Origin of the sequence: Prevotella merdae (assembly GCF_900290275.1) — a bacterium.
GTDB classification, from domain to species: Bacteria; Bacteroidota; Bacteroidia; order Bacteroidales; family Bacteroidaceae; genus Prevotella; species Prevotella merdae.
Map to the genome: position 1 here is coordinate 1 of NZ_LT985323.1, position 57671 is coordinate 57671.

Sequence of the window (57671 nt, forward strand, 5' to 3'; positions counted from 1 at the left end):
TTTGTCTTGGGCTTCCTTCAGATTTCATCTCGCGATGAACACCCTTGCCTTTGACTATGCAATTCCCGCTATTAGGGCTTGCTCGGGACTTTCACCCGTTAGACAATGCTCATGCCGAGCGTACTATGAAAAGGAGATACGGCATACATACCGCATCTCCTTTCTTATTTTAATAGTTATGGCATACTCTACCCTATTTACAGCGGATACTCGTCGAAAGCATACAACACTGTTGAAAGATAACGCTCGCCTGTATCTGGCAGCAAAGCCACAATGCGCTTGCCTTTATTCTCGGGACGCTTTGCCAGCTGTGTAGCTGCATATACCGCCGCACCCGAGCTTATGCCTACAAGCAGACCTTCTTCGGCAGCAAGTTGGCGACCAGTGCGAATGGCGTCATCGTTCTCCACCTGCAGCACCTCGTCTATAACATTAGAGTTATATGTCTTTGGCACAAAGCCGGCACCTATGCCCTGAATCTTGTGCGGACCACTCTTGCCGCCACTTAATACGGGTGACGAGGCAGGCTCTACTGCAACAATCCTTACAGCAGGATTATTTTCCTTAAGACGTTTGCCTATACCCGACACTGTTCCACCCGTACCTACACCAGCAACAAATATGTCTATCTTGCAGTCTGTTTGGTTCCATATCTCCACACCAGTTGTATCATAGTGGCTTTGTGGATTTGCAGGATTCTCAAACTGTTGCAGTATTACAGAACCAGGAGTCGCGTCTCTCAGCTCCTCTGCAGCACGAATAGCACCCGCCATACCGTCCTTTCCCGGTGTAAGTTTTACAGTGGCGCCGTAAGCTTTCACAAGATTACGGCGCTCTACACTCATTGTTTCGGGCATTGTCAAAATGAGCTTATATCCTTTAACAGCTGAGACAAGCGCCAATCCTACACCAGTGTTGCCACTTGTAGGTTCAATGATTGTTGCTCCAGGGCGCAACTTGCCACTACGCTCTGCATCCTCAATCATTGCAAGTGCCACACGGTCTTTAACACTGCCACCCGGATTGAAGAATTCTACCTTTGCTATGATAGGCGTTTCCAAATTGCGTTTCTGCGAGAAGGCCTCAAGTTCGAGCAACGGTGTATTGCCGATTAGCTCGGTTAGTTTCTTTGCTATCTTAGTCATAAATGCTTTGTCTTATTGGTTATACATACTTTAATCGCATCAGAAGTCGGCTTTATCGGCAAAACGGATTATTAAATTGCGTCGAAAGCCTGCTGCAAGTCGTCGATAATGTCATCGATATGCTCCACACCGATACTTAGACGTACTGTAGATGGTGTTATGTGCTGCTGTGCAAGTTCTTCTGGAGACATCTGCGAGTGGGTTGTAGTTGCAGGATGAATCACAAGGCTCTTGACGTCGGCTACATTAGCAAGTAGCGAGAATATCTTCAAGTGATCGATAAACTTCCATGCAGCTTCCTGTCCTCCCTTAATTTCGAATGTGAAGATAGAGCCACCGCCATTTGGGAAGTACTTCTTATACAATTCGTGGTCGGGATGTGTAGGTAGCGAAGGATGATTAACTTTCTCTACCTTTGGATTGTTGGCAAGATACTGCACCACCTTAAGTGCATTGGCAACATGACGCTCTACACGAAGCGAGAGAGTCTCAAGTCCCTGAAGCAGAATCCATGCATTGAATGGAGATATTGTTGCACCAGTGTCACGAAGGATTACGGCACGTATGCGAGTAACAAAGGCTGCCTTGCCTGCCACATCGGCAAATACGGCTCCATGATAACTTGGGTCTGGTTTGGCAAGTGTAGGATACTTGTCTGCATTAGCCTTCCAGTCGAATGTACCACCGTCTACAATCACACCGCCGAGGCTTGAGCCATGACCACCGATAAATTTAGTAGCCGAATGAACAACAACGTCTGCTCCGTGCTCAATAGGACGTATAATATAAGGTGTACCGAAGGTATTGTCCACGATAAACGGTATGTTATGGCGATGTGCCACTTCTGCCACAGCCTCAAGATTGGTGACGTCAGAGTTAGGATTGCCAAATGTCTCTGCATACACTACCTTGGTATTGGGCTGGATGGCAGCCTCAAGAGCCTCAAGGTCGTTTACATTGACAATGGTATTGGTTATACCCTGAGTGGCAAGGGTATGTGTAATGAGATTGAATGAACCTCCATATAGGTTGTCGGCAGCTACAATATGGTCGCCATTCTGCACTATGTTCTGCAAAGCATAAGTCACTGCGGCAGCTCCAGAAGCAACTGCAAGACCAGCAACACCACCTTCAAGGGCAGCTACACGGTCTTCGAACACACCCTGTGTTGAGTTGGTAAGGCGTCCGTATATATTACCAGCATCGCGCAAACCAAAACGGTCGGCAGCATGTTGCGAGTTGCGGAACACATAACTTGTGGTCTGATAAATAGGCACAGCACGTGCGTCGGTTGCTGGATCTGGCTGTTCCTGTCCTACATGCAATTGGAGTGTCTCAAAATGTAGTTTCTTGTTGCTCATTGTTATTGCCCTTTCTTTATTTAATTGTTATTATTCGTGATTCAATTATCTTGTTTTCACGATTGCAAAGTTACGACAAACTCCACTATCAAGCAATAGCATAATATAGCTATTTGACATACCACATGTGTGGTATTATGACTAAAAGAGCGTGATATTGTATAGTTAATAACGATTTGTTGTGGCTCAAAAGCCGTGAGACGATATTGAAACGTGCCTAAAAACAAGACGGCGCAACTCTCATCGAGCTGCGCCGTCGTGCGTATGTTTAACTAAAAATCTTTTTCGTAGGAATGAAAATCCTCACGGACTCTCATCGTTACCTGTTAAACAATCGTTCAATTTACCTTAAACCTAATAACTAAAAACCTAAATCTATTACTACTAACCTAAACAATCTATTAACCTTTTGACGATGCAAAGATAGTAACTTTTCGCTGTGTGCGCAAACATTTCATGCAAAAACATTATTTTTCTATGATTTAATTGATTTAAAGCAACTGGACAAGGCTAATAACACATCCTTTCAACCTATTTGCCTACAACTTCTACTTATTCACAATCAGCCTCATCATCAAGCTAATCTTGCCCACAAATACTTGCTAAAAAGAGTATTACTAAATTAGTCGTAAATTTAATATATATTACTTGACCATTTAATATGTATTACTTTGCCATTTAATATATATGTGCATTGCCTAAAATTGCAACGTCAGCATAAATGAAATTTTTGCTAAGTGTTATCCTACTTTGGGAATGTACATTTAAACAAAAGATAGAAAGTAAAAAAACTATTGAAATAAATTTCTTCATATGTAATAATATTATTAACCTGTGTACTAAAATCCAAATGCATATAATGTGCTCTATCTGAAAAATATTTGTTTCAGAATATCACCAACCCATGAATCTTTCATTTTTTCTTTAAAAGGATCATATTTAATATTAAAATTATTATTATAAGGAAATGTGTATTCCTTTTTCAGTAAAACACTATTTCTTACATCAATAGAGTCAGATTTGTTTTCTTTAATCTTAGATAGATTTATGTTATTCACGCTATCCATACGTACAGTATCAGAAGAATGATAATCTGTAGAATCCCCTGACAATCCATTGTAATCATAAACAAAAGCTTTTGCACAAACAATAAAATTATTTATTGTAAGTAAAAGCATTCCTAATACAATTCGTATATGTTTCATATTATATTTATTTTAAATTGTTAGATATAATCTCATTTCATAAGATATTAATGTCATTTTTATCATATATAAAGAATGCAAGCATTATCATGCTATTAATATATAAGGCTTTTTAAAGCATTATTTTAATATCATTAGTGTCCCATTAAAATCGGGACACTAATGATACAAATTAAAAAGAAGAATCTTTTTACTGATTCAATATTTTCGTCCATACTCGAAGTTTTCCACAAAAGTAATGCTTTTTTCGAGTATGGACGAAAATATCGTCAGTTACAACTTGATACGCCCAACTAATTAGTTGTGCGTCTTAACGATCTGTGTAGGAGCCTGTTCCTTGTTGCGGCGATTTACAACTGTAACAACAGCCTGGGCAAGATTAAGGAAGGAAAGACCTGTGATAGATGTATTATCGAGAGCTGCAGGAGTTCCATTGTCACCGTTCTCGCATATGCTCTGCACAATCGGTATCTGTGCAAGCAATGGCACATTCATCTCCTTAGCCAGGTTCTTGCAACCTTCCTTGCCGAAGATATAGTACTTGTTCTCTGGCAATTCGGCAGGTGTGAACCATGCCATATTTTCTACCAATCCAAGAATTGGCACATTCACCTTATCGTTGCTGTACATATCTATACCCTTACGAGCGTCGGCAAGGGCTACATTCTGAGGTGTTGACACGATAACAGCGCCTGTGATGGCAAGTGTCTGTAGCAATGTAAGATGGATGTCGCTTGTTCCTGGAGGTGTGTCGAGTATAAAATAGTCGAGGTCTCCCCAATCGGCATCGGCTATAAGCTGCTTCAATGCGTTGGATGCCATGCCGCCACGCCAAAGTGTTGCGGTGTCGGGATTGACAAAGAATCCGATAGAGAGCACCTTGATGCCATATTTCTCGATTGGCTCAATAAGGTCACGTCCATCCTTCTTTACCGCATATGGACGTGCATCCTCAACCTGGAACATCTTAGGAACCGATGGACCAAAGATGTCACAATCTAACAGTCCTACCTTGTAACCAAGACGTGCCAAGGCTATGGCAAGATTAGCTGCCACTGTACTCTTGCCCACTCCACCCTTTCCTGAGCTTACGGCAATAACGTTCTTTACATTAGGCAGAAGCTTGCCCACTTCCGGACGAGGTTTTGAAAGGAATTCGGTGTCGATGGTCACCTCCACATCCTTAGATACATGGTAGTGGATAGCAGCCTCGGCTGCCTTTACTGTTGACTTTAGGAATGGATCGGTGTCTCGTGGAAACACGAGCGAGAACGATACCTTCATACCATCTATGCGCAAGTTGTCGGCCACCATATCAGCCTCAACAAGGTTCTTCTTGTTGCCGGGATAGGTTACGGTTGCAAGCGCATCCATTATGAGTTTAGGATATAATGTCATTATATTGAGTTTTGAATTTTGAGTTTTGAATTTTGAGTTGTCGGCAAAGCCGATTTTGAGTTTTTGATAATACTCAAAAATCACAATGCCGTTTCTTTTGGGCTTCTCTTATCTCGGTTATAGCTGCGATACTCGTCAAGCGGAATCTCCACTTCAGGCTCTGTCAGCTCGCCTTCCTTAGGCAGCGAGAACTTAATGTACTTGATGTTGAGTCCGCGCTCTATCCACATACTCTCGTAATATGTCTGTATGCCCAGTATTTCCTGTGTCTGTGGGTCAAGTCCTTCAGTATGATAAAGGTCCTCTGTACGGAACAGCAACGGCAGATTGTTGTGCTGCTGCATATATGTGGTATAGGTAAAGAGGAAGTTTGAGTCGGTCTTCAAGTGTATTGTACCACCATCCTGAAGGAAGTTGCGGTAGCGCTCCATAAAGTAAGTAGATGTAAGACGCTTGCGTGGATTCTTCATCTGCGGGTCGCTAAAGGTGAGCCATATCTCCTGAACCTCGCCCTCTGAGAAGAAACGGTCTATTATCTCGATGTTGGTTCTAAGGAACGCAACATTCTTCAATCCTTTATTCAGAGCCTGTGTAGCACCTGTCCACATACGCGCACCCTTGATGTCTACACCGATGAAGTTGATGTTGGGGAACATCTTTGCAAGTCCTACGGTATACTCACCCCTGCCGCAGCCAAGCTCCAGCACTATAGGATTGGAGTTCTTGAAATACATATCACGCCAATGACCCTTCATGTCGAACGGCACATTGTCGGCTACAGAGAACGGATACTGAAACACGTTCTCGTATCTTTCCATATCGGCGAACTTCGCCAGTTTTCCTTTGCCCATTTATTGGTTGGTTATATTTTATATTCTGATATTGAAACTCAAATTGTACAAAGTTAATAAAAAAAGGTCGGTTTTCGAGTGTTTTACAACTTTTATCGCTTAATTCATACTTTTTTCTACATTTCGATGTCCGATTTGGCCACTTCATACGTTATATATATGTATCAGTTATGAAACCAAGCGAATTCAACCATATCGTCCTGCCCATGCGCAACGAGCTGTTAAGCTATGCGCTGAGTGTCACAGGGTCGGCAGACAATGCCGAAGACCTTGTGCAGGAAGTTATGCTGCGACTATGGAACAAACGCGAACAACTTGAAGCCGAAGACAAACTAAAGTCGCTTGCCATAACTATGATACACAACCTATTTCTGGACCAACAGCGGCACGAAAGCCATACTGCTACAATGCCCGAACGGATAGATATTGCCGTAAATGACAGAAGCGCCGAACTGCGAGACGAGGCAAGGCTGATACGCAACATCGTTGACCAGCTGCCGCCATTGCAACAACAAATATTCAGAATGAAGGAGATAGAAGGTTACACCGCCGACGAGATTATGCAGATTACCGGTTGTACAGCCGATAACCTGCGTCGCAATCTGTCAAGGGCGCGAACTAAGATACGCGAAACTTACATTAAAATAATGATGAAAGGAAGCAAGCTATGATAAAGAACATCAATAACGGTAAGCAAAATACCGACATACGTACGCTTATAGAGCGATATATGTCGGGCGAAACAACCAACGACGAGGAAGCAACACTGCGCACATGGTTCCAACTCGCTGGAGACGACGTGCCTGAAGAGTGGCGTCCGCTACGTGCCTTGTTCAGTTTTGTAGACGAGGAGCGCCTTGCATCTGAGGCAACACTTTATTCTGAAACAGAAGAAAAGAGCATAACTCAAACAATACGCACCACCCCACTACATCATATTCTGACAAAACCACGTATATGGACAGCATCGGCTGTGGCAGCCGCAGCTATAGCTTTGGTATTGCTTGTACCATCGATAAAGAATATATTTGAGCCAATGCCACAAAACTATGCCGTAATAGACGGAAAGGTGTATACCAATCCTAAAGTGATAAGACAACAGGCCGACGATGCATTGCAGATTGTGGCTTGCGATGACGAAGACCCATTTAGCGCTCTCGATATGATGCAATAATCTATATTGAGCAATTGGCATCACAATACGACAATACACATTATTAATATTATAAACATATATATATTATGCACACTTTATTAAATATACTGCATAAGCCTCCGCTGTTATCGATTAGGACAGCTCTGACTATTTGCTTTATCATAATCGGTCTTGGCATGGCCAATGCACAAGAGGGCCTTGCCGTCAACAACATATTCCAACAATACGGACATTCGAAGGGATGCAAGATGGTGGTAATGAGGAACACCAAGCTGCGCGGATTCCACCTTATTATATATAAGAGTCTGACATACCCCGATAAATATGCTGCTGACATCAAGACACATCTTAATACAGACAGACGTGCGGCAAAGAAGATACGCGAGGTTATTGACAACGGAAGCATAGCAAGCGGATATTACATGATGCCGCCACATGCCAACGGTATAAACCGATACGTTCTGTTCAGCCATACAAGCAAAGGCAAAGGAGCTGTTATATACATCGAGGGCGACCTTTCGCCTGAAGACATCATGACAATATGCTACACCAAGAGAGGTTGGTAGACAAAGCTACTTCTCTTTTTACCAATATCAACAAATTTAATAAACAGGAATTATGAACATCAGAACATTAGCCTTGGCATTGGCTATTATGCCTGCCATTGCATCAGCACAGGACAACAACTCCGAAAAGAACACTATATCCAACAAGAATACATATGACACCACTATTGTCTTCAACAAACAGAAGTACGAAATAAGCCAAACAGGCGAGCGTACAAATGTAAAAGTTTACAAAGCTAATGGTAGCGAGCTTGAGAAGACACTTGAGACACAATACCTCGACGGTCAGCAAGTGGAACAGGTGTATATAACGTCGCCCTTCATTCCCAGAAGAACGTACAAACGCAAAAGCCAGGAATACAGCCACTATCCAGGAATATTCTTCGGTTTGAATATATTGTCAGGCTCTGCATTCGGTGCATCATCAGCTGGCATATATACACGTGACAGCAAGTCAATGGAATGGGGTATCAATGGATTCTCGTTCGAATATCCATTCAACAGCTCTTGGGCTTTAACGTCGGCTATGTCGCTGGCCTGTGTCAGCCATCATTTCAATACCGACTATGTGCTCAACACTGTTGACGGCATAACAAGTATGCAACCATTCAAAAGCGAAGAAGGCGACGACAAGCGTCCTTCTAAAAGCTATCTAAGCTACTGGGCATTGCGCTTTCCTATCATGCTTGAATGGTCTAACCGCATAGGTGGCGACGATGTATATGCTGCCTTTGGCCCATCAATAGAGTTTCGTTTCAACGAACGCTCACGATATAAATTGGGCAAAAGGCACACCCTGACAAAGGACGTAAACATGAATCCAATTGGTATAAACCTTGAGGCTCGTGTCGGATACGGATTCTTTATGCTATATGCACGTACTGCCCTTACACCATTATTACGCACCAAGTATGCTCCAGAATGGCACCCATTCACAGTAGGATGCGGTTTCAGATTATAAATATATATATAGTTTCTAATACAATATTGTCATACAAAACCGTTAATTCCACTTATTTATGCCATATTGACAGGTTTCAATAAACTATATTTGTCAGTTATTTCTAAGTAGATTTGTTTTTGGCACACCATTTGTATATTATACGGCGAACGCAGTTCTGAAATACGAAAGTATTAAACAGATGATGCGTTCGCCGTATTAATTAACAAACAAGAAATAAAAAATAAAAAAATACAACTATGGGAAAGATTATTGGAATCGACTTAGGTACTACAAACTCTTGTGTTGCCGTTTTTGAGGGCAACGAACCAGTAGTAATCGCCAACAGCGAAGGCAAGCGTACAACTCCTTCAATCGTTGGTTTTGTAAAGGACGGCGAGCGTAAGGTAGGCGATCCTGCAAAGCGTCAGGCTATCACTAACCCTAAGAACACCGTATATTCTATCAAGCGTTTCATGGGCGAGACCTATGAGCAGTGCTCTAAGGAGGTAACTCGTGTTCCGTTTAGTGTTGTCAACGAGGGTGGTTATCCACGTGTAGACATCGACGGCCGCAAGTATACTCCGCAGGAAATCTCGGCTATGGTACTTCAGAAAATGAAGAAGACTGCTGAGGATTATCTCGGTCAGGAGGTTACAGATGCTGTTATCACTGTACCTGCATACTTCTCTGACTCACAGCGTCAGGCAACTAAGGAGGCTGGTCAGATTGCAGGTCTTAACGTTCGTCGTATCGTTAACGAGCCTACTGCAGCTGCTCTTGCTTATGGTGTAGACAAGGCTAACAAGGATATGAAGATTGCTGTATTCGACCTTGGTGGCGGTACATTCGATATCTCAATCCTTGAGTTCGGTGGTGGAGTATTTGAGGTTCTCTCTACTAATGGTGATACTCACCTCGGTGGTGACGACTTCGACCAGGTTATCATCGATTGGCTTGTTAATGGCTTCAAGGCTGACGAGGGCATTGACCTCTCTAAGGATCCAATGGCTATGCAGCGTCTTAAGGAAGCTGCCGAGAAGGCTAAGATTGAGCTTTCAAGCACAACTTCTACCGAGATCAACCTTCCGTATATCTCAGCCGAGGGTGGCGTGCCAAAGCACTTGGTTAAGACATTGACTCGTTCACAGTTCGAACAGCTTGCACATAACCTTATCCAGGCATGTCTTGTTCCTTGCCAGAACGCTATGCGCGACGCTAAGCTTCAGACAAGCGATATCGACGAGGTTATCCTTGTAGGTGGTTCAAGCCGTATACCTGCTGTTCAGACTCTCGTTAAGAACTACTTCGGCAAGGAGCCTTCAAAGGGTGTTAACCCTGATGAGGTTGTAGCCGTTGGTGCTTCTATCCAGGGTGCTATCCTTAACAAGGAGAGCGGTGTAGGCGACATCGTATTGCTCGACGTTACTCCTCTTACTCTCGGTATCGAGACTATGGGTGGTGTAATGACAAAGCTTATCGACGCAAACACAACTATCCCTGCCAAGAAGAGCGAGGTATTCTCAACAGCTGTCGACAACCAGACTGCCGTAACAATTCACGTACTTCAGGGCGAGCGTCCTATGGCTGCTCAGAACAAGTCTATTGGTCAGTTCAACCTTGAGGGTATTGCTCCAGCTCGTCGTGGTGTTCCTCAGATTGAGGTTACATTCGATATCGATGCCAACGGTATCCTTAACGTATCTGCAAAGGATAAGGCTACAGGCAAGGAGCAGGCTATACGTATTGAGGCTTCTTCAGGTTTGAGCAAGGAGGAAATAGACCGCATGAAGGCTGAGGCTGAGCAGAATGCTGCTTCGGATAAGGCTGAGCGCGAGAAGATAGACAAGCTCAATCAAGCAGACTCTATGATATTCACCACCGAGAACTTCCTTAAGGACAATGGTGATAAGATTCCTGCCGACAAGAAGCCTGGCATCGAGCAGGCTCTCCAGCAGCTTAAGGATGCCCATAAGGCAGCCGATGTTGCAGCTATAGATACAGCTATTGCCAACCTTAATAATGTTATGCAGGCTGCTTCTGCACAGATGTATCAGGGTGGAGCACAGCCAGGTGCTGACGCTCAGGCTGGTGCACAGCAGCAGACAAACAATACTAAGGGCGACGAGACAATACAGGACGCTGACTTTGAAGAAGTTAAGTAAGTATTCTTTTAAGAATAGACATTCTTAACAAGAATAAATAATAAGGTGTACAACTGAAATCATATTGATTTTGGTTGTACGCTTTTTTTTATGGTTTCATTTAATCATATTGACATTTGAGGTATTTCATAGTTAATATGTCATTCCACGTAACAGTTTCCACCTTAATTGTAAAACAAGAATTGGGTTAGTACCGTGTGCAAAGATACAATATCACCAGAACCAACTTTTTTCAACTAAGAGGGCTTACTTAATATTACGTGAGTTCGACGAAATATAAGTGTCTAAAAATTTGGTGATTAGCGAAAATTGTTGTAACTTTAATGTGCTAAAAATCAAAATTTTACAAACAATAATCGCTATGATCACCGAGGACAAAGTTACTGAAATTTTCTGTATTGCGGATGACTTCTGCAAAGTTTTTGATGCCCAAATGGAAAAATACACCATAAAAAGCAATTTAAAACGCAAATATCATCGTGAATCGACCATGTCAAAGGCTGAAATTATGGTTATCGTTATACTTTTCCACAGTTCAGGCTTTCGTTGCCTGAAACATTTCTATAAGGAATATGTATGTGTTCATCTTCGACATTTATTTCCAAATGTAGTATCATATAACCGTTTTGTGGAACTTCAGAAGACCATTGCCATTCTGTTGGCTATCTTTATAAAGAAGGTTCTTTTGGGAAAATGTACCGGAATAAGTTTCGTAGACAGCACACCTCTTCGTGTATGTAGAACCCAAAGAATCCATATTCACAAGACATTTAAAGGCATCGCACAAAAAGGCAAATGTTCTATGGGATGGTTTTTCGGCTTTAAGCTCCACCTTATATGTAACGAAAAGGGAGAATTGCTTAACTTCATGATAACTCCTGGCGATATTGACGACCGTAAACCATTAGAATACAAAGCGTTTGTGAATTTCATATACGGCAAGCTTGTAGGAGATAAAGGATATATAAGCAAGAACCTGTTCAATCGACTTTTCGTTGATGGAATACAACTCATCACGAAACTAAAAAGCAACATGAAGGGTTCTATTATGAAAATATCAGACAGGCTCTTGCTTAGAAAGAGGGCGATCATAGAGACCATTAACGACGAACTTAAGAATATTGCACAAGTGGAACATTCCAGACACAGATCATTCGATAACTTCATTGTCAACACTCTTGGATCTTTGGCTGCTTATTGTTTCTTTCCTAAGAAACCAACAATTGCAGTTCAAAGGACAGTAGATAGACAATTAACGTTATTCTAATTCGTCGAACTCACGTTAATATTGGAAAAAGAAGCCCAAAGTCCTATTAAAAACGGGGCTTTGGGCAGTTTTTATGCTCTTTGGAGTTTTATAGGACAGCAATAATTCAAAATCAATATATTTTCTAAGCATTAATCCTACACTTTCAAATGTTTATTCACCTTTATCTTCTCCACCAATCCGTTTGGAAAGTGGAAGGAGAGGGTTGGACGATCGAACACTGGTTTTGCTTTGTGAATGATGCGGTGATACGATGGTGAGATAATGATGATGTTTGAGGTGTCGTTGTTCATGCTCTCGGTGAAAGGGATGATATGGTGAGCTTCAACCACAAAGACATCGTATGGTTCGCCAACCTTCTCTCCTGTCATTTGGCAACAGTAGTCGTAGAGTCGTTTGAGGGAATCGCCTATAGAACGGTCAATATGGCGAATCTTCTGCAGGCGAGTCATCTGTTTGATACTAGCATTTTTATCCTCACGAGGCTCAAAGGTTTCAAAGTCTAGTTCAGACATCGTACTCACATCCGTTTTCACTTCGGCCTTTACTGCCGCAGTGATGCAATCTGCAACGAAAACGTTTGGCATATCCGTGGTACTTAGAGCAAGAAACTCCTGTTGTTCCTCTGGTATGCGTATAGTGAACTTACGGTTGATATTCTCTGGCAGATTCTTGATACTCTCAACATAGCTCCAAGTAGAGCAGAACATTTCTCGCAACCGCTTCACCAACGCACTTCCTTCGTTATACCTTATTTGTATCACGTCTGCATGTCCGTCATACTTTTTACGGTCGAACCCTTGGTTCTTTAGTTGAACATCATACCCCACGCCATCAATCAACACCTTCACGCTACGAGTTTCCCCATGCTTGGACATACCTCCAGGCATTGCTTTCAGCAGATTATGAAACTCCACTGGAATCTGAAATCCCTGACGCATGGTGGAACGGTCTATGAGTTTTTGGTAGAGAAACATGGTTCTTTTATTTTTATATATCCCTCTTGATCGTAGCACCTATGATATCTGTTTATGGCGTCAATAAGGTGCTGAATCTCAGGGATATTTGACTTTATACTTTTAAACTTTTGATATTGGTCATTGTATCTTTCAATTGTACCTTTTGCTAACCGTCTTTCTATGTCAGATGGAATGAGAAAAGAAGAACGATTGCCTAAATATGCATTGTACTCTGTGAGGAAGATATTGATTCCTGCAAGGTCGAAGTCACCAAAATGAATGTAGCGATTAGGGATTATCTGCAACCAAGAACGTAAATCAATGGATTGTGGATAACGAGAGACGAACAACAATCGATTATTACCAATGCATTGCTCAAAGAGATCTCGTTGCTGTCGAATCATGCGGAAGTTCTCCATATTCTCAATACCAACTACAACCACATCATCGGGAACGAAGAACGATTGCCAATCTGTCACAAATAAAAAACTGCCTTCTTGTGGGTTGACAACGAACTCCCGGTCATTCAATGTACAAGGAATTGGTTCGTATGAGTTAACAGGGAAACCGGGGCATGAGCGTGTCATTACCAACTTTGAGTTACCTGTTGATGATGCTTGCTGCGAACGTAAGGTATTCTTAGACAACAAAGTTTCATGCAATAGTTCCATGTCAATAAATCTTTCATCTATAGAAGCTAACGCTTTGCATAATGTTTCTGCATTGGGCGCAAACAACGTTCTCCTACTTCCATGCGATGTACTAATCAAGACACCATCACGCACCAAATCATCCACCCATTCGCCCTTGAGCTGGCTTGCGGGTAGTGATTCTCCATTACGAAGAAGATTTAGTTTGTCTATGAGAGCAATGGTTATCTTCATTTCTGTGAAATCAATGAGTGAACGATAGTCTTTGACTTGCCATCCTTTTGCAACAAATAGGTATAACGATAATCAGATACGTTGTAGGTTGTAGGTGAGGAGTTGATAAGCAATATGTTACGAGCTCCCTTGATGTTTTGCGGATGCAGTTTGCCAATCTCGTCCATCATACAGTGAATCCTGAAATCACCAAACTTGCGGCTACCCTTGCTCTTGGCTATGTAATTCCCGCTATTAGGGCTTACTCTGGACTTGCACCCGTTAGATAATGCTCATGCCGAGCGTACCTAAGAAAACAGGCTACCCGCAGCGATGCAAGTAGCCTGTTTTATATAAGGAGAGACACGGCAACATGCCGTACTTCCTACATTTACTATTATTACTTAATCTTGTACATTCTGAACGACTTTGCCGGAAGCTTGTCACTCAACACTGTAGCGTTCTTCTTGCTTTCACAAGTGGCTGTTGTCTCAACGGGACGAATCTTATTAGGATTGTCAAGAGTGTTCTCGGCATCCATATTGTCGCACTGCAAGGTTGTCAACGAAGCTGAACGAGAGCCTTTCAAGCCGTTAAGGTTGAGTGTTACCTCCTGAGTCTTGTCCGAAGTATTAGCTACCTTAACAATCACTTCACCCTTCTGTTTGTCTACAACAGCACTGGCAAACAGTCCGTCCTGACCTTCCTGACCTGCTACAGCCTTACCATTCATTGTCAGAGGCAGCACGTTTGTGCCCTTGTTGCAAGCATACATCTGCTGAACATAGTAGCTTACGGTCTTGAACATGCGTGTGTTGTCGTACCAAATCATATCTGGACGCCACTGCCAACCATCCACATGAGCAAACAAAGGTGCATATGTAGCCATATCCACAACATCTGCGTTGCGCTCAAGATCGGTCATAAAAGCTGCTTCGTATAGCGATGTCTCAAAGTGGTTCCACTTCTTGCCCTTGCCATGACATGCATATTCACCGGCAAAGACCTTAGGACCCTTGCGGTCGTAACCCTCATAACGCAGACCGTGAGAAAGGAACCAATGCTCATCGCGATAGAAATGCTCGTCAACAAGATCGGCCTTAAGCTCCTTCATAGCCTTCCATCCCTTGTCAAACATCTCGCCCTCAGAGTCGGGACCAGATGTACCTATGAGCTTGATGTTGGGATATTTTGCTTTGATAGCTTTTACGAAAGGACGCAGACGCTCGTAGTAAAGATTGTCCCACTGCTCGTTGCCCACTGCAAGAAACTTGAGATTGAATGGTGCTGGATGTCCCATCTCGGCACGCTTCTTACCCCATGTGGTGTTGACATCGCCATTGGCAAACTCAATGAGGTCGAGACAGTCCTGAATGTAAGGCTGAAGCGAGTCGACCGGAACGTGTGCTTTAGGGTTGTTCCAGTTCTGATACTGACAAGCCATACCTACATTGAGCACTGGCAAAGGCTCGGCACCAATGTCCTCAGACAAGAGGAAATACTCGTAGAAACCTAATCCATAGCTCTGATAATAGTCGGGGAATAGGCGATAGTTGAAAGTAGAAAGCCAACGGTTACCGTTCAAAGGACGGTTTTCTACCGGATCTATAGAGTTTTTCCACTGATAGCGCTGCTCCAATGATGAACCCTCAACGATGCAACCACCTGGGAAACGGAACACACCAGGATGCAAATCATAGAGAGCCTGTGCCAAATCGCGGCGCATACCATTATCGCGATCTTTGAATGTATGCTTAGGGAAAAGGCTAACATGCTCTAAAGCCACGCTGTTCTTACCCTTTAACAAGAGGCGCAGATTGGCTTTCTGCACTGTTTTGGTTGGCTTAAGTACGAGTTCATACTTTTTCCATTCGTTGCCACTTACTTTCAGTTCGGCAGTGGCAAACTCCTGATGTTCCTCCATAGTGTTCTCGTCTACCAACGAAACCTCAACAGTGGCATCGCCAGATACAGCCTTAGCCCAAACAGAGAAACGATAGTCCTCGGCTTTCTCTATACCTATACCAAAATAGCCTTCGTTTTGCAGACCAGTTGCTGTATCGTTATGACCAGAATAGCCTAACACTACATAATGAGGACAACGTTCGAACGGTCCGTCGTTCTTAACCTCAAACTTGCCGAAGGCTTTCCAACCCATCAACGCATCGGGAAATTCAAACGAGCGGTTCTTAACAAGTTCGCCATACAGTCCGCCATCGGCGGCATAGTTGATATCCTCAAAGAATATGCCGTACATAGTAGGCTGCACCTTAGCTCCCACCTTCTTGGTGTTCACGTCGAACGTGTGGGTTTGGGCGTATGCTCCAAGCAGCGACGAAGCAGCGATGATGCACGACAGGAGACGTTTATTGTTCATATTAATATATTAGGTATAAGAAAAGCCCCATTGGGGGATGGAGCTTTCCATTGTTACTACATCATTTCCTTCACCTGCTTATAAACATTGTCAGCAGTGAAGCCAAGTTTCTCGTCAAGCACTTTATAAGGAGCAGAGAAGCCAAAGCTCTCCATGCCCCAAACCTTGCCATTGTCGCCAACCAAACCCTCAAGGTTTACAGGCAAACCAGCTGTAAGGCCAAACTTCTTGGCGCTCTTTGGCAACACGGTCTCCTGATACTCCTTAGACTGACGACGGAACAATCCCTCTGAAGGAACGCTTACAATGCGCACCTTTATACCGTCCTTGCGCAACAGGGCAGCACCACCAACGAGAGTTGACACCTCTGAACCTGAAGCAAGAAGTATTACATCATAGTCCTCATCAGAACCAGCAACCACATAAGCACCCTTGCGAGCCTGCTCGTAGTCGTTGCCTTCTGGCAGACTCTCAATATTCTGACGAGAGAGAACCATTGCTGTAGGAGTAGACATATTTTCCATAGCCATTGCCCAACATACAGTTGTCTCCTCGGCATCAGCCGGACGGAATACGCGTACAGAATCCTCACCCTTGTGGTTCTTCAGCTTCTCCATAAGACGAATCTGTGCTTCCTGCTCTACTGGCTCGTGTGTAGGTCCATCCTCACCTACACGGAATGCGTCGTGAGTCCAGATAAACTTAGCCGGAACACCCATAAGGGCAGCCATACGAACAGCAGGTTTCATATAGTCGGAGAATACGAAGAAGGTACCGCAAGCCGGTATTACACCACCATGCAAGCTCATACCTATACACATGCAAGCCATTGTAAGCTCTGAAACACCAGCCTGAAAGAATGCGCCAGTAAAGTCGTCCTTTACCAAATCGTGTGTCTTCTTAAGGAATCCATCTGTCTTGTCAGAGTTGGAAAGGTCGGCCGAAGAGCATACCATATTAGGTACTTGTTCTGCCAAAACTCCCAAGCAAGCAGCCGAAGCAGCACGTGTTGCCGAGCCAGACTTCTGCTGAACAGCTGTCCAATCAATCTTAGGAGCATTTCCAGAGAACCACTCTTTAAGCTGTTCTGCCTTTTCAGGGTTGGCTGCAGCCCACTCAGCTTCCTGCTGATGACGTACTGCAACTATCTTCTTAAGTTCCTCGCGACGGTTGGCATACAGCTGCTCTACCTCTGGGAATATATAGAAAGGATTCTCAGGATTACCACCAAGGTGCTTGATTGTATTCTCATACGACTTTCCTCCGAGCGGTGCACCATGTGTCTTGATACTATGCTCGTAGCTTGAACCGTCTTCCTTCAATGCTCCCTTACCCATGATTGTACGACCAATAATAAGTGTAGGACGCTCTGGCTCGGTCTGTGCAGCTACAAGAGCACGACGTATCTCGTCTGGATCGTTGCCGTTGATTGTCATTACATTCCAGCCCCAAGCCTCATACTTGGCAGCTGTGTCTTCCTTCATCACCACTTTACACTCGGTTGAGAGCTGTATCTCGTTTGAGTCATAGAACATAATAAGGTTGTTCAAGCCCAATACGCCAGCCAAACGACCTACACCCTGCGATATTTCCTCCTCTACTCCACCGTCTGAGATATAAGCATATATCTTGTGCTGCATAGGTGTCTTGCCCAAGCGAGCCTCAAGAAACTTCTCTGCAACAGCAGCACCAGCAGCAAAAGCATGACCTTGACCAAGCGGGCCAGATGAGTTTTCTATGCCACGAGCAAGGTCGCGTTCTGGATGTCCTGGTGTTGGCGAACCCCACTGACGGAACTCCTTAAGCTCGTCCAAGGTAAATTTGCCTTGCAATGCAAGTGCTGAATAGAGCATTGCAGACATATGACCTGGGTCAAGATAGAAACGGTCGCGACCAGTCCACTCTGGGTTCTCAGGATCGTAAACCAAGAATTCTGAGAAAAGGACATTAATAAAGTCGGCTCCACCCATTGCGCCACCTGGGTGACCTGAGTTAGCTTTCTCTACCATTGATGCAGCCAGGATACGGATGTTATCGGCTGCTTTATACATAAGTTGTATTGAGTTCATTGTTATTTTATTTCTTGTTTTCAACTGCTGCCTGCTCAATTGCAAGTCCAGCCTTATAAGCTTCGATGTAAGTATCAAATCCTGCCACTTCCTCGGCAGTTGGAGCTATCTCCACTCCCTTATTGCCTGCAAAGACGTGAGTGTCGAGATAGTCGGCAAGCGATTCGTTCTTGCCGTTGTTCACCATATAGCCTGCAAGCAATGCTATACCCCATGCACCACCCTCGCCGGCTGTCTCCATTACAGAGATAGGCGAGTTGATAGCTGCTGCCAGTATGCGCTGTCCTACACCTGGTGTCTTGAACAATCCACCATGACCCGTAATGCGGTCGACCTCTACATGCTCGTCCTTGAACAGCACGTCGTTGCCTATCTTCAATACAGCCACTGCTGCATATAGATTGGTGCGTATAAAGTTGGCAAGGTTGAACTTGTCGCTTGCTGTGCGTACAAACATTGGGCGACCTTCCTGCATTCCTGTGATTGGCTCACCAGAGAAGTAGTTGTAGGCAATAAGTCCGCCACAATCGGTGTCGCCCTCAAGAGCGTGGTTGTATAGCTTAGAGAATATGTCGCCTGTACTTACCTCCACACCAAGAAGCTTTGAATATTCCTTGAAAAGCGAAATCCAAGCGTTGAGGTCGGATGTGCAGTTGTTGCAGTGAACCATAGCCACTGGGCTTCCGCAAGGTGTTGTTACCATGTCGATAGCCTCGTAAGGACGGCTCAAAGCCTTCTCAAGAACAATCATAGAGAATGATGATGTTCCGGCAGATACATTACCAGTGCGCTGACGTACAGCGTTGGTTGCAACCATACCAGTACCTGCATCGCCTTCAGGAGGACAAAGAGGTATACCTGCCTGTAGATTGCCAGAAGGGTCAAGCAACTCAGCACCCTTCTCTGTAAGGTTGCCTGCGTTTTCGCCTGCAAGCAGCACCTTAGGCAGAATGTCAAGAATCTTCCAACCTAAATCCTTTGAAGAAATCAAGCTGTCAAACTTCTCTACCATTGTTGCATCATAATCGTTGGTGGTAGAGTCGATAGGCAGCATACCCGAAGCATCGCCTATACCAAGCACACGCTTGCCGGTAAGTTTCCAGTGTACATATCCTGCAAGAGTGGTAAGGAATTTAATATCCTTAATGTGTGACTCACCGTCGATAATAGCCTGATAAACATGTGAAATGCTCCAACGCAAAGGAATGTTGAAGTTGAATAGTTTAGAAAGTTCGGCTGCTGCCTTGCCTGTATTAGTGTTACGCCATGTACGGAATGGTACAAGAATATTTTCGTCCTTGTCGAAAGGCATATAGCCGTGCATCATAGCACTGATGCCGATAGCTGCAAGCGAGGTTATTTCCTCGTCGTACTGCTCTTTAACATTCTTGCGAAGGTCGGCATAGCAGTCTCTGAGTCCATTCCAAATATCATCGATACTATAAGTCCAAAGACGACCTTCATAGCGGTTTTCCCACTCATGTGCGCCTTGCGCTATTGGAGCATTGTTCTCGTCGATAAGCACAGCCTTAATACGTGTAGAACCGAACTCGATACCGAGAACGGCGCGGCCTGATTGTATGGTTTGTTTTGGAGTTGACATAATTGTAAGTGAAGAGTTAAGAGTGAAGAAAGAAGAATCCAATAGTTCTGTTTACACATACTTTTTGGGGACTCTTGGTTTTATAAAAGAAGAGTGAAAGATGAAGACTTCATAAGGAAGTTATACAATATGATTCTTCACTTTTCACTCTTCATTCTTCGTTTTTTTTATCTCAGCGCCTTGCCAAGCATATAGTAAATCTCGTTGTTGCGGAGCTGCTGCTTGAAGTTGCTGATAGTAGTGTTCTTGTCGATATTTACAAACTCGATGTTGAGAATCTCGCAGAAGTCTTCCCAATACTCAGCTGTAATGTCATAAGAGAATGCACTGTGGTGTGTACCACCTGCAAGAATCCATGCACCAGCACCAATCTCGAATGTTGGCTGCGGAACCCAAAGTGCAGAAGCAACAGGAAGCTTAGGCATTGCCTTAGGCTCTATGCACTCTACCTCACTTGCTATAAGACGGAAGCGATTGCCAAGGTCTACTACAGTAGCCTTAACACCCTTGCCTGTCTTAGATGTAAATACAAGACGAGCAGTCTGCGACTTGCGGATACCGATACCAAGGAAGTGTACCTCGAGCTTTGGCTTATCCGAAGCAATCAATGGACAAACCTCAAGCATGTGGCTCTGGAGACTTGATGTGCGATCCTCAGCAAAGTTGAGTGTGTAATCCTCAAGGAATGAGCAACCCTTCTCTAAGCCCTGGTTCATTACCCAAAGTGTACGGTAGAGACAAGCTGTCTTCCAGTCGCCCTCTGCACCAAAGCCATAACCCTCTGCCATCAAACGCTGTGATGCCAAACCAGGAATCTGGTCGAAACCACAGAAGTTAGGATCGTTAACGTCGGCATCGCCAAGGTCGTCAAAGTTGGTTGTGAATGCAAGCGCACCCTCATCCTTCAATACACGACGAAGGGCTATTTCGGCCTTAGCCGCATTCTTAACCTTCTCCCAATATACTTCCTCGCCCGACTCATCAATCTTGATTGTGTATTCCTTCTTGTACTCTTCTACAAGGGCATCAGCCTCAGCATCGGTTACTTTCTTGAAATACTCCATAAGCGAAGATACAGGATAGTAGTCTACATGGTAACCAAGGCGCTGCTCAAACTCTACACGGTCGCCATCAGTTACGGCTACATTGTTCATGTTCATACCAAACATCAAGCAGCGTACGTTGTGTGCATCGGCTACACCTGCAGCTACACGTGCCCATGTTGCAATCTGCTTCTGAGCTTCTTCGCTCTTCCAATAGCCTACCACTACCTTTCTTGGTACACGCATACGTGTGCAGATATGTCCAAACTCGATATCGCCGTGAGCCGACTGGTTGAGGTTCATAAAGTCCATATCTATTGAGTCCCAAGGAAGCTCGGCATTATACTGTGTGTGGAAGTGAAGCAAAGGCTTCTTCAAAGCCTGCAATCCCTTAATCCACATCTTGGCTGGCGAGAAGGTGTGCATCCATGTAATGATACCAACACACTTGTCATCATTGTTTGCAGCCTTCATTACTGTCTCTACCTCTGCAGAAGAGTTGGCAGTGCCTTTGTACACCACCTTGATAGGAATGATGCCACTATTGTTAAGTCCCTCAACCATATCCTTTGAGTGACCGTCTACTATCTTAACTGTTTCGCCTCCATAAAGAAGCTGTGCACCAGTTACAAACCAAATCTCTAAGTTTTCAAATGCCTTAATCATACTGCTTATTGTTTTTAATTATTAGTTTTTATTTTTTACTTTTTTACTTTTTCTTCTGTCCATAGTAAGCATTCGGACCGTGCTTGCGGCTGAAGTGCTTTTCTACGAGCAATGGGTTCATTGTTGTGTTAGGATTAACCGAGAACGACACGAATGCCATCTTAGCCACCTGCTCCATAACAACAGCGTTGTATACAGCGTTGTCGGCATCGGTTCCCCATGAGAATGGACCATGGTTCTTTACCAATACACCTGGAGTGTGGTCAGGATTGATGTTGCCATCCTGGAACTTCTTTACAATCACGTTGCCAGTCTCCAACTCGTAGTTGCCCTTAACCTCAGCCTCTGTCATGTCTGGAGTACATGGAATAGAGTCGTGGAAGTAGTCGGCATGTGTTGTACCTATGTTAGGAATATCCTTGCCTGCCTGAGCCCAAGCAGTAGCATAAGTAGAGTGAGTGTGTACCACACCACCTACGTTAGGGAATGCGCGATAGATGGCGAGGTGGGTGGGAGTGTCCGACGACGGATTAAGGTCGCCTTCAACTACCTTGCCAGTCTCAATATCTACAACAACCATGTCATTTACAGTCATCTTGTCGTAGCTAACACCCGAAGGTTTGATAACTACAAGTCCACTTTCGCGGTCGATGCCCGACACGTTGCCCCATGTAAAAATCACGAGGTTGTGCTTAACCAAGTCGAGGTTGGCTTGGAACACCTTTTCTTTTAGTGCGCTTAAATCTTTCATTTTCTTATTTTTTAATAGGAGTTAGCCGAAGTTAGAGGAAGTAAAACTCGTTTCGCTCATGAAGTTCTTGCTCTTGCAAGTGGCAAGCCGATCGAATGGACTTTATTCTTCTGTTTATGCTATGAAACTATTGTCCGATAACTTCAGATAACTTCCAATAACTTCAGATAACTTCCGCTAACTCCCGATAACATTCTATAATTTAAAGTTAGGCTCTTCCTTATAAGCCTTTTCGTTGAATCGGTACAGGTAAGCACCGCGCTTGGATGTAAGTTTGTCTATTTGGTCGGTCTTCTCGATGAAGTCCATCTCCTTTATACGCTTACGGAAGTTGCGCTTGTCCACTTCCTCACCATTAACAGCCTCATATACCTGCTGCAGCTGAGATAGGGTGAAGAGTTCGGGCAGAAGATTAAAGCCTATAGGCTCATGCGATATCTTCTCCTGCATCATGCGTCTTGCCTTAAGCACCATCTTGCGATGATCAGAGTACATTTCAGGCAGCTGCTCTATATTAACCCATGCCACATCGTGCTCTTGCTGCTGTGCCTGGTCGTAGTCGGCAACATTTATCATCGAGTAATACGATATAGATACAACCCTTGCACCAGGGTCGCGGTTTACATCACCGAATGCCCCCACCTGTTTCATATACAGGTCTTTCAATCCAGTAAGTCCATAGAGCACACGCTTTGCAGCATCATCGACACTTTCATTTGCATCAACAAATCCACCATATAGCGACCATAGTCCGCGTCCTGGGTCCATCTTACGTTTGCCCATCAATACGCGAAGCTCTCCCTCATCGAATCCAAAGACTATACAGTCTACAGATACCAGTAGTCTGTCATGTTCGTTATAGAAATTTTCCATGTATATACTTATATTGTTGTTAAGTGGGGTAGTTTGCGTAGGCTATAGCATAGACGCCATAGCCTACTATTTTTATACTTTTTACCAGAAGTACCAGTAGAACGCAGCACACAGACCCACAACGAGCAATGTACCTACGATATCCCATACATTCCAGCTTGAGCGAATCATCTTACGGTAATCGGTTGTGAAGGTTATAGCCTCAACCTGCTCCTTAGATGGTGCTGGTGTAAAGAACGATACAACTATCATCAAGCCGATAATGAATACCAGCAACCAGCATTCAAAGATGAGCCAGTTAGTCTGCCAGAACCATGCTGTAGAATCCCAGAATGCGCCATCCATTACAGCCTTGCCCGAGTCGGTAACAACATTTGTTACAAGGCGAAGCATACCAATAGCAAAGCCACCGATAAGTCCCCACTCGCCTGCCTTTGGAGTGATACGCTTAGAGAATATACCCAATGTAAACACTGCCACCATTGACGGTGCAAGTAGCGACTGGATACCCTGAAGATAAGTGTAAAGTGTATCCATTGACATCATAACCGGCATCCATGCCAAGCCCAACAATACTACAACCACTGTTGCAATACGTCCTACGAGCACATAGTGAGCCTCGCTCATGCCCTTCTTCAATGGCTTGTAGAAGTCCTCTGTAAAGAGTGTCGCACATGAGTTGAAGAATGCCGCGAGCGACGCAACCAATGCACAAACGAAACCGATAGTTACAATACCCTTGACACCTGTAGGCAATACGTTCTTAACCATTACTGCAAAAGCAGCGTCGGTATTGAGCTGGCCGGCTGCATTAACGCCCATGTCAAAGCCTGAGCCTGCCTTATTCTGCAAAGCAATGGCAATCATGCCAGGGATAAGGAACATGAAGCAAGGCAGAATCTTGAAGAAACCTGCGGCAATAGTACCGCGACGTGCACGTGCAATAACCTTTGCATTGTCCTCGCCTGGCTGCTGACCCAACACACGCTGTACGATGTGCTGGTCGGTACACCAATACCAGAAACCAATGATTGAAGCACCCAAGAACACAACATATCCTGGATATTCAGGATACATAGGGTCGCCCTGATTGGTGTGGAACATATGGTTGATGCCATAACCATCGTGCATGGCACGTGCATTGTCCATCATTGCCGACCAACCTGCTACGATGCTACCATCGCCAAGGAGGTTAAGACCAAGGAACAGTACAAGGAACGAACCGATGATAAGAATTGGTGTCTGGATAGAAGATAGAGTCATTACGCCCTTCATACCACCAAATACTGTAAACACAGCTGTAATGGCTATCAAACCAATAGCACCATACCAGAATGGTATACCGAGCAAGAACTCGAAGAAGATACCGCCAGTAAAGGCAGTAACGCTAACCTTTGTCAACACGTAGGCTACAAGGGTAATGATAGACAACCATGAGCCTGTGCGGTGGGTGTAACGGAATTTAAGAAAATCAGGCATTGTGATAATCTTGCCCAACTTGTTGTTCAAGAGCTGATAGAACGGTACGAACAACCAGCCAAGGAACAATATCATCCAACCCTGCATCTCCCAGTGGGCCATACCTACACCATCCTTGGCGCCTGTACCAGCAAGACCAACGAGGTGCTCAGAACCAATGTTGGCAGCAAAGATGGCCATACCTATTACGTACCATGGTTCGCCCTTGCCGAAGAGATAATCGGATGAGCTTTCGCCTTTAGAGGCTTTCTTGTCTTTAACGATGGCGTGCCACACTGCCCATACTACTCCGAGGAGACCGATAACGAGGACAGCCCAGTCGAGCCCTACAAATTCATTTGAATTCCAGTTCATTTTTAATTTGGGTTTTATTATTGTTATTTGGTTTATTATTGTCCGTTTAAGCTGATTGATACCAGACTGCATGTATAGTTACGAACCTATATTACGACATATAACTAAAAATCTACAACAAATCTGTTTACTCCGATTTTATTTCAACTACTCATGCTTATTTAGCTTCATCATCACGACGTGCTGCTACATTACAACTTATTATTTATTTTCAACTATACTCGTTAATATCAATAGCTTTAACGGACAATTATTTCTGTTTACTTGTCTATTCCAAACTCACCAGTCCAGAAACGGTAAGCCACATGGCTGTAATACTTCTCGCCTGGCTTAAGATATGGAGATGGCCAGTTGGGCTTGTTGGGCGAATCAGGATACTTCTGACTCTCAAGACAAACCGAAACATGCTTAGGATACTTGATGCCATGCTTGCAGCTTACGCCAGTACCCTGAAAGTTGCCTGTGTATACCTGAACACCCGGCTCATTGGTGTACATAGACAAACCAATCTTTGTAACAGGCGACCACAAAACGGCGCAAACCTTTGTATCGTCGCCCTTGCCATTCTTATATGTGTTAAGACACCAGTTGTGGTCGTAGCCAGTAGCATTGCGAATCTGGTCGAACGAAGTGTCGTTGATGGTCTCCTCCAATGCATGTGCCTTGCGGAAGTCCATAGGTGTGCCCTCAACCGGACGTATATCACCAGTAGTCATGTATGTAGAGTCGGCTGGTGTATAGTTGTCTGCATTAAGGTAGAGCCACATGTTTGTGCCCTCCTTAGATGGGTCACCGTTCAGGTTGAAGTAGCTGTGGTTGGTCATGTTCACCACAGTCTCCTTATCGGTAGTAGCGTCGAAGGTAATGTCGAGCGTATTATTGCTCAATACCTTATATGTTGTATGCGCTGTAACTGTTCCTGGGAAGTTGTTGTCGCCGTCAGGCGAAACGATGGTAAGTACAAGTGTCGAGTCGTTAGGCTGCTGGGCATCGTATACCTGATATATCCAACCCGAAGGTCCACCATGAAGACAATGTCCAAAGTTGTTCTGTGGCAACTGATATGTCTTGCCTGCTACTGTAAGCTTGCCTCCACCAATGCGGTTGGCATAACGTCCTACAGAAGAACCAAAATCGCTTGGACTGTTCACCGAGTCGGTATACTGCTTGAGGTTGTCGTAGCCAAGTACCACATCAGTCGGTTTTCCATTAGCGTCGGGTACTACAAGCGACACCACGCGACCACCAAAGTTGGTGATACAAACCTCCATTCCGTTGCTGTTCTTCAACGTGTAGAGGGCTACTTTCTTATTGTTAACTATTGAATCGAAACGAGCAGGATTGAGTCCAGATACTGTTTCGTCGGCCTGTTTACCTGATGTGCAAGATGCAAGGGCTGTTGCCGTTGCTGCCACACCAATAATTGCAAACTTTATTAGGTTCATAATGGCGGTTGGTTTTAGTTATTTTTTATAGTTCTTTCTTTTATGAGTGTAAAATTACCACTTATTATTTTACCAGCAAAGAGTTTTCCTATTTATTTTCGCTTATAAGTGTAAATTTCACACTTACAAGCTTGTATTTAACGTTTATAAAGACTAAAATAGCCTCTACACATTATTATATAAGGAAACAATTGAGCCATATCAAGAAAAAAGGTCCGGCTTCATAAGCCAACTAAATTAACTTAATCTACCAACACGGTTAATACCGTAAGCCGATGAAGTTAATATCGTTGGCCAATGAAGCCGTATCTATAAATTGAAAAGATATATATTCGTTTGATCTTTGATTGCTGTCAAACGTATCTATGCTTGCTATCAAATGAAGCTATGCTTGCTATCAAACGTAGCTATGCTTGCTATCAAACGTAGCTATGCTTGCTATCAAATATGTTTTTTATTGCAGAGAAATAAATTCTCAACGTGTCTCGACACTCGTCTCTATTGGTGCCTTACAATTATTAACGAACGTGCCTATTTGCTGAAGCCATGCAGCCTTGTCGGCTGTGCCACTCTTGCACCACGATGCACCAAACCAATAAGTCCATCGTTCACCTGCCTTCAAACCACGTTTTATACCAACAGCATTGCCCTCAATGCCTTGCTGCTTGTGCCACAAATCCTTTAGCATACGTGTACGGTTGATGCCATCGGGATAAACTGTTGCCACATATATTTGGAAATTGTGACGTTCTGGAGAGTCGGTTGGGTCGCAATAAGCCACATAGGTTGAAGATAGCGACAGGTCGATAGACTCTTCAGAATGCAGCACAACACCGCTGCATACATTCATAGGACGTGTCAAACCGTCGTACCAAACAGTCATACGGTTGAAGTGTGCTCCTTTGTCGAGTGTTACAAGTCGATGCTCTACCACCCTCTGTCCATCTACAACTACCTCGGGATATTCCAGTTCGAAGGTAAGACGCAACGGTCCATTGTCCAACACCTTATAATCCTTAAACGCCCATGGCATAACAATGCTGTCGCCAAGCACAAGGGCAGGCGTGCCACAACCAAGACTTGGACCTACGTTATAGCAATCCAGACCACGACCATGATCGATGTGGAACGACTTGCTATCGAATGCGGCATCGGCGTTCAGTCCACGTCGGCGCAATTCATCACGCTCGTCACATGCCTCGCGATGCAACTGATAGCGGCGACGCACATCAAGTTCATTGGTCGACTTCATCCATACGTCAAAGCCAAATGCTTTCTCGCCGCTGCGTTGCAAGGCGGGTCCGTAAGCTCGATAGGCACATATGTCATTCTCCCATGTAAAGTCGTCGGCACGCCAATGCGAGAAATAGCCATCTACATAACTGCGCATTGGCTGCGGGATACCTTGCTCTACCATAAACCTTGCCTTACCATGTGGACGTACCGACATCTCAACAAGCAACTTGCCATCGTGGGTTATCTGATATGGCACCTCCTGATTGTACAAGTCTTTAACAATGATATTGCTGCCCGACTCAACACCTAACGATTGCCACACATCCTTAACTTCGAACTCTACCACTTCAAAGCGTTGCACATCTGTAGGATTGGTGGCAGAGAGAACCACTTTGTTTGAACCAAGAGCAGGGGTTGAGGGAATGAATGTGGCAAAAGCAAGGAGAAAAGACGATAATAAATTAGAAATTTTCATAGATGTGATGTGAATTTAAAAAGCCCCACCCATATGGGCAGGGCTTTATATTTGGTTATCATTACTTCACGCCCAGAGGTGTGAGTCGGAAGCTAAATGTCATGTCCTGATAAGGCAGGCGATGCTGCTTAAGTGGCCATGCGCCCCAGCTATTCTCGCCACCAACACCAAAGTGAGCCAAGTTGATACTTAGTTCAGTATACTTGCTCTTGGGCACCTCAGTAGAATGGCGTTGCGCCTTCTTCTCACCCTCGTCAAGATCGCTAATGTTATAATGCAGAGCACAAGCGTCGAAATAGTTGTCAAGCGCTGATATGCAGAAACCTAAACCCTCGGCTGTGGTCTGCTTCCACCAGCGAATGTCGCTCTTTGTACCTGTTTCCTGCGGACGTATATAAGGGAAGAACTGCTGGTCGGCAGTTTGCTTGTAAATGCCAATGTTCTGACTTGCCTTGCGGTCGGTATAGTTCTCTATAGGTCCACGACCGTAGAACTCGCTGTTGTCCATGTTATAGTCGAGGTCCATCACCATTCCGAAACGCATAAGGTCGCTCACCTTTGCACCTGCAGTAGTCTTCATCTGCTGCTGAACGGTCATTGTGCCCTCGCCATCAATATCGTATGTGATGGTGAGTGTAGCCTTAACATCGGGCATGTCGTACACAGCTACAACACGAGCACCTACTTTACCCACCTTAGTGCCTGTTATAGAGGTAAGGTTCATAGTAGGATTGCGCCAAACCTTGAACTTGTTTTGCAGGTTGGCACCCATATCATTGTCGGTTACAGCACGCCAGAAGTTAGGACGCAATGTACCACCCTCGGGCAGCAAGTTATTGCCAGCTACGTTGTAAGTCTTCAGCAAGCCTGTGGCCTTATCGAATACTATGTTCAACATATTCTTTACGTCTACGCTGATTACACCATCCTTCTTATTGTCGGTAACCTTAAGCTTAGCCTTCTGAGTGGACTGCTGTACGGTTGCAGGTTTAGCTTCGCGCACAACAAGCTGACGATAAGCCGCTACCTGACCCTTGTCCATAAGAGGCTCAGCATTCTTCAAGCGGAACTCGATGTTTAGCATCAGTTCGCCATCAGCAGGAATATTGTAAGGCAATGTCAACGTTATCTTCTGCTGGGGCTTCACGTTTAGTTGCTCTACTGTTCCGTTCTGCACAGCCTTACCGTTCTTTATCATTGTCCATACAAGCTCGTAGTTGCTCAGGTCGCGGAAGAAATACTCGTTGTAAACCGATATTTTGCCACTCTTGAGGTCTACAGCCTCTGCCCAGATATTCTGGTGAACGTAAGCAATCTCGTATGCATGAGGGTTGAGCTGACGATCGGGAGCTATTACACCATTGCAGTTGAAGTTGTTGTCCGAAGCGTCCTTCTTGTTGTAGTCGCCACCATATGTGTAGTTGGGCGACATATTGCCACTGCCCGGTTCGTACTTGGCAGAGATTGCCTCATAATCGGCAAGCGTGCGCGAAGCCTTGAAGTCGGGTGTACGATGCAAAGCTTGGTCGACGAAGTCCCATATGTATCCACCTTGATACTTAGGATACTTGCGTATAAGGTCCCAATACTCAAGGAATCCACCGCTTGAGTTGCCCATGGTGTGATTATATTCACACTGTATTAGTGGGCGCTTGTTGGCATCGTTCTTAGCATACTTCTCGCTTCCGTCATGCGACATATACATTGGACAGTATATGTCTGAGTCGTCGCCATGTCCCCAAAGTCCACGCTCATACTGTACAGGGCGACTCTTGTCTTGACTCTTAATCCAGTTGTAAGCATCAACAAAGTTCTGGCTGTTGTCAGTCTCGTTGCCCAAACTCCACACAATCACCGAAGGATGGTTGTAGTACATCTCCATGTTGTGCTGGTTGCGCTCCATTATCTGCTTGGCAAATATCTTCTTTACGATAGGCGAGTTTTGTCCATATTGGAAGCCATGACTCTCCTGATTTGCTTCTGCCGTGATATAGAGGCCATACTCGTCGCAGAGTTCATACCATATTGGGTCGTCTGGATAGTGACATGTTCTGACGGCGTTTATGTTCAGACGTTTCATTATCTTTATGTCTTGAATCATACGCTCGCGAGTTAGAACGTAGCCTCCATCAGGGTCAATCTCATGGCGATCGGCACCCTTTATAAGCACAGGTTGTCCGTTTACGAGTAGTTGACTGTTCTTAATCTCAACCTTGCGGAATCCCACCTTTTGCGGAATTGCCTCTACCACATTGCCCTTGCCATCCTTGACAATTGCCAGCAATGTATATAGATAAGGTGTCTCAGCTGTCCACTTCTCCACATTGGGCACAGTGAAACGTGCCACACCGTTAAGCTTTTTATTGAAAGTAGCCGTTGACTTGCCCACAACCTGATTATTGGCGTTGATGAGTTGGAAATCAATGATTGGGTTGCCCTTTACGTTCACGTTGACAAGCAACTCGCCATCGTTATAGTCGTTGAGCAAATCGGGCGTGAGCTTGATATTGCTAACTTGCACATTAGGATTCTTGGCAAAAAGGTAGCAGTTTCTTGCCACACCCGATAGACGCCAAAAGTCCTGATCTTCATCCCATGAACCGTCACACCAGCGGAATGTCTGGAAGGCTATGAGGTTCTTTCCTGGCTTTACATACTTGGTAATGTCAAACTCGGCAGCTACCTTGCTGTCCTCGGCATAACCTACATAATGTCCGTTTACAAAGAGATAGATGTTAGATGTAACCGAACCGAAGTGAGCTACCACCTGCTTTCCATTCCAGTTGGCTGGCAGCTCCATAACGCGTCGATAGCTGCCCACATGGTTGTCGCTTATAGGCACAGGCACGCTGTCGTTGGTCACCTTATACTCTTTCTTGAAACCCTTGAAGTAGTCTTCTTCGTTGAACATATATCTCCATCCAAAGCCTACATTCACATATTCGGGGTCGCCATAGCCATTCATTTCCCAAATACCGGGCACCTGCATTGTCTTCCAAGCAGAGTCGTCGTAATTGGTCTTATAGAAATCTGTGGGACGCTGGTCGGCATCAGCAACCCAATTGAACTTCCATGAACCCTCAAGCGAGAGATAGTTAGCCGACTGTGCCATATTGCCAGCAAGCGCTGCCTGCATGTCTTCATAGGCAAAGAAGTTGGTGTGTAGACCATAACGGTTCACCTCATTTATCTGCAGGTCGTGCCATTCGGTCCATGTCGGCATCAGCTCAGCAGGCACAACCGTCTTCTTAACCTTAGCTGCACTCACACTAAGAGCCACAGCAGCCATGGCTGTTATTATTAATGATTTTCTCATCAGTCTATAGCTTTAGTTATTTCTGATTGTCTATATAGCGATAGTACTCGCAAGCTGCCAACAACACAGCACCTACACCAAAGTTGGCCTGTGAATTGGTATCTACTGTCTGACCTGGTATGGCACGGTCGCCTATAGGCTGCACATATCCTACCTTGCCATCTGCCTGAACAGCAGTTTCCGAGATATATTGCCAAGCACGGTCTATGCATTTCTTATAATCCTTCTTGGCAAGGAAGCCATTGTTCACACCCCACATAATGCCATATGCAAAGAAAGCTGTACCGCTTGTCTCTGGTCCTGGAGCGTGGTTGGGGTCAAGTATTGAACGAGTCCAATAACCATCCTTCTGCTGTGTCTTTGCAACGATATCAGCAAGACGCTGGAACTTGTCAACAAAGAACTTGTAGTGCTTATAGTCTTTTGGTAAATCTTGCAGAACCTTAGCAAGACCTGCAAGCACCCAACCATCACCACGAGCCCAGAAATCCTTCTTACCATTTACACTCTTGTGATTAGGATAAACGTAGCGAGCATCGCGGAAATATAGGCCAGTCTCCTGGTCGAGCATAATACGATCGGAATATAGAAGGTTCTCGTAGAGTTTGTCGAGATACTGCACATCGCCCGTAAGTTTGTACATCTTTGTCATAACAGGCATAACCATATACAGAGCATCGCTCCACCACCAGTAGTCGTCCTTCTTTGAGTAAGCCTCATAATGCATTACCTCCTTGGCACGCTTCACCATGAAGTAGTTGTCGGCATCGGTACCGCCATTGGCAATAGCAAGGTTGTATAGGTCGATATATGTTTGGAAGCATACCTGCCAGTCACCAAAAAGCACATAATCCTTACCCTCGCCATAATTGGCATACTTCCAACGACTTGGGTCTGCCTCGGTTGCTCCACTCCAATTGTTATGATAAGCCCAACGGCGTGTATAGTCAAGCTGCTTGTCGTCCTTTAGCAACTTATACACTTCCATATTGCCTGTATGATAGGCAGCTGGGTCCCAGAACGAGCGTGTTTCAGCCTTATTGTTCTGCTGCCAGTATGTATTGACACGTGTAATGAGTTCTTTCACCTGGTCGGCTGTCCAAGTTTTAGCAGATATAGGTAGGGAAAAGAGCAAGAACAAAAAGAAGCCCCATACCCTGGCCTTCTTCAAAAGAGAAGGGAGTGAAGTGTTGAGTTTGTTTGTTATTACGTTCATATTTTAAAACGATTTATTGTTTAGATAAAATATATAATATTTCTTACCACTTATCCTTAGTCTGGATATCATCTCCCCAATGATGATCCTTAGGGAAAGCCTCGCCATTCCATGCCTTAACCTGTGTCCAAGGCTTAGCCTCATCGGTCCAGAACGGATGTGTGGCAGACAAGCCAAGAGGCATAAAGGCAAGAGTGGTCATATAAAGCGAGCCGTTGTTGGTATACCAGTCGGCTACGTTTGGCTGATGACCGCAGAATCCGATGGTTAGATATCCCCCCTCGTTGAAGTTCTGCTGATGGTCGAACATACGATGTAATACCTTGGTAAGAGCAGCACGCACCTGTCCGTTAGACAGATCCTTAGGTAAGGTTTGATACCATGCCATAAGAGCCAACGGCTGCATAGTTGCCATACGATATGGTATGCTACGGCCAAATACGGGGAAGGTGCCATCGGGAGCTATGAAACGCTCAAGCACGATAGAATACTTCTGACAACGCTTCAGCTCACGATCATAATACTTCTGATAGTCGAGACGTGTATTTGCCTTGGCATCCACCATAGCCTGAAGTGTCTCAAGATACATCGGATGGAACACGTAAGAACTGTAATAATCAAATGCAAACGAAGGTCCATCGGCATACCAGCCGTCACCAACATACCATTCCTCCATCTTGCGACATGCCGAGTTTACACGATATTCATCATACTCGCCACCAGCCTTTGCCATAAAACTCTCGATTGTTGACGAGAATAGGAGCCAGTTGGTATATGGAGGATCTATCTTGCGAAGCTTGCGGAACTCGGCCAAATAACGCTGCTTTGTCTGCTCGTCGAGCGGCATCCACAACACATCATAAGCACGAAGGAAACTCTCGGCAATATAGGCAGCGTCAACAAGATTCTGTCCGCCTATGCCCCAGCACAAATAGTCGGCACTCTGAGGATCTACGGCATTCTTGTACGAAAGCAATGCCCATTGGCGCAACTGCTTGCGCTGCTTTCCTTCTGCTGTATTGTCGTCGGGCAAGGTTAGCCACGGGGCAATGCCAGCCATCAGTCGGCCAAAACATTCCATATATAGAACCTTGCGGTTGCGGTTGTCAAAACTTGGACTGAACTCGGTCTGCATATTCTTCTGCAGTTCGCCCTTTGCCATATTCTCAAGTACTGGTTGTGCCATGCGATAGGCAAGCGAACACCAGTATTGACGATCGTTTTGCTCATGTACTTTCTTCTTTGCAGCTGTAGAGGTTAAAGGAAGAGCCAACAAGAAAACGAGCAAGAAGCCACAAGCCCAACTTCTGCCCCTTAGGGAGGTGAGCAATATGTTAAGATTATTGGTTTTGAAAATCATATATTATACAGTTTTTATATTTTTACCTTTTTATTTTATTGATATTTCATTGAAGAATAAATAAAATTATTACTTAACCCATCAATGCTTCCCTCTCCACTCCTTATTGTGAAGGAATGGGATGAGGGTGGAGCTTATTGGTGTTTTTTCAATACCGGCATACCATCCTCAAACACTATTGGCACCCACAGATGTCGGCTGTCGCTCAGATGTTTTGGATTCCACATATCCGCCATAAATACATAGTCGGCACCACCAAACATCTTCTTCTGTGCGGCAGTTTCCACCTTATATATATATGTACCCTGTGCACCAAAGGTTTTGTCGGCACCCTCGCCACGGCATGGGTTAGGCAACTGCTTCCATGGACCAAATATGTTCTTGGCACAGAACATACGGGCTGCATTAGGAGCCCAACCGGTGCATCCACTTGTTATCATCCAATAGATGCCGTCTTTCTTAAAGATAGTAGGCGCCTCGTTTTGCCCACCAGCAGCAACACGAACGAACGAGCCGTTGTGTTGCATGTAGTCATCGGTGAGCTGTGCTATCTGGATCGTTAAATTGTCTTCGGATGAGAATATGTGGTATGCCTTGCCGTCATCGTCTACAAAGACGGTCATATCTCGTGCCATCTGTCCTCCATCAAAGTCGCGCATAAAAAACATGCCACGCTCTATCTGCATGCGCCACTCAGGTGTCCACCACTTCTTTAATTCTGGATACAACAACTGATGACGTAGGTCTGTTGTATCTGGCTTGGCAAAACCAATAGGATAGACACCAGCATTTACACGACCAGAACGCACAAACTTGAAAGGACCGAATGGTGTATCACTAACAGCCACAGCAGCACGTGCCGCACCATATCCCTGACCTTTAAGTTCCAAATGGAACCACATAACAAACTTCTTGGTCTTGGCATTATACAGCACCTTGGGGCGCTCTATAATGCATCCACCCTCAATGTCACTACCAGGCTCATTGGATACTGGAAGTACAAGACCATGATTGGTCCAGTCCTTAAGATTCTTTGAGGTAAAGCAACTAACACCAAGCGAACTATATGGCTTGCCATCATCCGAACGGCTTTCGCCATACCAATAGTACGTTCCCTTGTAGTTAAATATACTACCACCATGTGCATTGATGTGCTTACCCGTATTGTCTTTCCACACGCCACCATCCATTGGAGCCTGTGCAAGAAGCGGAGCAAAAGAGAGTTGCAGCGCAAATATGGCCGCTAAAATCTTCTTCATATTAATTGTATAGGTTATGATTATTGTTAAATAATATACTATTTTAGTTATCAGACGTTGCAAAATTATTAATAATAACTATCATCGATTGACTATTATCAGTAATAAAAGAGCAATAATTAAGATATGAACAAAAACATACATCTTATTCGAACCAATACCTAATGATGCCCGACTTAAGTCTTGACTTCATAACAAGTCGATAGACATTGTCTTGCCACTGGGTCTTCATTATGCCATCGTTCATCTGTAGCTTGCTCCAAGATACATCCACAGTCTTTGGATTGTACACAAGCACAGTCTTGCCATCTGCAAGCGCCACCCTACCCTGCTGCATACTGCGTGGTGAGCCATAGCACATAAGTGTTATATCGGTTGAATTGCTGTCATTCTGCAAAGAGTTGGCTTTAGCCTGCTGAACATTACCCGAACCTGATTTTTCATTATTATCATTCATAATGATATGCTCGGTTATCTCAATCCTATTATGCATTCGATCCAACGTCAGCCGACGTACCCACGACCTTACTCCAGCCTCAACGGGATATGCCTTGGCTATATCAACTAGCATAATAGATGCCGAGTCGGTATAGGTATGATCTACGTTTATGCCCTCATACTGACGACCGTCCTTCTGCTCGTATCCGTTTACAACTGGTACGTTGTGATACAGCGAGCGGTTGTTTGTCATCTCATAACGATGTGGCCCAAAGGTCTGCGACGTATATGTGTCTCTACCAAGATCTATAACAACGGGCTCTCCATTGCGATATATCACGAAGGAACCCACATCATTGTGGTTATGGCTTTCGGCGTTGTTGCCTCCCTTGGCAGCTATTAGCCAGCTATCGTTGCTTGCCACCATTATCTGCGAATTGGCAAGCCATGCATCCAAGGTCTTGGGTTGCATGACAGCTGTATGGCTTAAATGCTTAAGCATAGACAGCAGCATTAGCTCTCTACCAAGTGTGGGCCAGTTGCCCGACTGCAGGAAGAGAGTTGATGGTTTGACATAGTAATTGTATTTGTTGGCTATATAGGCAGCAAACTGCATCATCTGTGTGCCCACTTCTTGCCATTTATGCACCATCAAGGTGTCGGTTGATGCCAACGTGCAGCTATCCTTTAGCCACTCGCCGTATGGAAATAGGATATTGATGTTAGGCACATTATGCACCTTGGCATCCGAGAAATTTACAAACGAAAGGTTGCCTATGTGCATTGTAGTAATGAAGCGTCCCATAGCTGCCACCTTCTGCAGTTCGGCAGAAGTCAGCAACATACGATTGTCAGCATCCTTAATAATAGGTTCTGCAGCACGCAACATCCACAAAGACTCGAAGAATGAGGCTCCGGCACGATCCCAATAACCAACACCTTCCTCGCAACCACCATCGTTGGGATAGCCGTTAAGGAATAGGCGCATACACGACTCGTTTATCTTCAAAGCCTTGGCAAGATGTTTGGAGTCGGATGGATAGCATATCAAACTGGTCTCAATGAAATTGCTCATTATCCATGTGTTCCAGTTGTTCACGCTGCGCATCCATCCATGCTTCTCTGTAAGTGTTGGGGTAAGGAAACGTCGGTCTATCTCGTGGCTTATACGCTCTGACAATCCGCTTTCTGCCCGATCTATCTCTGCTGACAGCATATACAAGGTCCATGCAAGCATGGATGAGGTTTCGGCATTGAATAGGTCTACTGACTGTATTGTCGAGTCGGGTTTAGCCTCAGGATAATGTGCAGGCAGACCCCACCATGGTTCCTTGTCGATGAAGTAATGCAGTCCGTTGCAGATGTCCTTTATAAAGCGGCCTTTATACTCCATAACCTCCGCCATAACAAGACATGCAAACTGGCAGCGGCGGGCAAAACAAGAGTCTTCATAATTGGTACGGTTTCCCGTTGTGCGGAACTGGGCAAACACCTCATCTGGTATCTTGTCCCATGTCTTTCCACTATATTGGTTGCCAAGACGTATATAGTCTTGACGCATAGACTTTGGCACATCGGTACGCCAATAAGGATTGACAGCCTTAGGAAATGGGGCGAACGCCGACTGAGCTACGGCCTCAAATAAAGAAACCGCAATAAAGAAAATCGTAATAAGAGTTTTGCGCAGATACATTTGTATGCTATGGTTTTAGTTGGTTTTCAGTTATTAAAACTCTGTACAAAAGTATACAAAAGGCTAATATTAGATGGACTATTATTGCTTATTAAGGTACAATAATAGTTATTATACTATTGAATAACAAAAAATAGCATAATAAGCACAGCCTTTATGCCATACCTATTATGTTATTATATACAATACAGTAATTACACAATACTACTTGTCCAGCATCTTAAGCGACTGAACAAACCAAACATTCATTTGGTCGGCGCCACGATGGTTCCAAGCATAATAAGGAATTAGGGTTAGCTTCTGGTTCTTAACCGACACTCCGTTTGCACCATCCTCCAGCATCTGAGCCTGGGTTGTTATAGCCTTTACAGCAAAGGCAGGAGCACCCTTCGTCTCGGTGTTGTCAATCTTATAGTTGTCTACAACGTCGAATGTAGGCTGCTTGCCTATAACGGCACGTAGCACAGGCTCGTTCTGATTGTCTGCAGCCTCGGCACAATAAACTATTGGTCCACGCTCTACGGCCACACGACCCTCGTCGTCCTTGACATTATTGTTGGCAACAACGGTGCGTACAGGCATATCAAAATGGATGCGAACGACGTCGCCCTTCTTGATGTTCTTAACAGGCAGATAACCCTTGTTAGCAGCAAGGTCTGCCTCAATCTTCTTGCCATTGACGCTAACGGTGTAGGCAGGCTTGGCTGTGTCGCTGTACTTGTAGAGGTCGCTTGGCAGAACCTGATTCTGAACCCAACCAGGAATGCGCACCAAGAGGTTGGCATTCTTGGCAGCCGACTTAACCACACGTATCTGGATATCGCCATCCCAAGGATATTGTGTAGACTCCTCAAGTACCACATCCTTACCACCTACCTGAATGGTAGAGGTGTTGGCAGCAAACAGATTTACATAGATGTTGTTGTCCTTAACGCCATAGAGGTAGCCAGGCACCGAAGGGATGAAGCGGCAAAGATTACTTGGACAACAAGCACAACCGAACCACGGCTGACGAGTCTTTGTATTGTCGGCATTGAAGGCATACTTGCCGTCGCTCGACAACGGATTAGGATAGAAGAAACGACCACCGTCCATGCTCATACCCGAGATTACACCATTATATAATGTACGCTCAAGGCAGTCAATATACTTGCTCTCGCCATGAAGCAAGAACATACGCTCGTTGAGGTAAACCATAGAGATGGCAGCGCAGGTCTCGTTGTAGGCAGTCATATTAGGCAACTCGTAGTTCTTGCCGAAAGCCTCGCCCCAATGCAATGCGCCAACACCACCTGTTAGATAAACCTTCTTGCCATAGATGTTCTGCCATATGCGGTCAACGGTCTTGATATAAGCCGAGTCCTGAGTAAGGGCAGCAACATCGGCAATGCCTGCATACATATATCCGGCACGTACAGCATGACCTACTGCCTCGTCTTGTTCAAGGATTGGCTTATGGCTCTGCGAGTATTCTTTACGGAAGTTTGTCTTGCCACGGAAGTCCAACAGATACTTAGCTTCGTCAAGATAACGCTTCTCGCCAGTAAGTGTATAAAGGCGGGCAAGAGCCATCTCGGCAATCTGATGACCAGGCACAATAGTTGTCTGACCTGAGCCAGAACCTACCTCACGACATACACAGTCGGCATAGCGGCGGGCTATATCGAGGAACTTATGGCTACCAGTAGCCTGATAGTGGGCGCAAGCAGCATCTACCATATGACCAAGGTTGTACAACTCATGGCTTAAATCCTCCTCCTTCTCCCAACGCTTCTTGCCAGACCATCCGTGTGGATGTTCGGGATTGATAGTACGGGCGGTATAAAGATAGCCGTCAGGCTCTTGTGCGGCAGCCACAATGTTGAGCACACTATCGATATAAGCCTTAAGCTTTTTGTCGGGATATGTCTGCAATATATAGCTTGCACCCTCAATAGTCTTGTACACATCCGTATCGTCGAACGAGAATCCCATTATCTTGGCAACATCCCACTCGGGTGTCTTCAAGCCCGGATGTCCTGGATGCTTAAGAGTATAAGCAGCCATATCAAAGTTCTTATAGCGATGCTCGCTCTCGCACTTTGAGAATGCAAGGGGCACAGTTACCTCACGGGCAGCCTGTAGACGTGCTCCCCAAAAAGAGTTGTGCGCAATATTTACACTCGTGAATGGCACCTGGGTGTAGGGATAGCCATTGGCTAATACCTTAGTGGTGTTGGTTTTGGCAGACACCGTAGCTGATGCGGCTACGATGAATGCAGTGGTTAAGATAAAAGACTTCATTTAATCTGAATATAAAGATAATATTATGTTCGTACAATGATTATTAGCAATTACATTCCCCTCCCTATTGAGGAGGGGTTGGGCTAAGGCTCATATTCTACCTCACTATGCTCGGTGTACTGTCAATGGGCTTTATCGACCCATCGCTATTATATTCCAGCTTTTTCATCACCACACTACGCTTATACGAGTGACCGTCGTGCAGCGAACCATCGTGTGTGAAGTACAGCCATTTATCCTTAAACTTAACGATAGACGGATGAGTGGTGTTGCTATTGCCTGCCACACCATCTATCAGCCCCATAGGTTTCCATGGCCCCATAATGTTGTCGCTCATGGCATAGCCCATACGTTCGGGCCAACTAACAGCATATGTAAGATAGTATTTGCCATCATGCTTGTGCACCCAAGGAGCCTCGGTAAAGGGGAAGTCGTTGCCAAGGTCAAGCTGATGGATGTCGCCATCAATCTCAATCATGTTGTCTTTTAGCTTAGCTATGTAGCATTGGCGATTGCCCCATATTATATAAGGTGTATTGTCGTCGTCGATAAAGATGGCAGGGTCGATGCAAGCCCAGCTATGCTTAGAGCCACGACAGTCCTTATTGGTGAGCAACGGCTTGCCCAGTGCATCCTTATACGGACCGGTTATCTTGTCGCTTACAGCCACACCAATGCCACACCAGTTGGTAGACACATACCAATAGTATTTACCGTTACGCTTGGCAACGTGTCCAGCAAAAGCTTGCTTGCTGTCTGCCCACTTAAAGGCAGATATATCAAGTCCCACTGGGTGCTGATGCCAATGCTTGAGGTCGGTGGTAGAAAAAGTAAGCCAATCCTTCATCTTATACTCGTTTCGTGGAGCATCGTCCTCGTCGTGTCCGGCAAATAGCCAAAGGGTATCGCCCTCTACGTATGCGGCAGCATCGGCTGTGTGTACATGGCGGAAAAGAGGATTGCCATTGTTGATGAGATCGATAGAACCATCCTTGTTGATTACGGCATTAGATGGAGTTACAGGCTTTATGGTGCCGTCGGCATTAAACTCCATTCGGTCGATGCATACCTCACGATGTATGCCCGGTTGTTCATCGGCATTGATAAAGTATTTGTTGATACGATGATACACAATGTACCAATCGTCTGTTCCTGGAACATTAATAACCGAGTTGTGCGCTGTACCATAGATGCCATGCTTGGGGTCTTGCTGTATCACTATAGGATTCTTTGCCACAGTGATAGGACCAAGAGGCGACTTGGCCGTACCATAAGCTACGTGGTAATTGGCCGAACCTGTATCGTCTACCGACCACATAAAGTAGTAGATACCATTGCGATAGAACACGTACGGAGCCTCACGATAGGCATAATCCTGCAATGTGCCACCCTTAGGTGTGAGCACCTTGAGTGTTTGTGGCTTAATGGTTGTCATATCCTTCTGCAATTCGGCACCTGCCATATAGCCGTTGCCCCAATAGAGATAGGACTTCTTAGAGCGTGGATCTACAAACACATCCACGTCTATCTGCTGACCGTGGCATCCGTCAGGTATGGTGTTGACTATCGACTTGCCGTAATCAACAAACGGACCAGTAGGACTATCGCTAACGGCAACACCAATCTCCTTGCCGCCACCCGCCTTGGGATTGGCACTATAATAGAGATAATACTTGTATTTGCCCTTGCCTGTCTTTACCTCCTGTATGGCTGGTGCCCACAGATTGCCGTTGGCCCAAGGTATCTGACCATTTTTGGCATTAAGCACTTCGCCCTCGTCGCGCCATTCCTTAAGGTCGGCCGACGAGAAGCATCGGTATGTATAGCCACCCCAACCTGGCGCACCATCTGTGGTGGAATATATATAATAGCGGTTGGTAAGGTTGCTGTATACTATCTCGGGGTCGGCATGAAAGCCGGGGAGAATTGGGTTCTGCTGTGCCTTGGTCTGCGATGGGCAGAGAGCGATGGCAGCAAGAACTAAGGTAATAAATGTTTTCTTCATAATGGTAAGTGAAGCTGGTTATTAATGTTTATTATTTATACTATTATTATTTATAACAATCATTGCACATCACTCCCCTCTCTATTGGGGATGGACTGGGGGTGAGGCTTTATTTTTGTGTTTTCTCCAACCTCTTCGCCTCCTTCTCCATTATCTGCACCACAGCTCCATGCTTAGGTTGGTTGAAGTTAGTGGCAAACATTATGCCCTCATTGAAGTGTCCCAACGGGCGGAATGTCTTAAAGTCGGTAGTCTCAACAAAGCCAAAGTTGTGCACCTTCTGTCCATAATGATCGTACATCAATACCCACTTGTCTTCGCCAATACGCTTCCATACGGTAGGAGCCTCGCAAGCTGTTGGCTCAGGGTCGCACCATGCAGGGTCGTACAGCCAACCATTGTTGATACTGTCGGATGTAGCTTGCTTGATACCTGGTGTACCGTCGTGAGCCACATAGAACAGATGATACTTGCCCTGAGCATAACAGATGTCGCCGTCGATAGCAGTAATCTTGGTATCGGGATATTCGAAGAGCAACTTTGGAGCGGTCTCAATACGGTTAAAGTCGTTGTTGGCATATACATAGTATAACTTGTTTGGACCATTCTTGTGACGCATGGTAAAGTATATCATCAACCGTCCAGCCTTCTCGTCGTATATAGTCTCTGGTGCCCACGCACATCCTATGTCGGCAAGTTCGGGCGAAATCTCGTTGATGTTTACCACAGTATGAGTCCAGTTGATAAGGTCCTTAGACTTCATTAGAACCAATCCACGGTTGTTGCCCCAACCATATGTTTCTCCATCGCGTTCCCATTCGGTAGAACGCTTGCCCTCGCGCTGCGCATAGATGTGCAGGTCGGTAGCTACAAGATAAAAGGCACCGTCAGGCCCACGATAGATATGCGGGTCGCGCACACCACGCTGTTCGGCTATTGTGTCGCCACAAATAACTGGCTGAGCATTGTTAAGAGCTGTGAAATGATAGCCGTCCCTACTCAAAGCCATATACAGACTATGTGTGTCGTCGCGATGAAACACCATGAGGTAAGCCGACATCTGCTTTTCGCTTATCGGCTTCTTGCCAGCTGCCGTAGCTACTGCCAATGGCAACATAAATAAAAACAAAATAAGTTTCAGACCTTTGTCCATTGTCTTACGATTGAGGTTTTCTTTAATCAGGTTTATTTATTACTTATATTTACTACGGCAAAATTAAGGAAAATACTTATTACCGAGGTGGACAAATCGTGCGAAAAGGGGAACAAATAGTGAAATAAGTGTATAAAGCACGCTTATATATAAAAAAAGAGGAGGCACGACGTTAAGTCGTACCTTCAATATTAACATCTGATGGTGCTATGCCATACTCCTTCTTGATTACCCATAGATGAGAGTATAGATGTCTCAATTGCAAATTGATATTGATTTTCTGTGAATTTAGCATTAGTCTTACTTGGTTTTATTTGCTTATTAAACAGACAGAACATCGTTTTCTGTAGCCCCCAAAAAAGAAATAAGACAATAAATCGGTCATACCAATAACACAAATCGTTCAATGATGTAAAAAAAAATGCCAAATATCAATTTTTGCTATTATATGAACGATTTGTATACTTCGCTTTAACAACATTATCATAACTTTGCATCAGAAAAAAACGAAAACAGTTCGCTTCAAGGAGTTCTTTAGGTAATTAGGTAAATAAGATTGCATTATTAGGATATAATAATATATAGTTTTGATTTCGTTAGTAGTTAATAGGTGTTTTTGATTTAGTTTATAGGTTTAAGAGATTTGATTTAGTAATTAATTAGATTGTTGTTTAGATTGTTTTTTAGTAGTTGATACTAGAAAGGTCTTGTAGTTAGTTATAAGAATAAAGTAAGTTTAAGGTTTGTTGAAAAATGTGTACGCCGCGAGGCGCACACATTTTTTGTTTGTGTTTTGTTTAAGTTTGTTTTGTATCGTCCGCGATTTGCACTACCTTTATATAATGTAGGCGGCATCTCGACAATAAAAACAAACAAGTTTGTTTTGTATTGTCCGCGATTTGCACTACCTTTGTCCCTATGAAAACACGTAGAATAATAACTCGTACATTTGCCGCTTCGGCGATATTCGTAGCAATGGCTCTATGGACTGCATGCACCAGCAAGCCTAAAAGCAACGATATTATAGCACGCAAGCCGGCTAAAGCAGCACCAAAGCCTACACAGACTATGGGCGACTATTCGCAGAACCGAACTGTCAATTGGCTCGGTTCGGCTTACACATTGTGTGTAGAACGCAAGGCTGACAAAGACTTGCAACTCGCCAAGGACGAGAGTGGTAATAAATACTACGACAATCGCATTAAACTTGTTATCAGACGTAGCGATGACAGCGAGTTCTTTAACCGCACATTTTCTAAAGCCGACTTTACCGAATATGTTGGCAATGACTATAAAGACGGTGCTTTGCTGGGCATTGTGTTCGATCATGCGGATGCCGACAATCTATACTTTGCCGCTTCTGTTGGCTCACCAGACAAGATGAGCGACAACTATGTGCCGCTTGTTATGACGGTAACACGATTAGGAGCTGTGAAGATTAAGCAAGACACCAAGCTCGACACTACAAGTGACGAGGATGCAGAAGAGGCAGTTGAAGAATAGTATATATAAGGTAAGTATGAAGTACAAACTGAATATCATACCACGTACGCTGCACTTTAAGCAACCTGCAGGCACATCACGCGGAATATACACTACACGCAAGTCGTGGATAATTGAGGCTACAAGCGACGATAAACCAGGCATTAAGGGCATTGGCGAATGTGCCCCTTTGCCAGATCTTAGCTGCGATGCCCGACCAGAATATGAGGCTACACTTGAGCAACTCTGCCGTATGACCGAACTTACGGGAACGCTCAACCATAATATGCTACGCCCATACCCATCAATATTGTTTGGACTGGAAACTGCATTGCTCGACCTTGAGAATGGAGGAAAAGGTATTCTGTATGACACCCCTTTCACACGTGGAGAAGAGGGTATTTGCATCAACGGATTGGTATGGATGGGCAACTATGACGAGATGTTGCAACGTCTTGAAGACAAGATGAAGGCTGGATTCAGATGTGTTAAACTGAAGATTGGCGCTATTGACTTCGACCGCGAACTAGATCTTGTGCATCATATAAGAGAGGCTTTCGACGAGAAACAGATAGAATTAAGGCTTGACGCTAATGGCGGATTTGCACCAGATGTGGCTATGACCCGCCTTGAGCAATTGGCACGGTATGGCATCCACTCTATAGAGCAACCTATAAAGCAACATCAATGGGCAAGGATGGCAGAACTTTGCGCATCGACACCTATACCTATTGCATTGGACGAGGAGCTTATTGGCGTGAACATGACATTAATGAAACAGGACTTGTTGGACCGTATACAGCCTCAATACATCATACTTAAGCCGTCGCTGCATGGAGGCATATACGGCACACGCGAATGGATTGAGCTGGCAAAAGCACGTGGCATAGGATCGTGGATGACAAGTGCACTGGAAAGTAATATAGGTCTGAACGCTGTGGCTCAGCTTGCTGCCGATATCTACGGACCTAACATACAGATGTATCAAGGTTTGGGCACTGGACAATTGTTTGAAGACAATATACCAATGCCACTCGAGATAAAAGGCGAGAAATTGTGGAGAATATGATTCTCCTGAATAAATACACCCATTATCATTCATTAACTCTTAACAATTAGACAAATGTTTTCTGGTATAGTAGAAGAAATGGCTACTGTCGTTGCCATTAAGAACGACAAGGAGAATGTGGACTTTACGCTTACATGCTCGTTCACAAACGAACTAAAGATTGACCAGAGTGTGGCACACAACGGCGTTTGCCTTACTGTTGTATCAATAGAGGGCGACAATTATACGGTTACAGCTATGAAGGAAACTTTGGAACGATCTAACCTTGGACTGATGAACGTAGGCGACCGCGTTAATGTGGAACGCTCTATGATTATGAACGGACGACTTGACGGACATATTGTACAAGGACATGTGGACGGCACTGCCAAGTGTGTGGACATGCGCGATGCCGACGGCTCTACATATTACACCTTTGAGTATGCCTTCGATAAGGCTATGGCAGAGCGTGGATACTTTACGGTAGACAAGGGTTCGGTAACTGTTAACGGTGTGTCGCTTACGGTATGCAACCCAACTGAAAACTCGTTTACCGTGGCTATAATTCCTTATACTCACGACAATACCAACTTCTGCAATATAAAAGTGGGCAGCGTGGTGAATATAGAATTCGACATCTTGGGCAAGTATATCGCACGATTGCAACAACTGAAGTAATTGGCCAAAAAGATAATGCGTCAAACATCTTTACATCAAAAGTGTTTGGCGCATTAAACATATTTACCCCAAAAGTGTTTGACGATCAAACACTTTTGTTTTTTCTTTTATTAAACAAATGTGCCTAAATACAAAACATTTGTTAATAATATATACTCTCAATAAACCTTTTGCTCTATTTTTACATCAAACTATCAGAAATAGACAAGAGAGAGAGTATAGGAAATTAAAATCAAGAAAACATTAACAAAACACTATTTAATTATGAGAAAGATTGGGATGACTTGTCTGGCAGGACTTTGCTTGCTGTCAATGTCTACTGAATGTGCGGCGCGACAATGGTCGCTTAAGGACTGCATCAACTATGCACTTACCAACAACATTCAACTACAGAAAGCAAAACTACAGCAATATTCGGCCCTTGAGGATGTTAAACAGAGTCAGGCTGCATTGCTGCCGTCGCTAAACCTATCAACATCGCAAAACATAAGTTACAATCCATGGCCTGAGCAAGGTTCGGCTATGATTGCTGGCAACAAGGTGCAGACAAAGGTGGCAAAGGTTTACTATAATGGTTCTTACTCGCTTCAGGGCAACTGGACTGTATGGAACGGTAACAAGAACCAAAACACCGTTAAGCTTAACAAGCTTGCCGCAGAGCAGGCTCGTCTCGACTCGGCTACAACAGCCAATAATGTGTTGGAGCAGATTGCTCAGCTATATGTACAGATACTATATTCTAACGATGCCATAAACGTGAGCAAGGAAAGCCTGAACACAAGCAAAACCAATGAGGAACGTGGCAAAACAATGGTTGAAGTAGGAAAGATGAGTCGTGCTGATTTGGCTCAACTTACAGCTCAACGCGCACAAGACGAATATAATATTGTGGAGGCAGAGAGCAATATGCGCAACTATAAACGCCAGCTTAAACAGCTGCTGCAGATTGCTAACGACGAGGAATTTGATGTTGCCATACCACAAACCACAGACCAAATGGCTTTGGTGGAGGTTCCGGCTCTTAACGATGTGTACACAGCTTCGCTCGAACAGCGTCCAGAAATAAAGAACGCCCGACTAGGTATTGAGAGCAGCGACCTTAGCGTAAAGATTGCCAAGGCTGGCAAGTTGCCTACTATAGGATTGAGCGCCGGACTGTCTACCAATACTTCGTCTATGAACAACAATGGCTGGGGCACTCAGCTGAAAAACAACTTTACTGTAGGTGGTGGCATTACTGTCAGCATTCCGCTGTTTGACAACCGACAGACCAAGACAGCCATAAACAAGGCCAATATACAAAAACAGAGCTATCTGCTCGACCTACAAGACAAGCAGACTACTCTCTACTCTACCGTAGAGAACTATTGGCTGCAGGCTGTTACCAACCAGAATATGTATAAGGCGGCACGCGTGTCTACAGAGAGTGCTCAGGCAAGCTACGACCTTCTGTCAGAACAGTTTAAGCAGGGACTTAAAAATACTGTAGAACTGATGACTGGAAAGACTAACCTGTTGAAGGCTCAGCAAAACGAATTGCAGAGCAAGTATCTGGCTATACTTAATCTTAATATGCTGGAGTTCTATAAGACAGGAGAGATTAAGTAAAGGGGAAAGCCCCACCTCTTACCCCTCCCCATAGGGAGGGGGACGATATGTAATAATTGGGATAAATAATTAGAGACAAGATTAGAGATTTATGAGAAAATTAAGTAAGGTATGGCTGGTAGTGGCGGGCGTCATTATCATAGCCCTTGCTGTCTATGCTTTGTCAGGCAGCAAGAAGAAAGAAGAAATTTCGTTTGAAACGGTTGCGGTTGCACCGGCAAACATTATTAACAGCATTACAGCTACAGGTACTATCGAGCCTGTTACATCTGTAACAGTTGGTACTCAGGTCAGCGGCATCGTTAGCAAGCTTTATGTCGACTACAACTCGGTGGTGAAGAAGGGTCAGGTTATTGCCGAACTCGACAAGACCAACCTTATGAGTCAGCTAAACACAGCCAAGACTCAGCTTGCCACAGCTCAAAGCCAACTGAACTATCAAACCACCAACTACAACCGCTATAAGACCCTTTATCAGAAGGGACTTGTTGCTGCCGACGACTACGACAATGCTAAACTATCGTATACACAGGCTAAGGAGCAGGTGATTTCGGCTAAGGAAGAGGTGCAACGCGCACAAACCAACCTTGGTTATGCCACTATCACATCGCCTATTGACGGTGTAGTACTGTCGAAATCGGTAGAAGAAGGACAGACTGTTGCAGCCAGTTTCTCTACTCCAGAGCTGTTTACTATTGCACAAGACCTTACCAACATGCAGGTTGTGGCAAATGTTGACGAGGCTGATATAGGCGATGTTAAAGAAGGCGAACGTGTAACATTCACCGTTGACGCCTATCCTGACGACACTTTTGAGGGCACCGTTAAGCAGGTTCGCCAAGAGGCAACCACTACCAACAACGTTGTGACATACGAGGTGGTTATATCGGCACCTAATGCCGACCTTAAGCTTAAGCCAGGTCTTACAGCCAACGTAACTATTTATACTGCTGAGCGCAAAGGCGTGCTCTCGGTTCAGTCGAAGGCTCTGCGATTTACTCCACTGAAGGAGACTGTAGGCAAGATGAAGATTGTAGACCAGACTGGCAATGCAAAGAACAAGGTGTGGACTATTGAGGGCAACAACATCGTGGCTCATAAGGTGAACATTGGCATGACTGATGGCACAAACACACAGATTCTTAACGGCATAAGTGCAGGTGTTAAGGTGATAACAGGCCTTAACGTCATTGGTGGAGAAGATGACAATAATGCTACTGCTGATGCAGGAGGAGAGAAGAGTCCGTTTGCTCCTGGCCCTCCGGGAAAGAACAAGAAGAAATAAAAGAGATTAGAATCCACTCTAAATATAAGCAGCATTCTGTAGGAGGTACGGTCTCCGAACCGTACCACTCTAACGACAATAAATAATGAAGATATGCCACATGCGTGGTACGGTTCGGAGACCGTACCTCCTACAAGATGTTGCCTTTATCTAAATCTCAAAACATAGAAGCATACCACTCCCCTCCCTATGTGGGAGGGGCAAGGGGGTGAGGCTTCCAAATCTATAATATATATGGACGAAAAAAAAGTAGTAATAGAACTCGACAACGTAAAGCGCGACTTTCTCGTAGGCGACGAGACGGTACACGCACTACGTGGAGTGTCGTTCAAGATATACGAGGGCGAATTTGTAACCATTATGGGTAAGTCGGGCTCGGGCAAGTCTACATTGCTAAACCAACTTGGTTGCCTCGACACACCAAGTTCAGGCGAATACTATCTTGACGGGGTTTCGGTTAGAAAGATGTCTAAGTCGCAACGAGCCGTATTGCGCAACCGCAAGATAGGTTTTATATTCCAGAACTACAACCTTCTGCCTAAGACCACGAGCGTTGAGAATGTGGAGTTGCCATTAATGTACAACGCTGCCGTAAGCGCAAAGGAACGTGAGGAGCGAGCAATTAAGGCTTTGCAGGCAGTAGGCTTGGGCGAGCGATTGTATCATAAGTCGAACCAGATGTCAGGCGGACAAATGCAGCGTGTAGCCATTGCAAGAGCATTGGTAAACGACCCTGCAGTGATTCTTGCAGACGAGGCAACTGGTAATCTCGACACACGTACATCGTTCGAGATACTGATACTGTTCCAAAAGCTGCATGCAGCAGGTCGCACTATAATATTCGTTACGCACAACCCTGACATTGCCAACTACTCCTCACGCAATATTATGCTACGCGACGGACACGTGATAAGCGACGAGTATAATCATAATATACTGTCGGCAGCCGACGGACTGGCTGCTCTGCCTGCCAACTCGGACGAATAAAGAATTAAGAATTACGAGTTAAGAGTTAGGAGTTAATAATTAAGTATTTAGGTTCATCTATATTTAGTTCCCACGGAACGCACAGAAGACACAGAAGCCTACGGGGTTAAGCTTTTCGAATCCACAGAATGGCCTACGCTTCGCGAGGCAAGAATCCACAGAATTGATTGCATGATTCGCCGCCTTTGGAGACACAAGCAATCGTTTCCGTGCTTTCTGTCGTATGACGCGCAGCGTCTATACGCTCTGTGGAATCGAGAAAAATACCCCGTAGGCTTCTGTGTCTTCTGTGAGTTCTGTGGGAACTATAAAAACAAAATATCAGATGAGCCAAAATCAAGAGCAAACAATAAAACAATGAACTATAGCAATCTTTTAAAGATAGCCCTCCGCGCAATAGCTGCCAACAAGTTGCGCTCCTTCCTCACTGCCTTAGGCATTATCATCGGCGTGGCTTCGGTCATCACGATGCTTGCAATTGGCCAAGGTTCGAAGAGAAGTATACAGGCTAACATTGCCGAGATGGGCTCTAATATGATTATGATTAGTCCTGGTGCCGATCGACGCGGACCAGGTGGTGTAAGACAGGATGCATCGTCAATGGAGACTCTAAAGCTTACCGATTATCAGTCGATTAAGGATGAGTGCAACTTCATCAAAGGCATTAGTCCTACTGTTAACAGCAGTGGACAGTGGATATACGGCAACAACAATGCACCATCGTCGATATACGGTGTAAACCAAGACTATTTGGACATACGCCAGCTATCTGTTGACGAGGGCGAGATGTTTACCGATGCCGACATCAAGGCAAGTGCCAAGGTATGTATATTGGGACAAACGGTAGTGGACAACCTGTTTCCTGATGGTTCCGACCCAGTAGGCAAGGTAGTGCGATTCAACAGCATCCCGTTCCGTGTTATAGGTGTATTGAAGAAGAAAGGCTACAACTCTATGGGTATGGACCAGGACGACCTTGTGCTTGCACCATATACAACTGTTATGAAGCGCATCTTGGCTCAAACCTATCTCGGAGGCATTACATGCTCGGCAATAACTGAGGGTCTTACCAATAAGGCTATCGACGAGATAACAACAATATTGCGCCATAACCATAAGCTAAAGGAGGCTACCGACACTCAGGATGCCGATGACGATGACTTCAACATACGTTCGCAAGAAGAGCTGGCAAGTATGATGAACTCTACAACAGACATGATGACCATATTGCTGGGCTGTGTGGCTGGCATATCGCTCATTGTTGGTGGTATCGGCATTATGAACATTATGTATGTAAGCGTTACCGAGCGTACACGCGAGATTGGTCTGCGTATGTCGGTAGGTGCACGTGGCGTGGATATCCTCAACCAGTTTCTTATTGAAGCTATCCTGTTAAGTGTAACAGGTGGTTTGATAGGTGTGGCATTGGGTGTTGGAGCCTCGTATGCCGTCAAGCTTATAGCCCACTGGCCTATCTACATACAGCCTTGGAGCATCATTATGAGCTTTGCCGTTTGTACATTCACTGGTGTGTTCTTCGGTTGGTATCCAGCCAAGAAGGCTGCACAACTCGACCCGATTGAGGCTATAAGATACGAATAGCCAAAAAACTTGGAGAATAGTAAAAAAATATCACGTAACGTTATTGTAATTATTACATTTTTCGTAATTTTGCAGCGAGAAAACTAAAAGCATGGGGGGTAATGGTTTATCCCCCAATGATTTTATATAAATCAAGTCAGAGTTAGAAGATACTTTTACAATTATTAGTGAGATATTTTTTAGTAATAATTACATTGATTTCATGCTTCGCACTGGACACGGTTGCTCAGGTTAAAACCACCGACAGCACCTTTGTCCAGAATTCGCGTCCCATCCAATTTATTGTAAACAGGATAAACGTCAGCAATCAAGACAGAGAGTGGATTACCCATGTCCTCATTCCCCAGCTTGAAGCTTTGGGCGACAGAGGCATCGTCCTTGGACGTGCCACAGCATCACCTGAAGGTCCATACGACAACAACTGTCGTCTGGCCAAGGGTCGTCGTGCCTCTGTGGACAGGCTGCTCGGCAGCTACGGCATCAGCCCAGACCGCATACACTATGATGTCGTACCCGAGGATTATGCCCTCCTCCGCACGCTGATGCACATCAGTAAGGATGCGAGACTGCATGAGGTCGACTCACTTATCAACCATTATGGCTCCAACACCTCCCGCCTTAAGGAGGCGATGAAGCGGTATGACGGCGGCAAGCTATGGCGATACGTGCTAAAGGAGTATTTCCCTGTGCTGCGTGCCGTGCGCATAATGGCTATAGACAAGAGGAAGCTATTTGGCTTGGACGACAATAGTATGCTCTCTAAGCCTTTGGCTATAATGCCGACAACTATCCCAAACGATGTTCAACTAAACATCCCCACTTTTCCTTTCAGCAATTACACCACGCTGCCACGCCGCGAACTCTTGAGCGTTAAGACCAATCTGCTGCTCGACTTTGCCTATATGCCTGGCTACGACCGCTTTTGCCCTATACCCAACGTGGCTATTGAGTATTATCCGCTTCACGGACACCTAACCTACGGGGCAAGCTTCGACGGTCCGTGGTGGCAGCATTACGACGAGCACAAGTATTTTCAGCTGCGCAACTATCAGCTCCACACCCGCTATTATCTGCGAAGCGGCGACATACGCGAGCGGGGGTTGGGACAAGGGGCGGCCTTCAAGGGACTCTACTTCAGCCTTTACGCGCACGCGTACCTATATAACATCTGCTTCGGCGAGAGACGCGGATGGGAGGGCGAAGGTTGGGGCGCCGGCGCCGGCATAGGATATGTTGTGCCGTTGGGACGCTCCGAGCATTGGCGACTGGAGCTTGGCTTGCAGGCTGGATATCTCCACACGCTCTACGATCCCTATCAATGGAAGTGCCCCATCGACCCCGACACGGACACGGAACAGTATTACTATAAATGGTACGGCGATGCCAAGGACTTCCGCAAGAGACAGCATCGCTACTCATGGCTGGGTCCTACCCGACTGGAGATAACGCTAAGTTACGACTTGCTCTATAGACGTAACACAAAGAAGAATTAACGATGATTAATAAGATAACAGCTGCATGCCTCGTCATCCTAGGTCTCATGACGACGAGTTGCGAGCGCGAGCCGATGCTTCATCTTCATCAAGGTGGTGCCGACGTCGATATGCCTATTCCCGCCATCGACCTCAACCTAAAGGTGGTATGGAACTATCTGTTCAAGTATGACGTCGAGTACGACTGGCAGGCAGAATGGATATATGGTTGGGACGAAACCGACCAGTCCATGTTTGGCTCAATAGGCTATACCGAACCTAAAGCGTTTGAGGTGCGACGCTATTTCACCGGCAACACCCAGTACGGCACGCACACGTCGCCCTACAAGCACACTGTCAATGGCAACTCTATCTACGCCAAGTACGACTTCGGCTTCTGGGACATCCTTGCATGGAACTATATCGACACCCCCGACGGCGTGCAGAGTGTGCGCATAGACGAGACATCCACGTACGAATATGTAACGGCATACACCGGACAGACCATGAACCCGTCCTCGTACAATGCGCCCAACTTCTCCCACTCGTTCTATCAGCCGGAGGAGTTGTTCTCCAGTTACGAAAGAGGCATCGAAATAAACAAGAGTCTGGACGGATTCACCTTCGACGAGGAGCGCAACTGCTGGGTACGTACGCTCGAAACGCAGCTCCAGCCACTTACGTATATATATTTAGTGCAGGTTATTCTGCACCATAACAACCGCAACGGAAGGAGGGTTACATCCATCGACGGCAACGCCAACCTTAGTGGTATGGCTCGCTCCGTAAACGTAAATACGGGCGTAACGGGCCAGGATGCCATCACCGTAAACTTCTATATGCGAATGAAGCGAGACATCGTCAACAAGAAGGGAGAGACGGTGGACGTGATAGGTGGCAAGGTGCTGACCTTCGGCATGCCAAAGCTCAATCCTTACAAACTCGACACCCGTTCTTACCTTGAGTCGTTGAAGAAGGTGGCAGAGGCAGACCTCAACAACCGACACTATGTGGACGTGAAGATGCAGTTCTATAACGGCAAGGACTCCACAATTGTCTTCGATGTCACCGACCAGGTACGCCGACTCTATCGTGGTGGCGTCATAACCGTGGAGCTCGACATGGACAAAGTTCCCATTCCTAACCAATCAGGTGGTTCAGGCTTTGATGCCGTAGTGGAGGATTTCGAGGAGAAGCAATGGGAATTTGATATGTAACAATATATTCGATATTTAAGTAAAAAAAATAATACAAACTAAGATTTTTATAATTATGAACAAGTATTTTCTTTATGCCGCTTCAGCATTGGCGCTCGCCAGCTGCTCAAGCGACGACTTCTTGGGCGAGAACTCAGGAAACGGACAAAATGCATTATCTGCAATTAATTTCGGTGGTGATGCAGGTAAGATAACTCGTGCCACATCTAACACTGGAAATGCAGCCCAAATGCTTGATGGACAGTTCAGGATTTATGGTGTGAAGAAGATGGGTGACACACAATTAGTGAGTGTATTCAACGAATACTCTGTTTGGTATGTTGAAAATAAAAACACCACAACATCAAATACAGATGGATGGGAGTATGTAGGAGCTAATGGTGCTACAAATCTCGGTACAGGTAATATAACATTAACCAAGGATCAGACCATTAAGTTTTGGGACTACTCTGCTCCTGAATATTATTTTATTGCAGGTTCACCTATTACTTGTTTCAGCCACACTTTGACACCAGGTAATAAGATTAATTCTGCCACAATTAAAGGTCTTGCTGGTCATATTAATGCCAACGAAGCAGGACAAGCCATCACAACAAATCCTGTATATATTGCGGATCCAAAAGTCGTAAAAAAAGCCGATTACCAAAAGCCTGTACAATTCTCGTTTAAGCGCCAGCAGGCTATGGTTCGTGTAGGTCTTTACGAAACAATTCCTGGATACTCGATTACGGAAATTAATTTCTATGAAGCAGGTGGTAGTAAAGCAAAAGATGGCAATAACATCATCCTTACTTCTGGTAAAAAAGACTACTTTGTTGGTGGTAATAATATTAGTGGAACCATTACTTATGATTGGACAAATGAAACTCCTTCTTACACCTACGAATATAGTGAAACTGATCTTATAAAGAGCCAGAACTGGTATGCAGGTAAGTTCGAACCTCATAACGCATTGGCTACTGTATCAACAGCCGCAGTTGCAGCACTCTATGGTAAAGACAATGATATGTCAACTAATGGTTACTTCACTGTAATCCCTACACCTTCTGCTACTACAGCTGCCCCAATCCTCATCAAGTGTGACTATACTCTGACTTCAGATGATCGCTCAGGAGAGACTATCAAGGTTACTGGTGCAACAGCTGCTATCCCTGCAGCATTCAGCAAATGGGAAGCAAACACTCGCTATACATACCTTTTCAAGATTTCACAGAACACTAATGGCTATACAGGCAATGATCCTAGCAAAGCGGGTCTCTACCCTATCACATTCGATGCAGTTGTGAAAGCATCAACAGACGCTATGCAGGGTACTGTGACAACAGTTTCAACTCCATCTATCACTACTTATCAGGATGGTTCGGTAACTGATAATGGTATTGAGTATAAGTCAGGTAAGGCAATTAAGGTTACTGTAACAGATGCTAACGGTAAAGTACAGACTCTGGCTGCAGGCGGTACAGCTGTAGGTAGCGTAGCTGTTTATAAGTTCACTGATGCTATCAACGAAGCAGAAATACAAGTTAAGGGTACAACAGGTGCAACAGCTGTAACAGGTGAAGTTACAGACAACATGTTTACATTCACACCAGAAACAGAAGGCTACTATGCAATCCAGTACTTGACTACAGCAGCAACAACAGAACCTGAAGCACCTGCTGCATACGCCTATAAGGTGGTATATGTAAAAGCTGCGACAAAATAACAGAGTAAAAATATACTGAACTTTCGTAAATAAGCTCTACATGCTTTTAAAGGGCAGAAGGGCTGAAGTTCAAAAAGATGGCAACCGGACGGGGAAATTCTCCCCGTCCGGTTCCTATGTTAAAAACACAACGAAAAAAACATGCAAAACTTCTGCATCTTGTCATTTTTTATCTCGGCTTTATGCCTTTTGTCCTGCTCCTCAGAACAGGATAAACCAGAGACACCTGAGCCTAAGCCAAACGTGGGAATCGCATTCGGCGGTGCCAACGGTACATGGCAGGATGCACCCACAACGCGTGCCACAAACACCGGCCTCGAAACACTCTTCTCCTCGTTCCGCGTCTGGGGATATAAAACCACATCAGACGTTACCTCTTTGTCGTCGTCACAGCTCGTGATGGACGGCTATAAGGTTGTTTTCACCCAGGGCAGCGCGGGCAACACAGCCGACTGGGAATACGTGGGCATCGAGAACCCTACGCTCCCCACTCCACAAACCATTAAATACTGGGACCATTCAGCCACAAGCTATCGCTTCTTTGGCTACAGTCCATTCCGTACCGACGTCACCGTCACCACCCCATCAACCGCTGAACCCAACGTCAGCCTCAGCTTTCCATTTGACTATTCCGATGTTGCCACCGCCACATCGACACCATACACAAGTCGTCTATGGCTTGCCGCCCCATCTTCCGACGCCACATCAGCCGCTTACGGCTCGTGCGTCAAGCTTACCTTCGCCCCAATAATAGCCAAGGTGCGCTTCCGCTTTACCTACCCCAACGGCACAAAGAGCGTCACAATGAGGAACATACAGTTCGGCGACAGCCGCTTTCTTGACGACGCATCCAAGGCAGACACCCCTCTACGTGGCATCATCACAGCCACCTATCCCCTCACAGGCATACCGTCGAGCCAGCTGCCCGTCATCACAATGAAGCCAACGGCAGCCGATGCCACAGGCAACATCATCCTCACCATACCCTACGAGGAAGCTGCAGACGCTGTACACATCCTCAAAGACCCCACCCTCTATCAGAAGTGGTACTACGTTCCGCCCCTTGCCAACATACCCTACGAGCAGGGCGCTTACACCATAACCGCCAACATCAGCGGCAAGAAAGTGTCTGCCACCGTTCCCGCACAGTACATGCAGTGGAAGGCAGGCTGCCAATATACATACATCTTCAAACTGTCTGACGTTGGCGACAACATCACCTTCGCCGACCTGCAAGTGGAGCAATGGCTCCCAGGTGCCGACATCCAGAACGATGGCAACGGCACACACGACTGGTAAGAAACATATATATAATAAAAGCATGAAGCATCTCAGTTCCATAGCAGCTATTATCTACCTCGCAAGTCTCAGTGCTTGCGGTTCTTCCGACATGCCCGTTCAGTATGCCGACAGCTACGGCTACATCACCTTCTCGGCACAGTCGCAGAAGATTCTCACCCGCACCAATCCCTACGAAGCATACAATCCTGAGCGTCATCCTGCCACGATGGGTGTCTTTGGCTATCAGGACAACGACGCCGCCAACCCCATCTTCCGCAACGAGACAGCCACATACAATGCCTCAACGCAGAGCTGGCCTACGGCGACGCCTAAGCG

The 57671-nt window shown here is 45.1% G+C and carries 42 protein-coding genes and 2 pseudogenes (1 of these 44 running past the window's edge); 18 read left to right on the forward strand and 26 right to left on the reverse strand.

What is annotated here, in order from left to right; translation table 11 throughout:
• Positions 1 to 197 precede the first annotated feature (197 nt).
• From cysK to trmB, 5 genes are all read right to left on the reverse strand, one after another.
• Positions 198 to 1145 carry a cysteine synthase A gene (cysK, locus tag C9991_RS00005; RefSeq protein ID WP_106810612.1) on the reverse strand — a complete coding sequence of 316 codons (948 nt, stop codon included), beginning with the start codon at positions 1143 to 1145 and terminating at the stop codon, positions 198 to 200.
• Positions 1146 to 1216: 71 nt separating this feature from the next.
• Complete coding sequence (locus tag C9991_RS00010; protein WP_106810613.1) at positions 1217 to 2506, reverse strand: O-acetylhomoserine aminocarboxypropyltransferase/cysteine synthase family protein; 1290 nt, start codon at positions 2504 to 2506, stop codon at positions 1217 to 1219.
• Positions 2507 to 3372: 866 nt separating this feature from the next.
• Positions 3373 to 3711, reverse strand: a complete 339-nt coding sequence (locus C9991_RS00015; RefSeq protein ID WP_106810614.1) for a hypothetical protein — start codon at positions 3709 to 3711, stop codon at positions 3373 to 3375.
• A gap of 297 nt (positions 3712 to 4008) precedes the next feature.
• Entirely contained in the window at positions 4009 to 5109 is a 1101-nt protein-coding gene (locus C9991_RS00020) for an Mrp/NBP35 family ATP-binding protein (RefSeq protein ID WP_106810615.1), read from the reverse strand.
• A gap of 80 nt (positions 5110 to 5189) precedes the next feature.
• Positions 5190 to 5960 carry a tRNA (guanosine(46)-N7)-methyltransferase TrmB gene (gene trmB, locus C9991_RS00025; protein ID WP_106810616.1) on the reverse strand — a complete coding sequence of 257 codons (771 nt, stop codon included), beginning with the start codon at positions 5958 to 5960 and terminating at the stop codon, positions 5190 to 5192.
• A gap of 170 nt (positions 5961 to 6130) precedes the next feature.
• On the opposite strand from trmB, the gene C9991_RS00030 reads away from it, so the two are divergent.
• From C9991_RS00030 to C9991_RS00055, 6 genes are all read left to right on the forward strand, one after another.
• A complete protein-coding gene (locus tag C9991_RS00030) occupies positions 6131 to 6631 on the forward strand; it encodes a GFO_1088 family ECF-type sigma factor (protein ID WP_106810617.1) in 501 nt (166 codons plus the stop codon).
• Positions 6628 to 7134: a PG0215 family putative anti-sigma factor gene (locus C9991_RS00035; RefSeq protein ID WP_106810618.1), complete on the forward strand. Its 507-nt coding sequence runs from the start codon at positions 6628 to 6630 to the stop codon at positions 7132 to 7134. Before C9991_RS00030 ends, C9991_RS00035 begins: the two co-directional genes overlap by 4 nt.
• A 158-nt stretch (positions 7135 to 7292) precedes the next feature.
• Positions 7293 to 7682 carry a DUF6108 family protein gene (locus C9991_RS00040; protein ID WP_198643717.1) on the forward strand — a complete coding sequence of 130 codons (390 nt, stop codon included), beginning with the start codon at positions 7293 to 7295 and terminating at the stop codon, positions 7680 to 7682.
• 52 nt (positions 7683 to 7734) lie between these two features.
• The gene (locus tag C9991_RS00045) at positions 7735 to 8643 is read left to right on the forward strand and encodes a porin family protein (RefSeq protein WP_106810620.1); all 909 of its coding nucleotides are present in this window, start codon (positions 7735 to 7737) and stop codon (positions 8641 to 8643) included.
• A 239-nt stretch (positions 8644 to 8882) separates the two neighbouring features.
• Positions 8883 to 10787, forward strand: coding sequence for a molecular chaperone DnaK (gene dnaK, locus C9991_RS00050; protein ID WP_106810621.1), 1905 nt, complete (start codon positions 8883 to 8885; stop codon positions 10785 to 10787).
• A gap of 361 nt (positions 10788 to 11148) precedes the next feature.
• Positions 11149 to 12054, forward strand: coding sequence for an IS982 family transposase (locus C9991_RS00055; protein ID WP_106810622.1), 906 nt, complete (start codon positions 11149 to 11151; stop codon positions 12052 to 12054).
• Positions 12055 to 12191: 137 nt separating this feature from the next.
• Here the strand turns inward: C9991_RS00055 and C9991_RS00060 are convergent, their stop codons facing one another.
• The 21 genes and pseudogenes from C9991_RS00060 to C9991_RS00155 form a co-directional block, all read right to left on the reverse strand.
• Positions 12192 to 13031, reverse strand: a complete 840-nt coding sequence (locus C9991_RS00060; RefSeq protein WP_106810623.1) for an HNH endonuclease signature motif containing protein — start codon at positions 13029 to 13031, stop codon at positions 12192 to 12194.
• Positions 13007 to 13897: a DUF7281 domain-containing protein gene (locus C9991_RS00065; protein ID WP_106810624.1), complete on the reverse strand. Its 891-nt coding sequence runs from the start codon at positions 13895 to 13897 to the stop codon at positions 13007 to 13009. The genes C9991_RS00060 and C9991_RS00065 overlap by 25 nt, the downstream gene beginning before the upstream one ends.
• A pseudogene (locus C9991_RS00070) lies at positions 13894 to 14118 on the reverse strand (hypothetical protein); the annotation flags it as partial. The pseudogene C9991_RS00070 and the gene C9991_RS00065, both read right to left, overlap by 4 nt.
• A gap of 158 nt (positions 14119 to 14276) precedes the next feature.
• Positions 14277 to 16253, reverse strand: coding sequence for an alpha-L-arabinofuranosidase family protein (locus C9991_RS00075; RefSeq protein ID WP_106810625.1), 1977 nt, complete (start codon positions 16251 to 16253; stop codon positions 14277 to 14279).
• A 56-nt stretch (positions 16254 to 16309) separates the two neighbouring features.
• Positions 16310 to 18322 carry a transketolase family protein gene (locus C9991_RS00080; RefSeq protein ID WP_106811698.1) on the reverse strand — a complete coding sequence of 671 codons (2013 nt, stop codon included), beginning with the start codon at positions 18320 to 18322 and terminating at the stop codon, positions 16310 to 16312.
• Between the two features lie 7 nt (positions 18323 to 18329).
• A complete protein-coding gene (locus tag C9991_RS00085; protein ID WP_106810626.1) occupies positions 18330 to 19925 on the reverse strand; it encodes a xylulokinase in 1596 nt (531 codons plus the stop codon).
• A gap of 167 nt (positions 19926 to 20092) precedes the next feature.
• The gene (araA, locus tag C9991_RS00090; RefSeq protein ID WP_106810627.1) at positions 20093 to 21634 is read right to left on the reverse strand and encodes an L-arabinose isomerase; all 1542 of its coding nucleotides are present in this window, start codon (positions 21632 to 21634) and stop codon (positions 20093 to 20095) included.
• A 43-nt stretch (positions 21635 to 21677) separates the two neighbouring features.
• Positions 21678 to 22385: an L-ribulose-5-phosphate 4-epimerase gene (locus C9991_RS00095; RefSeq protein ID WP_106810628.1), complete on the reverse strand. Its 708-nt coding sequence runs from the start codon at positions 22383 to 22385 to the stop codon at positions 21678 to 21680.
• A gap of 195 nt (positions 22386 to 22580) precedes the next feature.
• Entirely contained in the window at positions 22581 to 23258 is a 678-nt protein-coding gene (locus C9991_RS00100) for an NUDIX hydrolase (RefSeq protein WP_106810629.1), read from the reverse strand.
• Between the two features lie 81 nt (positions 23259 to 23339).
• Positions 23340 to 25091 (reverse strand): sodium:solute symporter, encoded by a 1752-nt coding sequence (locus C9991_RS00105; RefSeq protein ID WP_106810630.1) that lies wholly within the window; start codon positions 25089 to 25091, stop codon positions 23340 to 23342.
• Positions 25092 to 25351: 260 nt separating this feature from the next.
• Complete coding sequence (locus tag C9991_RS00110; RefSeq protein ID WP_106810631.1) at positions 25352 to 26536, reverse strand: aldose epimerase family protein; 1185 nt, start codon at positions 26534 to 26536, stop codon at positions 25352 to 25354.
• Positions 26537 to 27011: 475 nt separating this feature from the next.
• Complete coding sequence (locus C9991_RS00115; protein WP_106810632.1) at positions 27012 to 28247, reverse strand: BT3233 family polysaccharide utilization protein; 1236 nt, start codon at positions 28245 to 28247, stop codon at positions 27012 to 27014.
• 61 nt (positions 28248 to 28308) lie between these two features.
• Entirely contained in the window at positions 28309 to 31563 is a 3255-nt protein-coding gene (locus C9991_RS00120) for a glycoside hydrolase family 2 TIM barrel-domain containing protein (protein WP_198643718.1), read from the reverse strand.
• A 16-nt stretch (positions 31564 to 31579) separates the two neighbouring features.
• Positions 31580 to 32779: a glycoside hydrolase family 88/105 protein gene (locus C9991_RS00125; RefSeq protein ID WP_106810634.1), complete on the reverse strand. Its 1200-nt coding sequence runs from the start codon at positions 32777 to 32779 to the stop codon at positions 31580 to 31582.
• A gap of 43 nt (positions 32780 to 32822) precedes the next feature.
• The gene (locus tag C9991_RS00130; RefSeq protein WP_106810635.1) at positions 32823 to 34139 is read right to left on the reverse strand and encodes a DUF2264 domain-containing protein; all 1317 of its coding nucleotides are present in this window, start codon (positions 34137 to 34139) and stop codon (positions 32823 to 32825) included.
• Positions 34140 to 34273: 134 nt separating this feature from the next.
• Positions 34274 to 35398, reverse strand: coding sequence for a glycoside hydrolase family 43 protein (locus tag C9991_RS00135; protein ID WP_106810636.1), 1125 nt, complete (start codon positions 35396 to 35398; stop codon positions 34274 to 34276).
• Positions 35399 to 35543: 145 nt separating this feature from the next.
• A complete protein-coding gene (locus C9991_RS00140) occupies positions 35544 to 37529 on the reverse strand; it encodes a heparinase II/III domain-containing protein (RefSeq protein ID WP_106810637.1) in 1986 nt (661 codons plus the stop codon).
• A gap of 204 nt (positions 37530 to 37733) precedes the next feature.
• Positions 37734 to 39812 (reverse strand): glycoside hydrolase family 127 protein, encoded by a 2079-nt coding sequence (locus C9991_RS00145; protein ID WP_106810638.1) that lies wholly within the window; start codon positions 39810 to 39812, stop codon positions 37734 to 37736.
• Positions 39813 to 39909: 97 nt separating this feature from the next.
• The gene (locus C9991_RS16945; RefSeq protein WP_232823252.1) at positions 39910 to 40842 is read right to left on the reverse strand and encodes a family 43 glycosylhydrolase; all 933 of its coding nucleotides are present in this window, start codon (positions 40840 to 40842) and stop codon (positions 39910 to 39912) included.
• Positions 40822 to 41817: pseudogene (locus C9991_RS00150) on the reverse strand (family 43 glycosylhydrolase); the annotation flags it as partial. The gene C9991_RS16945 and the pseudogene C9991_RS00150, both read right to left, overlap by 21 nt.
• 109 nt (positions 41818 to 41926) lie before the next feature.
• The gene (locus tag C9991_RS00155) at positions 41927 to 42970 is read right to left on the reverse strand and encodes a glycoside hydrolase family 43 protein (RefSeq protein WP_106810639.1); all 1044 of its coding nucleotides are present in this window, start codon (positions 42968 to 42970) and stop codon (positions 41927 to 41929) included.
• A gap of 918 nt (positions 42971 to 43888) precedes the next feature.
• Between C9991_RS00155 and C9991_RS00160 the strand changes: the two genes are divergently transcribed.
• The 12 genes from C9991_RS00160 to C9991_RS00215 form a co-directional block, all read left to right on the forward strand.
• Positions 43889 to 44473 carry a DUF4738 domain-containing protein gene (locus C9991_RS00160; RefSeq protein WP_106810640.1) on the forward strand — a complete coding sequence of 195 codons (585 nt, stop codon included), beginning with the start codon at positions 43889 to 43891 and terminating at the stop codon, positions 44471 to 44473.
• A 16-nt stretch (positions 44474 to 44489) separates the two neighbouring features.
• The gene (gene menC / locus C9991_RS00165; RefSeq protein ID WP_106811699.1) at positions 44490 to 45521 is read left to right on the forward strand and encodes an o-succinylbenzoate synthase; all 1032 of its coding nucleotides are present in this window, start codon (positions 44490 to 44492) and stop codon (positions 45519 to 45521) included.
• Positions 45522 to 45575: 54 nt separating this feature from the next.
• Positions 45576 to 46178 carry a riboflavin synthase gene (locus C9991_RS00170; protein WP_106810641.1) on the forward strand — a complete coding sequence of 201 codons (603 nt, stop codon included), beginning with the start codon at positions 45576 to 45578 and terminating at the stop codon, positions 46176 to 46178.
• A 264-nt stretch (positions 46179 to 46442) separates the two neighbouring features.
• A complete protein-coding gene (locus tag C9991_RS00175) occupies positions 46443 to 47786 on the forward strand; it encodes a TolC family protein (protein ID WP_106810642.1) in 1344 nt (447 codons plus the stop codon).
• Positions 47787 to 47877: 91 nt separating this feature from the next.
• Positions 47878 to 49071, forward strand: coding sequence for an efflux RND transporter periplasmic adaptor subunit (locus tag C9991_RS00180; protein WP_106810643.1), 1194 nt, complete (start codon positions 47878 to 47880; stop codon positions 49069 to 49071).
• Positions 49072 to 49305: 234 nt separating this feature from the next.
• Positions 49306 to 50058 carry an ABC transporter ATP-binding protein gene (locus C9991_RS00185; RefSeq protein ID WP_106810644.1) on the forward strand — a complete coding sequence of 251 codons (753 nt, stop codon included), beginning with the start codon at positions 49306 to 49308 and terminating at the stop codon, positions 50056 to 50058.
• Positions 50059 to 50415: 357 nt separating this feature from the next.
• Entirely contained in the window at positions 50416 to 51660 is a 1245-nt protein-coding gene (locus tag C9991_RS00190; protein WP_106810645.1) for an ABC transporter permease, read from the forward strand.
• Positions 51661 to 51854: 194 nt separating this feature from the next.
• On the forward strand, positions 51855 to 53153 hold the full coding sequence (locus tag C9991_RS00195) for a DUF3575 domain-containing protein (RefSeq protein ID WP_106810646.1): 1299 nt from the start codon (positions 51855 to 51857) through the stop codon (positions 53151 to 53153).
• Positions 53154 to 53155: 2 nt separating this feature from the next.
• Positions 53156 to 54349, forward strand: coding sequence for a DUF5119 domain-containing protein (locus tag C9991_RS00200; protein WP_106810647.1), 1194 nt, complete (start codon positions 53156 to 53158; stop codon positions 54347 to 54349).
• Between the two features lie 55 nt (positions 54350 to 54404).
• Positions 54405 to 56054 (forward strand): hypothetical protein, encoded by a 1650-nt coding sequence (locus tag C9991_RS00205; protein ID WP_106810648.1) that lies wholly within the window; start codon positions 54405 to 54407, stop codon positions 56052 to 56054.
• Between the two features lie 159 nt (positions 56055 to 56213).
• Positions 56214 to 57353 carry a fimbrillin family protein gene (locus C9991_RS00210; RefSeq protein WP_157949311.1) on the forward strand — a complete coding sequence of 380 codons (1140 nt, stop codon included), beginning with the start codon at positions 56214 to 56216 and terminating at the stop codon, positions 57351 to 57353.
• A 22-nt stretch (positions 57354 to 57375) separates the two neighbouring features.
• Positions 57376 to 57671: the 5' end (the start) of a hypothetical protein gene (locus tag C9991_RS00215; protein WP_106810650.1), read on the forward strand. Its footprint extends 811 nt past the window's final position; the window shows 296 of its 1107 coding nt (coding positions 1–296); it begins with the start codon at positions 57376 to 57378; its stop codon lies beyond the right edge, outside the window.

Excerpts from the sequence above, each read along its gene's own strand:
- C9991_RS00120 (WP_198643718.1), bottom strand. The coding sequence starts at position 31,563 with ATGAGAAAATCATTAATAATAACAGCCATGGCTGCTGTGGCTCTTAGT.
- cysK (WP_106810612.1), bottom strand. The coding sequence starts at position 1,145 with ATGACTAAGATAGCAAAGAAACTAACCGAGCTAATCGGCAATACACCG.
- C9991_RS00155 (WP_106810639.1), bottom strand. The coding sequence starts at position 42,970 with ATGGACAAAGGTCTGAAACTTATTTTGTTTTTATTTATGTTGCCATTG.
- C9991_RS00125 (WP_106810634.1), bottom strand. The coding sequence starts at position 32,779 with ATGAACGTAATAACAAACAAACTCAACACTTCACTCCCTTCTCTTTTG.
- araA (WP_106810627.1), bottom strand. The coding sequence starts at position 21,634 with ATGATTAAGGCATTTGAAAACTTAGAGATTTGGTTTGTAACTGGTGCA.
- C9991_RS00140 (WP_106810637.1), bottom strand. The coding sequence starts at position 37,529 with ATGTATCTGCGCAAAACTCTTATTACGATTTTCTTTATTGCGGTTTCT.
- C9991_RS00100 (WP_106810629.1), bottom strand. The coding sequence starts at position 23,258 with ATGGAAAATTTCTATAACGAACATGACAGACTACTGGTATCTGTAGAC.
- C9991_RS00035 (WP_106810618.1), top strand. The coding sequence starts at position 6,628 with ATGATAAAGAACATCAATAACGGTAAGCAAAATACCGACATACGTACG.
- C9991_RS00080 (WP_106811698.1), bottom strand. The coding sequence starts at position 18,322 with ATGAACTCAATACAACTTATGTATAAAGCAGCCGATAACATCCGTATC.
- C9991_RS00060 (WP_106810623.1), bottom strand. The coding sequence starts at position 13,031 with ATGTTTCTCTACCAAAAACTCATAGACCGTTCCACCATGCGTCAGGGA.
- C9991_RS00160 (WP_106810640.1), top strand. The coding sequence starts at position 43,889 with ATGAAAACACGTAGAATAATAACTCGTACATTTGCCGCTTCGGCGATA.
- C9991_RS00200 (WP_106810647.1), top strand. The coding sequence starts at position 53,156 with ATGATTAATAAGATAACAGCTGCATGCCTCGTCATCCTAGGTCTCATG.
- C9991_RS00045 (WP_106810620.1), top strand. The coding sequence starts at position 7,735 with ATGAACATCAGAACATTAGCCTTGGCATTGGCTATTATGCCTGCCATT.
- C9991_RS00115 (WP_106810632.1), bottom strand. The coding sequence starts at position 28,247 with ATGAAAATTTCTAATTTATTATCGTCTTTTCTCCTTGCTTTTGCCACA.
- C9991_RS00040 (WP_198643717.1), top strand. The coding sequence starts at position 7,293 with ATGGCCAATGCACAAGAGGGCCTTGCCGTCAACAACATATTCCAACAA.
- C9991_RS00185 (WP_106810644.1), top strand. The coding sequence starts at position 49,306 with ATGGACGAAAAAAAAGTAGTAATAGAACTCGACAACGTAAAGCGCGAC.
- C9991_RS00015 (WP_106810614.1), bottom strand. The coding sequence starts at position 3,711 with ATGAAACATATACGAATTGTATTAGGAATGCTTTTACTTACAATAAAT.
- C9991_RS00190 (WP_106810645.1), top strand. The coding sequence starts at position 50,416 with ATGAACTATAGCAATCTTTTAAAGATAGCCCTCCGCGCAATAGCTGCC.
- C9991_RS00065 (WP_106810624.1), bottom strand. The coding sequence starts at position 13,897 with ATGAAGATAACCATTGCTCTCATAGACAAACTAAATCTTCTTCGTAAT.
- C9991_RS00055 (WP_106810622.1), top strand. The coding sequence starts at position 11,149 with ATGATCACCGAGGACAAAGTTACTGAAATTTTCTGTATTGCGGATGAC.
- C9991_RS00085 (WP_106810626.1), bottom strand. The coding sequence starts at position 19,925 with ATGTCAACTCCAAAACAAACCATACAATCAGGCCGCGCCGTTCTCGGT.
- C9991_RS00130 (WP_106810635.1), bottom strand. The coding sequence starts at position 34,139 with ATGATTTTCAAAACCAATAATCTTAACATATTGCTCACCTCCCTAAGG.
- menC (WP_106811699.1), top strand. The coding sequence starts at position 44,490 with ATGAAGTACAAACTGAATATCATACCACGTACGCTGCACTTTAAGCAA.
- C9991_RS00105 (WP_106810630.1), bottom strand. The coding sequence starts at position 25,091 with ATGAACTGGAATTCAAATGAATTTGTAGGGCTCGACTGGGCTGTCCTC.
- C9991_RS00170 (WP_106810641.1), top strand. The coding sequence starts at position 45,576 with ATGTTTTCTGGTATAGTAGAAGAAATGGCTACTGTCGTTGCCATTAAG.
- C9991_RS00110 (WP_106810631.1), bottom strand. The coding sequence starts at position 26,536 with ATGAACCTAATAAAGTTTGCAATTATTGGTGTGGCAGCAACGGCAACA.
- C9991_RS00175 (WP_106810642.1), top strand. The coding sequence starts at position 46,443 with ATGAGAAAGATTGGGATGACTTGTCTGGCAGGACTTTGCTTGCTGTCA.
- C9991_RS00010 (WP_106810613.1), bottom strand. The coding sequence starts at position 2,506 with ATGAGCAACAAGAAACTACATTTTGAGACACTCCAATTGCATGTAGGA.
- C9991_RS00180 (WP_106810643.1), top strand. The coding sequence starts at position 47,878 with ATGAGAAAATTAAGTAAGGTATGGCTGGTAGTGGCGGGCGTCATTATC.
- dnaK (WP_106810621.1), top strand. The coding sequence starts at position 8,883 with ATGGGAAAGATTATTGGAATCGACTTAGGTACTACAAACTCTTGTGTT.
- C9991_RS00095 (WP_106810628.1), bottom strand. The coding sequence starts at position 22,385 with ATGAAAGATTTAAGCGCACTAAAAGAAAAGGTGTTCCAAGCCAACCTC.
- C9991_RS00205 (WP_106810648.1), top strand. The coding sequence starts at position 54,405 with ATGAACAAGTATTTTCTTTATGCCGCTTCAGCATTGGCGCTCGCCAGC.
- C9991_RS00075 (WP_106810625.1), bottom strand. The coding sequence starts at position 16,253 with ATGAACAATAAACGTCTCCTGTCGTGCATCATCGCTGCTTCGTCGCTG.
- C9991_RS00020 (WP_106810615.1), bottom strand. The coding sequence starts at position 5,109 with ATGACATTATATCCTAAACTCATAATGGATGCGCTTGCAACCGTAACC.
- C9991_RS00145 (WP_106810638.1), bottom strand. The coding sequence starts at position 39,812 with ATGAAGTCTTTTATCTTAACCACTGCATTCATCGTAGCCGCATCAGCT.
- C9991_RS00135 (WP_106810636.1), bottom strand. The coding sequence starts at position 35,398 with ATGAAGAAGATTTTAGCGGCCATATTTGCGCTGCAACTCTCTTTTGCT.
- C9991_RS00030 (WP_106810617.1), top strand. The coding sequence starts at position 6,131 with ATGAAACCAAGCGAATTCAACCATATCGTCCTGCCCATGCGCAACGAG.
- trmB (WP_106810616.1), bottom strand. The coding sequence starts at position 5,960 with ATGGGCAAAGGAAAACTGGCGAAGTTCGCCGATATGGAAAGATACGAG.